The organism is Enterocloster sp. 210928-DFI.2.20, assembly GCF_020554465.1.
GTDB lineage: Bacteria > Bacillota > Clostridia > Lachnospirales > Lachnospiraceae > Enterocloster > Enterocloster bolteae.
Genome location: NZ_JAJCHK010000001.1, coordinates 1 through 57,671, shown reverse-complemented (window position 1 = coordinate 57,671; position 57,671 = coordinate 1). Strand labels below are relative to the sequence as shown.

General features: G+C 50.0%; 54 protein-coding genes, 2 tRNA genes and 1 riboswitch (1 of these 57 running past the window's edge). Of the genes, 6 read left to right on the top strand and 50 right to left on the bottom strand.

Annotation, left to right across the window (positions count from 1 at the left end; translation table 11 throughout):
• Positions 1-29 carry the 3' portion of a sugar O-acetyltransferase gene (locus LI015_RS28675; RefSeq protein ID WP_002568030.1) on the top strand. 556 nt of this gene lie to the left of the window's left edge, so the window shows 29 of its 585 coding nt (coding positions 557-585); its start codon lies beyond the left edge, outside the window; its stop codon occupies positions 27-29.
• Between the two features lie 130 nt (positions 30-159).
• Here the strand turns inward: LI015_RS28675 and LI015_RS00275 are convergent, their stop codons facing one another.
• From LI015_RS00275 to LI015_RS00210, 14 genes are all read right to left on the bottom strand, one after another.
• A complete protein-coding gene (locus LI015_RS00275; protein ID WP_227123698.1) occupies positions 160-1,380 on the bottom strand; it encodes a M24 family metallopeptidase in 1,221 nt (406 codons plus the stop codon).
• Between the two features lie 15 nt (positions 1,381-1,395).
• Positions 1,396-3,003, bottom strand: a complete 1,608-nt coding sequence (locus LI015_RS00270) for a PTS system mannose/fructose/sorbose family transporter subunit IID (protein WP_002568032.1) — start codon at positions 3,001-3,003, stop codon at positions 1,396-1,398.
• A gap of 37 nt (positions 3,004-3,040) precedes the next feature.
• The gene (locus tag LI015_RS00265) at positions 3,041-3,517 is read right to left on the bottom strand and encodes a PTS sugar transporter subunit IIB (RefSeq protein ID WP_002568033.1); all 477 of its coding nucleotides are present in this window, start codon (positions 3,515-3,517) and stop codon (positions 3,041-3,043) included.
• 100 nt (positions 3,518-3,617) lie between these two features.
• Positions 3,618-4,022 (bottom strand): PTS sugar transporter subunit IIA, encoded by a 405-nt coding sequence (locus tag LI015_RS00260; protein WP_002568034.1) that lies wholly within the window; start codon positions 4,020-4,022, stop codon positions 3,618-3,620.
• Between the two features lies 1 nt (position 4,023).
• A complete protein-coding gene (locus LI015_RS00255) occupies positions 4,024-5,913 on the bottom strand; it encodes a BglG family transcription antiterminator (RefSeq protein ID WP_227123696.1) in 1,890 nt (629 codons plus the stop codon).
• A gap of 447 nt (positions 5,914-6,360) precedes the next feature.
• Positions 6,361-6,431: transfer RNA gene (locus LI015_RS00250), tRNA-Gly, on the bottom strand.
• A 25-nt stretch (positions 6,432-6,456) separates the two neighbouring features.
• Positions 6,457-6,531 (bottom strand) — tRNA-Pro (locus tag LI015_RS00245).
• Positions 6,532-6,620: 89 nt separating this feature from the next.
• Positions 6,621-7,121, bottom strand: coding sequence for a metallophosphoesterase family protein (locus LI015_RS00240; protein ID WP_002568036.1), 501 nt, complete (start codon positions 7,119-7,121; stop codon positions 6,621-6,623).
• 19 nt (positions 7,122-7,140) lie between these two features.
• On the bottom strand, positions 7,141-7,740 hold the full coding sequence (gene rdgB, locus LI015_RS00235) for an RdgB/HAM1 family non-canonical purine NTP pyrophosphatase (protein WP_002571691.1): 600 nt from the start codon (positions 7,738-7,740) through the stop codon (positions 7,141-7,143).
• 41 nt (positions 7,741-7,781) lie between these two features.
• On the bottom strand, positions 7,782-9,485 hold the full coding sequence (locus LI015_RS00230) for a lectin like domain-containing protein (RefSeq protein ID WP_227123694.1): 1,704 nt from the start codon (positions 9,483-9,485) through the stop codon (positions 7,782-7,784).
• 10 nt (positions 9,486-9,495) lie between these two features.
• Positions 9,496-10,659: a THUMP domain-containing class I SAM-dependent RNA methyltransferase gene (locus LI015_RS00225; RefSeq protein WP_002577647.1), complete on the bottom strand. Its 1,164-nt coding sequence runs from the start codon at positions 10,657-10,659 to the stop codon at positions 9,496-9,498.
• Between the two features lie 30 nt (positions 10,660-10,689).
• Complete coding sequence (yfcE, locus tag LI015_RS00220) at positions 10,690-11,247, bottom strand: phosphodiesterase (protein ID WP_227123693.1); 558 nt, start codon at positions 11,245-11,247, stop codon at positions 10,690-10,692.
• A gap of 35 nt (positions 11,248-11,282) precedes the next feature.
• Complete coding sequence (locus tag LI015_RS00215; protein ID WP_002568041.1) at positions 11,283-11,615, bottom strand: rhodanese-like domain-containing protein; 333 nt, start codon at positions 11,613-11,615, stop codon at positions 11,283-11,285.
• A gap of 178 nt (positions 11,616-11,793) precedes the next feature.
• Positions 11,794-12,039 (bottom strand): hypothetical protein, encoded by a 246-nt coding sequence (locus LI015_RS00210; RefSeq protein ID WP_002571690.1) that lies wholly within the window; start codon positions 12,037-12,039, stop codon positions 11,794-11,796.
• 441 nt (positions 12,040-12,480) lie between these two features.
• Between LI015_RS00210 and LI015_RS00205 the strand changes: the two genes are divergently transcribed.
• On the top strand, positions 12,481-12,684 hold the full coding sequence (locus tag LI015_RS00205) for a cold-shock protein (protein WP_002568043.1): 204 nt from the start codon (positions 12,481-12,483) through the stop codon (positions 12,682-12,684).
• Positions 12,685-12,846: 162 nt separating this feature from the next.
• Here LI015_RS00205 and LI015_RS00200 read toward each other — a convergent pair whose 3' ends face one another.
• The 4 genes from LI015_RS00200 to LI015_RS00185 form a co-directional block, all read right to left on the bottom strand.
• Positions 12,847-13,569: an NlpC/P60 family protein gene (locus LI015_RS00200; RefSeq protein ID WP_002568044.1), complete on the bottom strand. Its 723-nt coding sequence runs from the start codon at positions 13,567-13,569 to the stop codon at positions 12,847-12,849.
• 239 nt (positions 13,570-13,808) lie between these two features.
• On the bottom strand, positions 13,809-14,549 hold the full coding sequence (locus LI015_RS00195) for a C40 family peptidase (protein WP_002571689.1): 741 nt from the start codon (positions 14,547-14,549) through the stop codon (positions 13,809-13,811).
• 215 nt (positions 14,550-14,764) lie between these two features.
• On the bottom strand, positions 14,765-15,268 hold the full coding sequence (locus tag LI015_RS00190) for an HAAS signaling domain-containing protein (RefSeq protein WP_002568046.1): 504 nt from the start codon (positions 15,266-15,268) through the stop codon (positions 14,765-14,767).
• Complete coding sequence (locus LI015_RS00185; protein WP_002568047.1) at positions 15,268-17,208, bottom strand: fructose-bisphosphatase class III; 1,941 nt, start codon at positions 17,206-17,208, stop codon at positions 15,268-15,270. Before LI015_RS00185 ends, LI015_RS00190 begins: the two co-directional genes overlap by 1 nt.
• A 123-nt stretch (positions 17,209-17,331) precedes the next feature.
• Between LI015_RS00185 and LI015_RS00180 the strand changes: the two genes are divergently transcribed.
• Both LI015_RS00180 and LI015_RS00175 read left to right on the top strand, forming a co-directional pair.
• The gene (locus LI015_RS00180; protein ID WP_002568048.1) at positions 17,332-18,141 is read left to right on the top strand and encodes an MBL fold metallo-hydrolase; all 810 of its coding nucleotides are present in this window, start codon (positions 17,332-17,334) and stop codon (positions 18,139-18,141) included.
• 200 nt (positions 18,142-18,341) lie between these two features.
• A complete protein-coding gene (locus LI015_RS00175) occupies positions 18,342-19,262 on the top strand; it encodes a helix-turn-helix domain-containing protein (protein ID WP_227123691.1) in 921 nt (306 codons plus the stop codon).
• On the opposite strand, the gene LI015_RS00170 is transcribed toward LI015_RS00175, so the two are convergent.
• The 9 genes from LI015_RS00170 to LI015_RS00130 form a co-directional block, all read right to left on the bottom strand.
• The gene (locus tag LI015_RS00170; protein WP_002568050.1) at positions 19,259-19,885 is read right to left on the bottom strand and encodes an ECF transporter S component; all 627 of its coding nucleotides are present in this window, start codon (positions 19,883-19,885) and stop codon (positions 19,259-19,261) included. The two genes, LI015_RS00175 and LI015_RS00170, sit on opposite strands and share 4 nt — an antisense overlap.
• Positions 19,886-20,117: 232 nt before the next feature.
• A riboswitch (FMN riboswitch) is annotated at positions 20,118-20,236 on the bottom strand.
• A gap of 97 nt (positions 20,237-20,333) precedes the next feature.
• Positions 20,334-20,924: a nitroreductase family protein gene (locus LI015_RS00165; RefSeq protein WP_002568051.1), complete on the bottom strand. Its 591-nt coding sequence runs from the start codon at positions 20,922-20,924 to the stop codon at positions 20,334-20,336.
• A 113-nt stretch (positions 20,925-21,037) separates the two neighbouring features.
• Positions 21,038-22,222 carry an iron-containing alcohol dehydrogenase gene (locus LI015_RS00160; protein ID WP_227123689.1) on the bottom strand — a complete coding sequence of 395 codons (1,185 nt, stop codon included), beginning with the start codon at positions 22,220-22,222 and terminating at the stop codon, positions 21,038-21,040.
• Positions 22,223-22,262: 40 nt separating this feature from the next.
• A complete protein-coding gene (locus tag LI015_RS00155) occupies positions 22,263-22,424 on the bottom strand; it encodes a hypothetical protein (RefSeq protein ID WP_007036567.1) in 162 nt (53 codons plus the stop codon).
• 230 nt (positions 22,425-22,654) lie between these two features.
• Complete coding sequence (locus LI015_RS00150) at positions 22,655-23,497, bottom strand: HAD family hydrolase (protein WP_118017473.1); 843 nt, start codon at positions 23,495-23,497, stop codon at positions 22,655-22,657.
• Positions 23,498-23,530: 33 nt separating this feature from the next.
• A complete protein-coding gene (locus LI015_RS00145; protein ID WP_227123688.1) occupies positions 23,531-24,868 on the bottom strand; it encodes an ABC transporter substrate-binding protein in 1,338 nt (445 codons plus the stop codon).
• Between the two features lie 16 nt (positions 24,869-24,884).
• Positions 24,885-26,039, bottom strand: a complete 1,155-nt coding sequence (locus tag LI015_RS00140; protein ID WP_118017471.1) for an ABC transporter ATP-binding protein — start codon at positions 26,037-26,039, stop codon at positions 24,885-24,887.
• 18 nt (positions 26,040-26,057) lie between these two features.
• Positions 26,058-27,923: an ABC transporter permease gene (locus LI015_RS00135; protein WP_002571683.1), complete on the bottom strand. Its 1,866-nt coding sequence runs from the start codon at positions 27,921-27,923 to the stop codon at positions 26,058-26,060.
• Positions 27,924-27,997: 74 nt separating this feature from the next.
• Positions 27,998-29,008 (bottom strand): LacI family DNA-binding transcriptional regulator, encoded by a 1,011-nt coding sequence (locus LI015_RS00130; protein WP_002568057.1) that lies wholly within the window; start codon positions 29,006-29,008, stop codon positions 27,998-28,000.
• Positions 29,009-29,328: 320 nt separating this feature from the next.
• Between LI015_RS00130 and LI015_RS00125 the strand changes: the two genes are divergently transcribed.
• Positions 29,329-30,660, top strand: a complete 1,332-nt coding sequence (locus LI015_RS00125; protein ID WP_227123686.1) for a M23 family metallopeptidase — start codon at positions 29,329-29,331, stop codon at positions 30,658-30,660.
• A 41-nt stretch (positions 30,661-30,701) separates the two neighbouring features.
• Here LI015_RS00125 and LI015_RS00120 read toward each other — a convergent pair whose 3' ends face one another.
• The 6 genes from LI015_RS00120 to deoC form a co-directional block, all read right to left on the bottom strand.
• Positions 30,702-31,523, bottom strand: coding sequence for a response regulator transcription factor (locus LI015_RS00120; protein WP_002568059.1), 822 nt, complete (start codon positions 31,521-31,523; stop codon positions 30,702-30,704).
• 48 nt (positions 31,524-31,571) lie between these two features.
• Entirely contained in the window at positions 31,572-33,269 is a 1,698-nt protein-coding gene (locus LI015_RS00115) for a sensor histidine kinase (protein ID WP_227123685.1), read from the bottom strand.
• Positions 33,270-33,343: 74 nt separating this feature from the next.
• A complete protein-coding gene (locus LI015_RS00110) occupies positions 33,344-34,996 on the bottom strand; it encodes an ABC transporter permease (protein ID WP_002568061.1) in 1,653 nt (550 codons plus the stop codon).
• Positions 34,986-36,107: an ABC transporter ATP-binding protein gene (locus tag LI015_RS00105; protein WP_002568062.1), complete on the bottom strand. Its 1,122-nt coding sequence runs from the start codon at positions 36,105-36,107 to the stop codon at positions 34,986-34,988. Before LI015_RS00105 ends, LI015_RS00110 begins: the two co-directional genes overlap by 11 nt.
• A gap of 91 nt (positions 36,108-36,198) precedes the next feature.
• Positions 36,199-37,314, bottom strand: coding sequence for an ABC transporter substrate-binding protein (locus tag LI015_RS00100; RefSeq protein ID WP_002568063.1), 1,116 nt, complete (start codon positions 37,312-37,314; stop codon positions 36,199-36,201).
• Between the two features lie 47 nt (positions 37,315-37,361).
• Positions 37,362-38,027: a deoxyribose-phosphate aldolase gene (gene deoC / locus LI015_RS00095; protein WP_118017833.1), complete on the bottom strand. Its 666-nt coding sequence runs from the start codon at positions 38,025-38,027 to the stop codon at positions 37,362-37,364.
• 277 nt (positions 38,028-38,304) lie between these two features.
• Here deoC and LI015_RS00090 point away from each other — a divergent pair, with 277 nt between their 5' ends.
• Positions 38,305-38,574 carry a hypothetical protein gene (locus LI015_RS00090; protein ID WP_002568065.1) on the top strand — a complete coding sequence of 90 codons (270 nt, stop codon included), beginning with the start codon at positions 38,305-38,307 and terminating at the stop codon, positions 38,572-38,574.
• Positions 38,575-38,678: 104 nt separating this feature from the next.
• Here the strand turns inward: LI015_RS00090 and LI015_RS00085 are convergent, their stop codons facing one another.
• From LI015_RS00085 to LI015_RS00005, 17 genes are all read right to left on the bottom strand, one after another.
• Positions 38,679-39,953 (bottom strand): ester cyclase, encoded by a 1,275-nt coding sequence (locus LI015_RS00085; RefSeq protein WP_227123683.1) that lies wholly within the window; start codon positions 39,951-39,953, stop codon positions 38,679-38,681.
• 24 nt (positions 39,954-39,977) lie between these two features.
• The gene (locus LI015_RS00080) at positions 39,978-41,261 is read right to left on the bottom strand and encodes a TRAP transporter large permease (protein WP_227123681.1); all 1,284 of its coding nucleotides are present in this window, start codon (positions 41,259-41,261) and stop codon (positions 39,978-39,980) included.
• Positions 41,261-41,797, bottom strand: coding sequence for a TRAP transporter small permease (locus tag LI015_RS00075; protein ID WP_002568068.1), 537 nt, complete (start codon positions 41,795-41,797; stop codon positions 41,261-41,263). The genes LI015_RS00080 and LI015_RS00075 overlap by 1 nt, the downstream gene beginning before the upstream one ends.
• 26 nt (positions 41,798-41,823) lie before the next feature.
• Positions 41,824-42,900: a TRAP transporter substrate-binding protein gene (dctP, locus tag LI015_RS00070; protein ID WP_227123679.1), complete on the bottom strand. Its 1,077-nt coding sequence runs from the start codon at positions 42,898-42,900 to the stop codon at positions 41,824-41,826.
• A 192-nt stretch (positions 42,901-43,092) separates the two neighbouring features.
• On the bottom strand, positions 43,093-44,115 hold the full coding sequence (locus LI015_RS00065; protein ID WP_002568070.1) for a LacI family DNA-binding transcriptional regulator: 1,023 nt from the start codon (positions 44,113-44,115) through the stop codon (positions 43,093-43,095).
• A 208-nt stretch (positions 44,116-44,323) separates the two neighbouring features.
• Positions 44,324-45,103: a sugar phosphate isomerase/epimerase family protein gene (locus tag LI015_RS00060; protein WP_227123677.1), complete on the bottom strand. Its 780-nt coding sequence runs from the start codon at positions 45,101-45,103 to the stop codon at positions 44,324-44,326.
• Entirely contained in the window at positions 45,072-46,250 is a 1,179-nt protein-coding gene (locus LI015_RS00055; protein ID WP_002568072.1) for an ABC transporter ATP-binding protein, read from the bottom strand. Before LI015_RS00055 ends, LI015_RS00060 begins: the two co-directional genes overlap by 32 nt.
• A 38-nt stretch (positions 46,251-46,288) precedes the next feature.
• Complete coding sequence (locus LI015_RS00050) at positions 46,289-47,113, bottom strand: carbohydrate ABC transporter permease (protein WP_002571673.1); 825 nt, start codon at positions 47,111-47,113, stop codon at positions 46,289-46,291.
• Complete coding sequence (locus LI015_RS00045) at positions 47,103-47,993, bottom strand: carbohydrate ABC transporter permease (RefSeq protein WP_002571672.1); 891 nt, start codon at positions 47,991-47,993, stop codon at positions 47,103-47,105. The genes LI015_RS00050 and LI015_RS00045 overlap by 11 nt, the downstream gene beginning before the upstream one ends.
• Before the next feature lie 89 nt (positions 47,994-48,082).
• Positions 48,083-49,552: an ABC transporter substrate-binding protein gene (locus LI015_RS00040; RefSeq protein WP_195632242.1), complete on the bottom strand. Its 1,470-nt coding sequence runs from the start codon at positions 49,550-49,552 to the stop codon at positions 48,083-48,085.
• 222 nt (positions 49,553-49,774) lie between these two features.
• The gene (locus LI015_RS00035) at positions 49,775-51,259 is read right to left on the bottom strand and encodes a UxaA family hydrolase (RefSeq protein ID WP_227123676.1); all 1,485 of its coding nucleotides are present in this window, start codon (positions 51,257-51,259) and stop codon (positions 49,775-49,777) included.
• Between the two features lie 47 nt (positions 51,260-51,306).
• Positions 51,307-52,644, bottom strand: a complete 1,338-nt coding sequence (locus LI015_RS00030) for a tagaturonate reductase (RefSeq protein WP_227123674.1) — start codon at positions 52,642-52,644, stop codon at positions 51,307-51,309.
• A 22-nt stretch (positions 52,645-52,666) separates the two neighbouring features.
• Positions 52,667-53,695 (bottom strand): zinc-binding dehydrogenase, encoded by a 1,029-nt coding sequence (locus LI015_RS00025; protein WP_117626120.1) that lies wholly within the window; start codon positions 53,693-53,695, stop codon positions 52,667-52,669.
• Positions 53,696-53,726: 31 nt separating this feature from the next.
• On the bottom strand, positions 53,727-54,641 hold the full coding sequence (locus tag LI015_RS00020) for an amidohydrolase family protein (protein WP_227123672.1): 915 nt from the start codon (positions 54,639-54,641) through the stop codon (positions 53,727-53,729).
• Positions 54,642-54,656: 15 nt separating this feature from the next.
• Positions 54,657-55,688: an ABC transporter permease gene (locus tag LI015_RS00015; protein ID WP_117626006.1), complete on the bottom strand. Its 1,032-nt coding sequence runs from the start codon at positions 55,686-55,688 to the stop codon at positions 54,657-54,659.
• Entirely contained in the window at positions 55,685-57,208 is a 1,524-nt protein-coding gene (locus LI015_RS00010; protein WP_117626005.1) for a sugar ABC transporter ATP-binding protein, read from the bottom strand. The genes LI015_RS00015 and LI015_RS00010 overlap by 4 nt, the downstream gene beginning before the upstream one ends.
• On the bottom strand, positions 57,205-57,627 hold the full coding sequence (locus LI015_RS00005) for an ABC transporter permease (RefSeq protein ID WP_227124046.1): 423 nt from the start codon (positions 57,625-57,627) through the stop codon (positions 57,205-57,207). The genes LI015_RS00010 and LI015_RS00005 overlap by 4 nt, the downstream gene beginning before the upstream one ends.
• Between the last annotated feature and the right edge of the window lie 44 nt (positions 57,628-57,671).

Here is a 57,671-nt window from a genome sequence, read left to right as displayed (position 1 = left end):
CCTGCCGGGTCAGAAGGGAAAACAGATAACCTTCTGCATGAAACAAATTCCGGGGGCATTAAACCAACAGGACGCCGGACAGTAAGATTGTCCGGCGCCCTGTATTTTATATTCTGTATTTTATATTCTGCATTTTATGTCATATTTCCATGCCACCTGTCAGTGGCTTGCCCCCACTTCAATCACAGGCTCTCCCGGACCGGTTATCCATTCCGCGCCGTCCTCTGTCACCAGCACCTCATCCTCCATCCGAAAGGACAGATAAATGGACTCCACTCCCTTTTCCAGGTCATAGGGATACACTCCGTTTTCCACGGCAAACACCATGCCTGGCTTCAGTTTTTCATTGGCTTCATCGTGTATAGTGGGATACTCCACCACGTTGAGGCCGATGCAGTGTCCGCTGGAGTGAAGCAGAAATTTCCCAAATCTGGAATCCCGGATGTATCCCTCGCAGATGCGGTTGATCTCAGCAATGGAAACCCCCGGCTTCATGGCCTCCTTTGCCGCCGCCACACAGCCGCTGGCCGTCGTTGCCATTTCCCGTTCCTCCCGTGGCACGGTTCCCAGATAGAACACCCGGGTAAGGTCGGACGCATACCCGTCAATGTGGCCGCTGATATCCACCAGAACATACTCACCTTTCTGAACCACACGGTCTGTGGCATATGTATTGAATGTGCAGTACTTGTCAATACCGCTGGTAACGGTCAGATACGATATTTTATCCACTCCGCCCCGGGCCATGCGCATGGCAATGCCCTTGGATATGTCCTTCTCCGTTGTCTCTCCCGCCACAATAGTCTTTCCTGTTTCCAATATTGCTTGTTCCGTTATCCGGCACACATGGCGGATTCGTTCAATTTCCCATGGCGTTTTCACCATCCTGGCTCTCTGTATAGCCAGGGATCCATCCGTGAAACGGATGTCCGGCTGGGAATCCATGATTTTCTTCAGCAGCTCCATGGACCAGAAGTACTGCATGCCGTCTCCTGCCTCCAGGCCAATGGTCCCTGTATCCGGCTGGATTTCCTTTATGATTCTGTCAATGATGCTGATCGGCTCCTCCCCCTCCAGAGGCCCCAGGTTTCTGCTGGCAGTTCCCCAGCAGTAGATGCGGCTGGTCCAGCTGGTATACTGTACCGTGGTCTTCTCCAGTATTCTCAGTATAATAGCCGGATCCCCCTTCCTGGGCACCAGCACATATACCGGCCTGAAAAGGCTGGATGTATACCAGGAGCGGTAGCCGGTGGAATAATATATATTTTCAGGAGTGGAGAGCATAAGCATGTCTATGTCCTGCTTTTCCATCTCAGCCTGAAGCTTTTCATTGTGGAGCCGGAATTCTTCCGGCGAAAAAGATTTGTATTCCTGTGTCATATTTCCTCCTAACGATTATGCAAAGATTCCTAAAAGTCCGCCTGCCAGACCAACCACCGCAACCAGGATGATAATATTGACAGACGACCAGCCCTTCTTTACCAGTTTGTATGTGCCAAGGGTCAGCAGCAGCGGAAGCGCTCCCGGGAGAATCACGTCAAACAGCTGTTCCTGGATATTGAACATGACGCCTCCGCCCACAGGGACCATAAGTTTTAATCCCAGGGTCACATAATTGCCTACCAGTCCGCCAAGCACCAGGCACCCCATAATGGATGCGCCCAGAATGAGCTGGTTAATCAGACCGCTTTCCATAATGGTTACAATGGCATCGCTGCCCTTTTCATATCCCAGCTTGTAGGACTGCCAGTATATGGTCCACATAAACAGGGCTTCCACTATAATGTAGCCAATAACCCCCATGATGTTGCCTGTATTGGTAATGCCGATGAATAATGTAAGGAGCAGCGGCGTCACCACGCCTCCGTCAATGGTATCTCCGATGCCTGCCAGCGGTCCCATAAGACCGGATTTAATGGATGTGATGGTATCCCCTGTAATCTCCTCAGAGCCCTGGGCCCTCTTTTCCTCCAGAGCAGCGGTCAGGCCAATGATACAGGCCCCCCACTGAGGCTCCGTGTTAAAGAACTGCATATGGTTCTGCATCAGTTCCGCGCGTTTTCCTTGGTTATCCGGGTAGAGTTTATTGATGACAGGCACCATGGCGTGACAGAAACCGGTTCCCTGCATCCTCTCATAATTATAGTTAGCCTGATTGAACATAATCCACCGGAGCCAGGATTTGCGTATTGTCTTCTTGTCCAAAAGTACATACTTGTTCTCATTATTTCCCTCTGCCCCAAACAGGCTGCCGCCCATGGCGCTCAGCTTATGGCCTTTTAACTGCATATAAATCAGGGTGAATACAACAGCTGAAAATCCCAGAGATATCATATCCAGCCCAAAATACTGGACCAGAAGGAACCCGAAGAAAAAGAATACCACGGACTCACCCTTAAATATGGATTTTAAGGTCAGGGCAATACCTACTGCGGGAAGCATGCCGCCGATGGTGGTAAGGACGCCCACTATGTTTTCTCCCAAAAACTGGATGACAGACTTAAGATAATCTGTCCCAAAATATACCATCAGGAAACAGGGTATAAAGGACATCAGAAACAGCAGCAGCTGGGGCAGCACGATATTGGGTATCCAATAGTACCTGGTGTCCCCCTTTGCCGACATTTTTTCCGCTACCCGGACCCAGGCCGTATTGACCGTCATCTTCACCACCCATATGATGGTTCCCAGCAGTCCCACAGGAACTGCCAGAGCCATGGCTGTCTCCACAGGAAGATTGCCCGTAATGGCAATGGTGGTTCCCACCACGCCGGCCAGACAGATATCACCGGGAAGGGCTCCGCCGGCTCCGATGAATCCCAGATACAGAATGTTAATCTGGGCTCCCACCATGGCGCCCTTTACAGGGTCTCCCAGGATAACGCCGGCCAGGAAGCCGGAAACAAGGGGCCTCATGACGGTCCACCAGTTTACACCCAGAACAAATGCACTATTTCCCCAAAAGTATAACAATGACAATAATGTGGCTGTTAAGATACTCATATGCTACCTCCTCCAAATCAAATTCTGGCCTGCTTCACTAAAACAGGCTTCTGATGTTAACGGCCTTATCATTCGGAACCAGCTGATAAAAGATTTCCACTCCCCCTTCCACAATCCGTTTAAAGCATTCAACCTCCTCACCGCTTGCCGACACATTCCTGTTAAAGGTCTTCCGGCCGTTCTTGGCCCCCATACCGCCCAGAATCACCTTCTTTATTTCAATCCCCTCTTTGAGAAGTGACTCTATGATTTCCGGAACCTTCACAAGTATCAGAAAATTCTCTCCCTTCACCGGCTCCTCCTTCAGGAACTCCCGGGCTTCGGATACCGACTGTATCAGCACCTCCACCCCCATGGGAGCCGCTGCCTTGTAGATGCGCTCCATCAGCCGGTTCTGGGAAAGCTCGTCATCAATAATGAGTATCTTATTGATTGGATACTGCTTAATCCAGGCAGTCACTACCTGGCCATGAATCAGCCTGTCGTCAATTCTTGTCAAAACAATGTTTTTCATATGCTTTTGCTCCTTTCCTATCTGTATCAGTCTGCGCTTATCAGTATCAGCCAGCGCTTGTCTGTATCAGCCCGAACTTGTCTGTATCAGCCCGTACTTGTCAGCTCATCTGCAGCAGAACGTGGCTGTCTACAATCCCTTCCTTGGCCGTGTCCACCAGTCCTGCAAAACTTCTGCTGTTTCCGTCCAGCAGACGGCGGTTGATGGCCTCTATCAGCAAAGGGAGATTGGTACCCGTGATGTGTGTAAAGGAACATTCCTCCTCCAGCTGAATCATGGTGTTAAACGGTGTTCCGTACATCAGATCCGTAAGCACCAGGACTTCCTGGCCTGAATCATTGGAGCGCCGGATGGATTGCTCCACTCCGTTTCTCATCTCCTCCAGATTGCACCCCGGCTCCACACAGTAAGTCTCGATATCAGGCTGGTTGCCCAGGATGAGCCGCGATGTCCTTACCAGGCTTTCGGCCAGTGAACCGTGTGTGAAAACAATGATTTTATACATATTATCTCCCCTCCGTAATAATATTCTGTATGAATTCCGTCATGGCCCAATCCGGGCAATTGTCCATGAGATAGACCATTTTCGATGCAAAAAGCATAAAATCCCAATTGGACATATCCATAATCACTTTATCCAGCTTCTTTTGCAGCAAATCCGTCACAAACTGGCAGCGGTTAATGCCCGCCTCATTATGGACATAGACAAACTCCACTTCCTTTAATGCAGTGACCTTTAAAAATCCTGTCACAGGTATCTCCATCGGCTTCCGGTTCCGCACTTCTACGGCACATCCGATATCGTACAGGTCATTCCTGGCTCTCATAAGTTCCCGCAAATACAAATCCTCCCTGTGACGGCATGATTTCAGCAGATTGTTGATGGCCGAGCAGTCCTTCTCATCCAGCAGAGGCGAGATAAGCGCATAGGGTATCACATGTTCCCTGCTCCCCAGGGGCACCGTAGATAAAATCAAATCATATTGTTTTTGGGACATTTCCAGAAAATGATTGTAGTCACTGCTCACCACAGTCCATTGAGGATAATTCTGGGATAATTTATGCTTCAGGATATTGGTGATGCTGTTTGACATGTTGGAAACCAGTATCACATCCATTTTCTCCTCATCAGCCAGCAGCTCGCCCTGTATGTACAGCATCAGATAACAAATCTCATCAAAACTTATCTCCGGCAGCCTGAACTTTTCCGTCAGTATTCTGCATATAATCTGACATACATTGATGGTACCCTTATAATTTTCAAGCAGTATGTCTATGATTGGATTCCTGGCCGGGGTGCTGGATGCAGCCCGGTTCAGCATCAGCGTAATATGGGATATCACGTTCACATAAAATGTTGATTTTGTTCTCAGATTGATTCCTGTAATCACAGAAAACGCATCAATAAAATCTTCACCGAAGGCCACTGCCGTTTTCCTGGATTCTTCCTCCGGCAGTTCCTTCTGCATCAGGAAATTCCCAAGATGGGTGGCGGCCAGAACATTATAAATATGTGAAGTTTCGGATACAGACAGCGTATACCGGTAAGAACCGCTCAGACGGGAGGCCAGCTCAAACGCAATGGCATCCAGGGGATCCCTCTCCTGTTTCCGGTAATTGCTTTTTAAGACCGGCTCCATGAGAAACCCATTTCTCACCCTGTAAATCATCACTAGCAGGTTCACGGAAAATTCCATGTATTCCCGCTCGTCAAACCTGTAACCGGCAGACGTCTCAATGTGTTTTATGAGTCCTTCCACAAAATTCAGGTCTTCCTCCGTAAAGATGTCCAGAATCGTCATCAGCGTTTCCGACTCAAACATGCCTGTGGCGGCCGGATTGCCTCTGGTATTGGCATTTATATTATTGTCCAGAATATACAGCAGCAGTTCCGCCAGGGCCTTGCGCAGACAGCTCTCTGTTCCCTCTACCGATGTCCCCCCATGTCCCTGGGTGATTCTCAATTCATGCTTTCCGGCAAAAGGCACAAGGGCTTTCAGATCCCCGGCTATGCTGCTCTTGCTTACATAATATTTGTAGGCAAGTCCGGACAGCGAGGTGGCCTCATCCGAATAGAGCAGAAGGTTCAGGGCGATATCCATTCTTCTGGACAATTGGTTCCAGGACCTGGATAATGCGCCGGAATCCATAAGTTCCATCATATAAGCTGAATTCATCAGCCTTTCCCGCTCCTCCTCATTGATTTCAAGCCTGATTCCGGTTCCGGGCCGGCTCTCAATGACTCCGTTATAGGACGTCAGAATCTCATTAACTCCGTGAATCATTCTGCGCAGCGTCTTGTCCGATACATCCATTCTCCCTGCGTAGAAGCCCACGGGCAGATACTCTTCATGTTCCAGCAAAAGTCTCAGAAATGCAATCTGTCTTGAATTCACGTCTTATCCTCTCCATACCTCCCAGGTGCCTTTTGATAGCTTGATTATAGCAAGTGCAGCTGAGGATTGTTAGTTTTACGGTTTCCTTAATTTGACCGGAACCATGTGGACAAAACTGTACATACATTTGAACATAATGACGTGCCTGTATCTCATGTTCCGGTGAATATCTGCCTATTGTACCACGACAGCCTTTGTAATATAAGGTGGGGGAAAATCAGCCCGGAACCGGGCGGGGCGGGCAGGATGGGCGGAATGGCTGAGATGGCCGGGCGGAATAGCTGGGATGGTGAGCCGGGATGGCCGGGATGGCCGGGATGGCGGGCGGGATAACCCGGATGGTATCAGTTCAGTGGGAAATGGAACCGTGTATAATAGAATGTGCACAAGGTGGCGGCACGAAAAAAGGAAGCCCTGATACAAAAGGCTTCCCGGACAAAAAAATAGAGCAGGTGATGGGAATCGAACCCACGTATCTAGCTTGGAAGGCTAGTGTTCTACCATTGAACTACACCTGCATGAAATCAATCTATTTAATTATAATCGGGGTGACAGGATTCGAACCTGCGACCTCCTGGTCCCAAACCAGGCGCTCTAGCCAAGCTGAGCCACACCCCGGCGCCGGCATAATATAACCTGTCATCCAATCCCGTCTCTCGACGCAAGGATTATTATATACTATGCCTTCCCAAATGTCAACAAAAATTCTACAGAAAATTCAGCGAAAAATGAGCCTCCCCCTCTTTGTCGATCTCCATGAGCATGAAAGAGGGCTTATGTCCGTCCTGGCGGGGATAGGACAGGCTTCCCGGATTCAGCACAATCAAATCCTTATCCCCTTCTTTTTTCTCCACCTCATAGAAGGGCCTGTGGGTATGCCCGAACATAACGATATCGAAACCTCTGGCTCTGGCCTCCTGCTTCAGGTACTCAGCTCCCACAGAGACATTATAGTAATGTCCGTGGGTCAGAAGGGTCTTATACCTTCCAATCATCAGTTCCTTCTCTTTATCCAGGCATGAGAAAAAGTCATTGTTTCCCAAAATTATCTCTAAATCGCAGTCTTCATTGACCCAGGTGGCAATGGCATGTTCACTTCCCTCTGCGTCTCCCAAATGAATCAGCATATCAAGCGGTCCGGTACGCCGGATTACCTCTTTTAGATTTTCATCCCTTCTGTGGGTGTCACTGACAATTAATATCCTCATCCTTCGTCCTCTCCATCTCTTACTTAAGCACACCTTCCAGGGCTTCCTTCATGGCCCTTAATGCCTTCCCCCTGTGGCTGATTTCATTCTTCTGGTCCATGGTGATTTCAGCGGATGTCTTGCCGAACTCAGGCAGATAGAGAATGGGATCATACCCGAAACCGCCCTCCCCAGCCGGCTCACCGGCGATAAGCCCCTCCATCACAGCCTCTGTGTGGAGTACCTGGCCGTCCGGCAGCATGGCCGCGATGTTGCACACAAACCTGGCGCTGCGCTCCTGGCCCCCGGCCTCCTTAAGACGCTCTATGATACTCCGGTTCTTAACTGCATAGGGCGTATCTTCTCCCAGATACCGGGCAGAGTAGATACCGGGCTCCCCGCCGATATAATCCACCTCCAGGCCGGAGTCATCTGCCAGCACAATATCCCCGGTCAGATTCCACACAGCCCTTGCCTTAATCTCGGCATTCTCCCCAAAGGTGGCACCGTTCTCCACGATTTCCGGTTCGGCGCCCGCTTCCTTCATGGAAAGTATGGGAAGCCCCAAATCAGCCAATATAAGGCGTATCTCCCGCATCTTTCCCTCATTACCCGTTGCAAATATGATTCTGTGTCCCATATCAAAAATCCTCTGCCTTCTGTTCCTTTTATAAACCGCTTTTATTTCTTTGTATATGCCTTCAGGCACAGGTTGCAGGACTGTGTTTCCTCCACATGTTCCCACACCTTTCCGTCATGGCTCAGATACCCTTCGCCGTCTGTTAAGTCCACCTGGGCAATGCCGTCCCCTGCGTCGTATTCAATGGCCACCGGATGTACGGTGCCAGGCGTTATTATTTTAACTATTATAGCAAACTTTTCGTTGTCCTCCAAGGGGATTTTTTTATCCAACGGAATCGTGTAATAACCGGCATTGTCCAGCCTGCCCTTTGCCAGCAACATCCGCCTATCCAGGGCACGCTCCATTTCCCCGCCCCCTGCATCGGGCAGATTCCGGGCCAAATAAAGCTCGTACTCCGTATTCTTGTCCGTTGCATAGAAACCCGCGGCTGCCAGATTCTCTCCCTTATCCGCCCTGTAGGCATTGGCAAACCAGGCCTCCTCCTGTCCGTATCCAATCTGACCCACCCATCCGCACAAATCACTCTGGTGAATGTAGTCATAATTGTCCACCGGCTCCACACCTGTGTATACAATATTATGAACACCGATATTGCTGTCAAAATAGGATACATAAAAATATCCCTGGTCACCAAAATCCTCTCCCCAGCTGTTGGTACAGATAAATGCGCCGTCCCCTGCCAGGTCCAGATTAAAATTTTCCCTAGAGTAATTATCATCCCATCCCACGATGACAGAATCATGGTTGGGCTTTTCGTTTCCAATGTAACAATAGGAGTTGGTCTCTCTGTTATAGTACACAGACTGGCTCTGGTAATCCCTCATGGATGTATAAAGGGAACTCTGTACCCCGCCTCTCAGGTACACGGCCCGTTTAATGGCCTCGTAATCCTTGGAGGGAAGGACCTGAATCTCCTGTACATGTACGCTGGGCGCAAGGCCGTCCGGCGAAACTCCATCCCCATATGGGTCCTGGGATTCCAGCACCGGCCCCTGCCAGGCCAGAAGATAGGCCATGGACATGGTATACTCCCCTCCCTCGTCCTGTCCCAGGAGAAAACTGTTGTGCATGGACATATGGTCTACCGCAAATGTCATGGACTTTCCCGGAAGCAGGGATGATTCCAGGGCTGTCAGGGACGCAAAAGCCCAGCAGGTTCCCAGGGACCCCTGGTTTCCAATCTGGGGCGCCCTGCCTGTCTTTCGGTAATCATAGGCAGAAGGAAGCTTTATATTGGCCATATCCAGCCTGTTCCACCGGTACACACCGGTTGTGCTGCTTCCTGTGCTGCTTCCCTGGGCATTCTCTCCGTTCTCTGATGTGTCCCCTCCTGCTGCCGCAAAACCGCCTGCTCCGGAAGGATTTCCGGTTCCGCCCGGGTTCAGGCCGCTGCCGCTGTCCTGTGTCCCGCCGGGATTCTGTATGCCACCGCTGTCCTGTGTCCCGCCCGGGTTCTGTATGCCGCCGCTGTCCTGTGTCCCTCCCGGTTCCTGCATGCCGCCGCTGTCCCTAGTACCGCCCGGTTCCTGCATGCCGCCGCTGTCCTGTATCCCGCCCGGGTTCTGTATGCCGCCGGTATCCTGTGTCCCGTCCGGGTCCTGAATCCTGCCCGGAGATTGTGTCTCAGCAGGATTGTTGGCTTGGCCGCACCCGGCTGTTCCCAAAGACAATGAGACCGCCAGAAACAGGGCTGCTGCTTTTTTCCTTATTCCATTTCTAACTATATCTGATACAACAACCATGGCCGCCCTCTCAATTTGAACCGTTCTCCTGGCTGCGCCTGGGTGGCTTTGGCCCCATGAACTGATAAAAATAGGTTTTCAGCATGCCGTTGTATATCTTCCTGTTTTTGTCCGCCTTCCGCCCAATGTACTTCTGCGCATCTTCATAGGAAGTAATGAGGTACATGGACCAGGCATCCAGCGCCGCAAAGCGCTCTCCTATCTCCCGGTATAATGCGGGAAGATTCTCCTTTTCCTCGATTCTCTCCCCGTAGGGCGGATTGGATATGATAAAGCCGTATTTCTTGGGGTGGCTCAGTGCGCTGACCGGGCGCTGCTGAAAGTGAATCATATGGTCCACTCCGGCTGACTGGGCATTGGATCGGGCGGCTTTCACAATGTCACCGTCCACGTCATACCCCTGTATATCCACCTGAACGTCCTCTTCCACCAGGTCCCCCGCCTCATCCATGGCTTCATACCAGCATTTGCGTTTGATCACGTTTCTCCACTCCTCTGCCAGAAAGGAACGGTTCATGCCCGGCGCCATATTGGCAGCCATCATGGCCGCCTCAATGGGAAATGTACCGCTTCCGCAGAAAGGATCCACCAGAATCCTGTCCCGGTTCCACGGCGTCAGGAGAATCAGGGCAGCTGCCAGGGTCTCTGTGATGGGCGCTTTGCTGGTCAATGTCCTGTACCCGCGTTTGTGCAGGGATTCCCCGCTGGTGTCAATGCCCACCGTCACCATATCTTTATAGAGGAACACCCGCAGCGGATAGCTGGCTCCATTTTCAGGGAACCAGGTGACTCCATAGCGGTTTTTCAGCCGCTCCACCATGGCCTTCTTCATAATCGACTGGATATCCGACGGGCTGAACAGCTTGCTCTTGATGGAAGAAGCCTTTGCCACCCAGAACTTGCCGTCTTCGGGTATAAAGTCCTCCCAGGGTATATTCCTGGTGCCCTGAAACAATTCCTCAAAGGTCTCCGCCTTAAAGCTTCCCGCCTTGAGAAGCACCCGCTCTGCGGTGCGCAGAAACACATTGGCGCGGCAAATGGCCTCGTCATCTCCTATAAACGTGACGCGGCCGTCCTCCACCAGGGATATCTCATATCCCAGGTCCAGAATTTCTTTTTTAAGTACTGCCTCCAGCCCAAAATGGCAGGGGGCAATTAATTCAAATGTTTTCAATCGTTTTTCCTCTCAATCAGCCTCTCTTTTTTACAGCTTCAGTTCCTTGACCACTTCGCCCTCCAGGGTCCGTATGGAGAATACCCCATCCTCCAGCATGGCATAGGTGCTGGGGTTGCCTCCCTTAGGGATGGACACGGAGCCTGGGTTTAACACGGCAATATGCCTGCCCCCCTCCACCTCGATGGTCTCGGCCTTCAGTATATGGGTGTGACCGTGTACCAGGATATCTCCGTCCTGCAATGGCGGAAGGTGATCCTGGTTGTATACATGTCCGTGTGTGGCGTAAAAAGCCTTTCCCTCCAATACCATCAAACCATAGTCAGCCATTATGGGAAACTCCAGAACCATCTGGTCCACTTCCGTGTCGCAGTTTCCCCTGATTGCATAAATCTGGTCCTTAAGAGGATTCAGCATGGCGATCACCTCCTTGGGGGCATATTCCCTGGGCAGGTCATTGCGGGGGCCGTGATACAGGATGTCTCCCAGAATCATAAGCCGTCCGGCTCCCGATTCACTGTATATATCCAGCATCTTCCTGCAATAATATGCAGAACCGTGTATATCCGATGCAAACATTATTTTCATGGCTCTGTCTCCTCTAAAATAGAATAATCACGTTTCTATTCTAAAGCCGAAAGCGGCCTCCTGTCAATGTATTTCCCCCTGTAATTCAACATTCCGCCCGCCAGGTCCACGGCGTGATAGCCCATCCTCCACAGGTCCCGGCAGACCACCATGCTCTTGGCCCCCCTGTCACAGTAAAATACAATGGTACCGTCCTTGCGGATTTCCCCCATCAGGTTCTCAAGCTCATCATAGGGAATGTTCACGCTTCCCCATATCCTGTCCTGCTCAAACATCCAGGGCTCCCTCAGGTCCACCAGCTGCGCAATCTTTCCCTGTTCCATCCATTGGTCAAACTGTCTGTATGATATCATTGGAAATGTCGTCATTTCCCACTCACCTTCCCTTTCTGTCACGTTCTGTCCGGGCTAATGCCTGTCATTCGTGTCCTACTACCAATATATGCAGGCATTACCATGGGGTGAGGACAAGAAAAAGCCCACTCCGCGTCATGCGAAGCAGGCTCCTTCCATCATCTGTACTCAGTACGCCGCAGCTTTTTCGATATTAGTAGTTGTTGTTCTGGCTGCTGTTGCGGCTGCTGTTCTGAGAGCTGTTCTGAGAGCTGTTTCTGGAGCTGTTCTGAGAATTGTTCTGGCTGTTGTTCTGAGAACTGTTCTGGGAATTGTTCTGAGAATTGTTCTGAGAACTATTCCTAGAGCTGTTCTGAGAGCTGTTCTGGCTGTTATTCTGCTGGCTGCAGTTTCTTGAGCTGTTTTCCATGTCGTTGTTGAAGTTATTCTTATTAGACATCTTCAATACCTCCTAAAAACATTCTTTTTTAGTTACAGCCTTAGTATGGCAGAATTGCACACCTTTTATTCGATAAAATAAAAAAAGGTTGCTTTTTTCCATAAAATATATTATAAATAATATGAGGTAAAATGGTTTCCCTTAAACCATGACCTCATCCTTATTAATTATTTATACTCCCCTTGAGAAGTCCCCGGATAGCTCCCCTATCCGGGGACAACTCTTTGTAATTTCGTTGTATCTGCTTCCCTATTTTCACTTCCCTATTTTTTTCAATTCTCCCTTGACTTCAACCGTAAAACATGGTATGTTTAATGGGTATTTTTAATAAGATTTTGATTTCACATATTTTTGTAAGTCATTATTCCTATGATGATTTACAAAAATATGTGATTTTTATTTTTATCGAAAATATAATATTATATTATGGAGGTATCTTTCATGAACAAAGGTACAGTAAAATGGTTTAACTCACAGAAGGGCTACGGCTTCATCACAAACGAAGAGAACGGAATGGATATTTTCGTTCATTTTTCCGGAATTGCCTCCAATGGCTTCAAGTCTCTGGAAGAAGGCCAGGCCGTTACATTTGACATTACAAACAGCCCAAGAGGCTTACAGGCAGTAAATGTTTGCGCTGCATAATAGAGATTGACCTGACAGGGACCGTTTTCCAAAAGGAAGCGGTCTCTTTTTTATACCTTGGTCGTTCCTATTTTCATATTACCGTTATCTTTTAGTTCTGCCAGACAGCACAAAGGCCCGCCGGAATACTCCGACAGGCCCTGCTTATATATATTGAAAATCCTATCCTAGCACATTTACTATCTTCACCGGATTCCTGTAATTCCAGTTGGACACGGTAATGCCTGTCCTCTCCGTTGAAGCATGTACGATCTGTCCGTTGCCAATATACATGGCTACGTGGTTAATACTTCTTCCGCTGCCGTAAAAAATCAAATCTCCCGGCTGCATCTGGTCAGCGCTAATGGCGATCCCCTGCTGGGCTTGTCCGCCGGAAGAACGGTTCATGGAAATTCCTGCTGAATTCTGCAGTACGTATCTGGTAAATCCGGAACAGTCCGTCCCTGTACGCGGGTCGCTGCCGCCGTACTTATATCTTCCGCCTACAAACTGCATGGCGTAATTCACCACCTGCTGGCGCTTATATGTATCTGAGGATTCAATGGCATCCTGCTGTACCTCTGCCATCTCACTTTCTCCTACCTGCTCCACGGTAGCATTACCGGATACAGGCAGAAATCCTTCGGATTCATTGACCCGGACCTTCATCCATCCGTTTCCCATATCCTCCAGGACTTCGTATGTATTCCCTGTTTTGGCTGTCATCAGTACTTCTTCACTGTCTTGGCTTTTGTTAATGTTGACGCTCTCTGCTGTAATGGTGGCAATGTATGTACCTGCTGTGAATCCAGGACCGATTGCAGCCAGGGAAGTAAATGGATTCATGACCATCAGCATCCCGCATACAGCTCCTGCCTTTAAAAGGCTGCCTAACATTTTTCTCATTGAAGAAACTCTCCCATCATGGTTTTATACTGAATGTAGCCGGAGTTTATTTATTACATAATTGTTACATTCATTACAAATGTATTATATCACAATTTTATCTCACGTCAACAATTTTAGACATATTTAATATTTCCTTCATTATTTTTAACATTTTATGTAGTAATTTTGAATTAAAAATGAATTTCCTCCCTGATACGGCTCCCCTCCCGGCCCAGATCACAAAAAAACCTGCTGTCTCAGGACAGCAGGCTTACAATCTTAACTGGTTTTCTGTAATTATATGGGGACGTCTTGATTCCCGTCTTTTCTGTGGATGCATGCACCACTTCCCCGTCTCCAATGTACAGGGCTACATGGTTGATGCCCCCGCCTCCGGCGTAAAACAGCAGGTCGCCCGGCTGCATCTGGTCCTCTGTCACAGACTTCCCGTATGAGGACTGTCCGGTGGACGAATGAGGAAGACTGATGGAAGCAGCCTTGCCCAGCACGTATCTGGTAAAGCCGGAGCAGTCCACTCCCTTATTGGGGTCCACACCGCCGTACTGGTAACGTCCGCCCACGAACTGAAGGGCATACTCCACTACCTGACGGCGCATCTTGGCATCCTCATCTACGGTTTCATGCGCTTTTTCCACAACCGTGGCATTACCGGAGGTCTTTATGTATCCTTCCCTTCCGCCGGTGCGGATCTTAACCCAGCCCTGTTCCGTTCTTCCCAGCACCTCATAAGTCTGGCCCCTCATAACCTGGCCCTGTCTGGCCGAACCTTCACTGGCACTTCTGTGTACGTCCACAGCAGGCGCCTCTATCTTCACTACATAGGAGGACCGGGTCTGGACCTCTGCCTGCTTTACAGCTGCCTGGCTGTCCATAGGGTTCACCACCCACAGTCCTGCACACAGGCATATAAGCCCTGATGCCTTTATGATTCCTTTCCCTAATCCCCTTATGCTCACGCTGATTCTCCTAACTTCCATCTATTTTCCTGAAAATGTAAATATTACGCAAATATTACGTTTATTAAAAACAGTATATTATTTATTCACATTTTTGTCAAGAAAAAGGAGCTGTTTTTTAACAGCTCCTGCCATGTGCTTCTTTCATATGTTTCTTTCATATGCTTTTGCCATATGCCTTGGTCATATGCTTTTGCCATATACTTCCGCCCCATCAGCCCAATATCTGCTTCTGATTATCTCCTGGGTCCCCTGAACATCCACACGGCCAGCATTACCAGCAGCACCGGCCATATATAGGACAGAATCCAGCCAGCCAGTCCCATGATGCCGAAGAACACAGTCATCACCAGGAATATGACCAGGAATACCACCAGCCCGGCAATGAGCCTGACATACCACTTGCCAAAGTCCACATAATGGACCTCCGGTTTTTTCCCCCTGAACGGTTCCCGTTCTTCCTGGCTGCTTCCTGCCGGCCCTGAACGGTAGGATGCTTCTGATTCAAAGGAATCAAATCCATCCGGCCTGTCCTCGGTGTCAAGGGCAGCGTCCACTATGGTCCTGGCAATGATTCTCGGACCTCCCAGGCTCTCTATGACCTCATCCTCTGTCTGTCCCTTGGCAGCCTCCTCCATAATATAGGAGTCATAATACCGCAAATTCTCCTGTATGACGGAATAGGGTACCCGTCCTTCCAGCTCACTTTTTAGTCCTTGCAAAAATTCTGTCCTGCTCATTACTCAACCCTTTCCTTAATCGTTCCCTCTCTGTAAGCAGCTACCAGCTCCTTCAAATCGGCTATCTGTCCTTTTAATTCTTTTCCTTTATCCGTATCAGCCACCATCACCCTGCTCTTTACTTTCTCCACCACGGATACCTTTGGCGTGCTCTCCTTCTTAGGGTCAAAGGGCCTGTGCTCTGCCAGAGCCAGGTGATGTGAATTATAAATCAAGGTATATCCCGCAATGCCCGTGGTGCTCTGGTATGCCTTCGATAGACCGCCGTCAATGATGAACAGCTTACCGCCCGCCTTCATGGGCTTCTCCCCATCCTTTAGCTTAACCGGCACATGGCCGTTGATAATGTGGGAGCCCTCCACGGGAAGCCCGAATTCCTCCAGCAGGCGGTTGCAGAATTCTTCCTTCAGGCTCAGCTGGTAGTAGGGGTTCATCACTTCCTTATATGTGGATTTATCCTCTACGAAATAATGTTCAAAGGTAGTCATCTTATCCTTGCCGAATACAGGGGATTTTGCCCCGCACCACAGATACCACATCATATCCATGGCCTGCTCCTTACCGGGCGTCCCCTCCGGCATGAAATAGGCATTCTGAACCTGCTGGTTAAAGAAGTCCATCAGCGCCTTCCCGCCATAGGATACCCCGTTCATGGTGATGGTATCGAAAGAACCGTCCTTTTTCATGGGAATACAGCCATGGTAAAGGAGGTTGGAATTATAACATTTATAAATGGCCCCATGGGAGTACAGGAATCTTATATGCTTATGTAGCAGTTCCCCATGCTTGAAGGAGGCCTGCAGGGTGCGCAGCAGCTCCTTCTCACCACGGCTCAGCTCCAGAGGATTCTTTGGGTCCACGGTCGGGAAATTCATGTCCAGCATGGGAAATGTTTTTCCTTCAATGACCACTGTACCCTTCTCAAAGTCCACACCGGACAAAAGGACCCTGTTGTCCATCTCATACTCCGGATGGCGCTTAATCATGGCGCCCTCCACTTTAAACTGAATCACCGCAATGGCCTTGTGCATCTTGGCCGCCAGGCCGGGGTCCACTGCATCGTAAATGTTCTCGTCCAGAATTTTGGGCATGAACCGTGTGCAGGGGTCGTCCTGGTACACCTTGGCTGCAAACATGGAAAGGGGCCTTAGGTTGATGCCGTAACCATCCTCCAGCACATCAAAGCTGTTGTAACTGATGGCAATGCGCAGCACATTGCAGATGCAGGCCAGATTTCCTGTTGCTGCCCCCATCCATGAAATATCATGATTCCCCCACTGTATATCCACATCGTGGAAGCACATGAGCTCATTCATGATAATGTCCGCCCTTGGCCCCCTGTCGTAGATGTCGCCTATAATATGAAGGTTGTCAATGGTCAGGTTCTGAATCAGATGGCACAGGGCAATGATGAACTTGTCCGCCGTGTCATTCTCAATGATGGAGTGTATAATTTCGTTATAGTACAGTTTCTTGTTATCGTCGTTGTAGTCCACGTGAAGCAGCTCGTCAATGATGTAGGCAAATTCCTGCGGCATCTTCTTGCGGACTTTTGAGCGGGTGTACTTGGAGGACACCTCCTTGCAGCTTTGTACCAGGCGGTAGATGGTGATTTTCTGCCAATCCTCGGTGTAGTGCCCCTGTTTCATCATACGGGCCAGGTTCCGCTCCGGATAATAAATCAGGTTTGCCAGCTGTACCTGCTCCTCCTCGGGAATCAGGTGGCCGAAGGTCTCCTTGATTTTCTCCCGGGTAATGCCGGACGAAGAACGCAGCAGGTGTATAAACGCCTCATATTCCCCGTGCAAGTCGCTGAAAAAATATTCGGTTCCCTTGGGAAGACTGCAAATCGCTGTCAGATTGACAATTTCACTGGTGGCTTCCTTTACTGTGGGGTATTCTTTTGCCAGGAGCTTAAGATATGCCAAATCCCTCATCATCATATTCCCCCAATCCCAATTGCATTTTATTTAAAGTTATAGTAACATATTCTTAATGAAATGAAAAGTTTTTCCAACTGAACAAAGGTTTAAGATTATCTAAATTTTTTCTAAGGAGAAGAGATGCCAATGGAGGAATTATACGTATTTGGAACAGGAAACGCCCAGGCCACCCGCTGTTATAATACCTGTTTTGCCATAAAGGACGGGGATGAATATTTCATGGTGGATGCAGGAGGAGGAAACGGCATCCTGCGCATCCTGGAGGATATGGATGTGGACCTGTGCCATATCCACAACATTTTCGTCACCCATGAGCACACGGACCACATCATGGGTATTGTGTGGATGGTGCGCATGGTGGCTGCTGCCATGAAAAAAGGAAAGTATGAAGGCGAGCTGCAGATTTACTGCCACCAGGGACTGGTGGATACCATCTCCACCATCTGCCGCCTGACGATCCAGGGCAAGTTCTATAAGATGATTGGAAGCCGCATTTTCCTGGTGCCGGTGGAGGACGGCGAGACAGTCCATATCCTGGACTATGACGTCACCTTCTTTGATATACTGTCCACCAAGGCCAGGCAGTTCGGATTTACCACCACTCTGAAAAACGGCCGCCGGTTCACCTGCGCAGGCGATGAGCCGTACAACGCGGAGTGCCGCCCCTACGTGGAAGGCAGTGACTGGCTGCTTCACGAAGCCTTCTGCCTGTACCGCGACCGTGATATCTTCGAACCCTATGAAAAACACCACAGCACGGTAAAAGAGGCCTGCGAGCTGGCAAAGGAGCTCTCCATCCCCAACCTTGTGCTATGGCATACGGAGGACAAACACCTGTCGGAGCGCAAAGCCCTATATACGGCTGAGGGCAGGGAATACTATGACGGCAATCTGCTGGTGCCGGATGACGGGGAAATCATCCCGCTGTAAACGTGCGGTGTACGCCGCATTCGTGTACACAGGATTCGTGTACGGCGGATTTATCTACGGCGGATTACAGAGTTATGTTAAGAGATAGGAAATCACCACGGTTCTATATTGCCGTGGTGGTTTTTTACTTACATGGGCAAGAATAGTCGAGAAATCCTTTTTCCGGTTCTGTATAATGATAAACGTCGGAGGTGATACAGATGAAAGAACAGATAGAAGCAGTCCAAAGAATGCAGGATTATATAGAGAGCCACTGGCAGGAGTCCATTACTCTGGCTGATTTATCGAAGGCCTCCCATTTTTCTCCCTGGTATTCTGCCAGGCTGTTCAGGAAGCTGACCGGTCTTTCGCCGGCTGACTACATCCGGCGTTACAAACTGTCCCGGTCCGCCCTGCGGCTGCGGGACGAGGACTGCAAAGTCATTGATGTTGCTTTTGATTTGGGATTCGGAAGCGTGGACGGATACCAGAGGGCATTTCTCCGCGAATTCGGCTGTAATCCCCGTGAATACGCCGCTCATCCCGTTCCCCTGTATCTGATGACCCCCTACGGCGTAAAATACAGATTCACAGAAAAGGAGCCCATGAATATGGAACAAATTAAGAACGTATTTATTCAGGTCATTGAAAAACCAGCCCGCAAGGTCATCCTTAAGCGGGGCATCCAGGCGTATGATTACATGACCTACTGCAATGAAGCCGGCTGTGATGTGTGGGGACTTCTCACCAGCATCAAATCCATAAGCGGCGAACCGTTATGCCTCTGGCTTCCCGAACAATACCGCCCGGAGGGTACATCCCAATACGTTCAGGGCGTGGAAGTATCCTCAGACTACAGCGGTCCTGTGCCGGAGGGCTTTGATGTAATCCAGCTGCCGGCTGCCAGTTACCTCATGTTTCAGGGAGAGCCCTTCGAGGAAGAGGACTTCTGCCAGGCCATACAGATGGTTCAGACAGCCATGGAACGTTACGATCTGTCGGTCATCGGTCTGGCCCCTGACCCTGAAAATCCCAGAATTCAGCTGGAACCCATAGGGACCAGGGGATATATCGAAATGCTTCCGGTAAAACAGGCTGTATCCTCATCTCATTCACACCCGGCGCCGGATGTGAATCCTTAAGAAGCCTTAACCGCCCGCCGTCCTGAATCCGAATGGATGATAACGCTGACCCTTTTATAGACCAGGGCGGTGAGCAGGCTTACAATGGCGCCTTTCAGTATATTAAAGGGGCCTACAGCCAGGATTACGAATGTCCACACATTGCTGATAGCCGGGTTGATGGCCGCGCCTGCAGCAATGATGGTGTCCAGGGGCATGAAATGGGAATAGAACGGAAGCATAACAACCGCATTGAGTATCACAGCCACAATTGTCATGATTACAGTTCCCGCAGCCATTCCCATGACAGCCCCCTTTTTCGTCTTTTTAAGCCTGTAAATAATACCGGCCGGCAGCACAAGGGAGCATCCAAAGCAAAAATTGGCAAACTCCCCCACAAATCCCGTGCTGGTAGGCTTTAGTATCAGCTTCACCAGTATTTTCACCAGTTCCATGACAACGCCTGCCACAGGCCCCAGGGCAAAGGTACCCACAAGCACCGGCACCTCACTGATATCCATGCCGTAAAATGACGGCGCGATAAATGGAAGCGGCACCTCAAAAATCATAAGCACTGCCGCCAGGGCGCCGAACATGGCCATGACGGTTACATTCCTTACACTGAGTAAGTGATTCTGTTTCATTTCCCTATCCTCCTTGTTATGAGCACTTAGTGACCGTATTTTGGTCACTTACGTGCGATACATGACCCTTCACTTGGTGAGGTCTCCCACGAACCTAGTGAAGGGGCCCGTTATGAGCACTTGGTGTCCGTTTTCCGGTCACTTACGTGCGTATATGTGTCCTTCGGAATGCGTGCACTATAAAAGCCCCGGATACGCAAATAATCCGGGGCCTGTTCATCTACCACTTACACACCTTCTTCTCTCATCCAGACTATACTGTCGGTTCTGGAATCACACCAGATCAGCCGCCGTAGCGGGTCGCGGACTATTACCGCCGGTAGGGAATCACACCCTGCCCCGAAGAACTTTATTTAATTATAGCTGAATCATAGCACATATGAGGGTGGTTGGCAATAGGCTGCGCCATAATTTCCCCATTTCCCCATTTCAAACCCAACGTTCTGACTCAGCGCTTCCAGACTACCACATCCTCCAGCTTTTTGCGCGGACGTGGCGGCGGCGATTCCTCCGGATACCCAAAGGCCACGGCTGCCACCAGCTCATCCCCGCAGTCCATCCATGCGCACAGCTCCTCATAGGCAAAGAATATGTCGCAGATCCACAGACTGCCGATTCCCATATCCGTTGCTTCCAAAAGCATATTCTCAATTGCCGCGCTGACAGACTGGATATTACAGAGCTCATAAATCCTGTCCTCGTCGTTGAGGGGAGAAAACATCCCCTTCCCCAGGGGATTCAGGACAAATATGACCACAGGCGCCTGTTCCATGATTTGTACCGTGTACTCCGCGCCTCCCAGGTGCCTGCTGCTGTCCGGCAGCATGGCTTTTCCTGCCTTCTCCCGCTGGATTCCGGCCTGAAACGCCCTCAGCATGTTTTCTTTTGCCTGTCCCTGAATGACCATAAATTTCCATGGCTGCCTGTTCTTTGCTGATGGTGCCTTTATCCCGCTTTCCACAATTTTACAGATAACCTCATGGGGTATTTCCTTGTCTGAGAACCTGCGTATACTTCTGCGCCTGTCTATTGCATCCATTTTCTGTCTCCTTCGTATTTTCCGGGCAGGCTAAACTCCTATGGCCATTATCCATCTGCGGCTGGTATCTCCATACCCGCGATTCTCCTGAATCCGCGATTCTCCTGTACCCGCTACTCTCCCAAAGCCATCCTGTAAATTTCCATCATCTCTTCCTTGCCCAGTTCCCGGATGCCCGGCAGGGTACGCTTTCCCATGTTGGTGCACTTGACAGCCATTTCTTCCAGGCGTTCTTCCTCCACACCCAGTTCTTTTAAGGAAGAGGGCATACCCAGGCTCTTATAGAAATCTTCTGTGGCCCGGATTCCTGCCAGGGCCGTGTTCATAGGGCAGTCAAAATCCATGTCTATGTTCCACACCTGGACCGCATAACGTGCGAAGCGGTTCACATCACTGGGGCACACAAACCTGGCCCAGGATGGCCACAGGGCTGCCAGACCTGCTCCGTGGGCAATGGATGGGTACATGCCGGAAAGCTCATGCTCCAGCTGGTGGACCTGCATGAAGAAATCCCTTCCAGCCCCTGTCAACCCGTTGTGGGAAAGGCTTCCTCCCCACATAAGAGCGGCTCTGGCTTCATAGTTATCCGGAGCTTTATCGGCAATCCTTCCTGCCTCCACCGTGGATTTTAACAATGCCTCGGCTATGCGGTCCGTCAGTTCCGTATCCCTGGTCTTGCTGAAATACCGCTCCAGGGTATGCATCATGATATCTACTGTTCCGCAGGCTGTCTGGTATTTGCTTACCGTGCAGGTCAGCTCCGGGTTGCAGATGGAAAACAGCGGGCGGTGGGTCACGCTGTTAAAGCCCCGCTTAAATCCATTTTCCTCATTTGTAATGACACAGGACGCGCTCATTTCACTGCCCGAGGCAGAAAGCGTAAGAATGACGCCCACCGGCAATGCCCTGGCAGGCACAGCCTCCTGGCGGAAATAGGTCCATACATCCACATCCGGGTTCCCTGCGCCGTCTGCTATACACTTGGATGAGTCAATCACGCTGCCTCCTCCAACAGCCAGCACCAGATCCACGCCCTCCTTCAGGCACAGTTCGATGCCCTCCTTGGCCTTAGACAGAGTGGGATTGGCCTGTACGCCCCCCAGCGTCACATACTGTATTCCCTCTGCCTCAAGAGAGCCTGTAACTGCGTCCAGAAGTCCGGACTTCTTAGCGCTGGACCCGCCGAAATGCACCAGCACCTTCTTAAATCCGTATTCCTTGACAATCTTTCCTACCTGCTGATGGGTATTCTTTCCAAATATCATCCTGGTTGGTGTAAAAAACTCAAAATTTTCCATTATGTAATCCTCCTTCATGCCGCTTTCACCGCTGTCTCCATTATACATAAATCAGGGCGCTTTTTCCACTTAAATCTGCTGCCTGTTCAGCCCTGCGCCAGTTTGTCCTTATACCCGCTTTCCCATTTCCCCACTCTCCTCCCCGCCTGAAATACCAGACTCCTGCCAGAGCCCCATGAAAGGAAGGGAATGCCTGTTTCACCCCACCCGCCCCCCATTAAAACCAGGCACACCCCATACAATCCAACAGGAAATTAATACGCCGCGCATTCCCCGGATCGCAAAAAAAGGCCGCAGACGAAGCATCGCTGCGGCCTGAAAATCCATTCTTCACTGCAAGGCAAAGCCTGCCGGGGAAATGCTCTGATTCCATCAGCCTGGTACTTGTGATGCCATGTTGCTGATGGAGAGCCGGATATGTAAATACCGGCATCAGGACAGATTATCGCGAAATGTTCTCACCATCTGTTCCTGCCAGGCCCCTCCGTATTCCCCCATAACCAGCCTTTTTAGCGCCTCGGCCGGGAACCGGCGCCAGGACATCTCCTCATGCTTTACCAGGATGGGATAGTAATATACCCCGTTGTCCCCCGCTGCCTCACAGTCCCCCGGCGCATCCCCCACCATGAGCACATGGTCCGGGCAATACCCCTTTTTCAGAAGAGCATTGATACAGGCGGACTTTGACCCGGAGTCCTGGGACAGGACCACGTCCACATATTCCATCAGGCCCTGTCTCTGCCATTCTTCCTCCACCGCTTTTTTGTTGGCAGAGGATACCACTGCCACGTCCGCTGTCTCATGGGCCGCCTTAAGGGCCTCACGCACACCGTCAAAGGCGCATTTGGCTTCTTCCGGCATGGCCCCGATTTTCCGGTTTACTTCCTCAGACCATTCCAGTGCCTGTCGGAATATCTCCTTTCCGGTCCGTTCCCACTGGGCCTTTACCGCCTGGTTTGACAACTCCGGCGCTTCCCCTGTCCATCGGACAAAGGCATCCACATCCGGCACTGCTTTATATGTCCGGTCAATTTCTGCCAGAATCATGGCCAGGCCCTTAAAGCGGTTGATTCCCCTGGTCATGGTGTAAAGATTGATCTCATCCCAGCGCCTGCGTATCTTCTGCTCCCATTGTGAAAGCCCCCAGACCGGAATCAGACAGGGCCCGAAACAGGTTATATGTTTTGAGTCCATGGTATCCATGGCACAGCCATCTGAATCGACGCAGATCAGATATTCCTTTTGCTTCCTGTATCCCTCTAATATGTCCGGCATCCGAAGCTCTCCTCTCCTTTACGCCACTGCATATTACCGGAACTGGTACCAGTAGTCCTGTACATCCTGCAGATTTTTATAGACGAAGTCATAATTAATCATCCAAAGCTTCATATCCTCCAAGGGGATATTGCCTTCTGCCGGGGTTGTCTCCGGGCGTACCGGCCATCCTCCGATGGTGTTGAATGGTTTGATACCATTTCCGTTTCCATCTTCGCCGCCTAACAGATAGCGAATCAGCAGCTTGGCTCCGTTTGGATGAGGCGCCTCGTTTACCACTGCCACAAAGTTCATGAAGGCCACGCCGGAAACAGGCTCCATCTTAAGGGGCTCGGATTCGATATTCCACCCCTTGTCAGCCCGCTCCCGGTACTTGGAGGACGGTGTGTAGCCAATGAGCTTTGACTCCTTGCCCTCTCCCACAGACTGGATGACCTCGTTGTTTGAGTCAAAGATGACCGGATCATTTTCCAGCACCCGCTTCATCCAGGCATGGGCTGCCATGGGCTCGTCGTCCGCCAGTACAATATCCTCGCCGTAGCACGCCTTATAGGCTTCCGCCATCTCGTCCGCATGCTCCACCATAGTGGTGAACAGGGCCATGTAGCTCACTGTGCCGATTGGGTTCTGGAGCACGAAGCTTCCATTCCATTCCGGCTTTGTCACATCCCACCAGTTGGTGATGGGGGTTTCCGTATAGATGCCGGTATTGTAGAACCACCAGTCAGTCTCAAAGTACAAAGGCGTCATATCCTTTAAATATTCCTGGTTCACATTCTTGTAAATGGATTCAGGCTGGTAATTGTGCAGGATTCCCTTGTTAAAGAAATTAATCATGTAATCCCCTGTCTGTTCCTTGGAATGGATTACGTCAGCTGTGCGTATACCCGAGTTGTACTCTGTGCTCAGTTTGGTGGACATGTCATTGGCATTGATGTCATATACCTCCAGGGTCATGCCGGGATAATCCTCCTCAAAGCTGGCCTTTACCTTAGCCATACGGCTGGAAATGGAATAAATGACTACCTTCCCGCCCTCCTCGTCCAGTGCCTTCTTATACAGTTCATCTGAGGATTCATCCTCATACAGTCCCGCGTCCACGGCCCACTGCTCCTCCGGGGCAGACGCTGCATTTCCTCCTGCTGCATTTTCCCCTGCCGCATTCTCCCCTGCCTTGTCTCCAGCCGCCTCCTTCTGCGTCTCTCCTACTCCCGGCTGCTCCCCGGCCTTGCCCTCATCTGCTGCCTTGGCAGCTGTTGTGTTCCCGGATGCAGCCTTTGTGTCCTCAATCTTTTCGCAGCCCGTAAGCGCAGATGCAGCCATCACGCCTGCCAAAGCCAGTGCCAATAAACGTTTTCCTCTTCTCCTCATGATTTCTTCTCCTTTATCATTTAATTGAATTTTGTTGGTCCTGCTGTGCGTCCATGACAGCCAGCTTTGCCAGCCTGCCGCTGTCCTTGCAAAACACGTTCATCTTATCCGGATTAATCCGCAGCCACACCTTTTGATCCGGACTGTACTGCTTAAGTCCGTTCTGCTTGGACAGGATTCGTTCCCCGCCCACCTCCAGGTAAATGGTTGTCTCTGAACCGGCCGGCATCACAGAGTATACTTCCGCCTCTATGCTCCCCTCTGCGGGTCCGTCCAGTATCTCCACCAACTCCGGTCTCACCCCGACCACTGCCTCAAAGCTTCCGTCACCCGGGGCTTCCCCGGTAAAGGACTTCCTGTCATAAGACGCGGTTCCCAAAACGGATTCCACGGTCATGGTATCTCCCGCCACCCTGGCCTTTCCCGGAAGGAAATTCACCTTTGGATTGCCGATAAAGTCAGCCACACGCAGGGAGGCAGGATTCTGGTACAGCTCCATGGGCGGCGCCACCTGCTCCAGCACACCCTCAAAGAAAATGGCTATTTTGGTAGACATGGTCAGGGCCTCCGTCTGGTCATGGGTCACATAGATAATGGTGGTGCCTAACTCCTGATGGAGCCGTTTAATTTCACTTCTCATCTCGATTCTCAGCTTGGCGTCCAGATTGGACAGCGGCTCGTCCAAAAGCAGCACCTCCGGCTCCGACACAATGGCTCTGGCTATGGCCACGCGCTGCTGCTGTCCGCCTGACAGTTCCGACGGATACCGGTCAATGAACGCCTCAATCCTCATGCGTTTTAAGGCATTTTCCACCTTCCTTCGTATCTCCTCCTTGGGCACCTTTGCCACTTCCAGGCCAAAGGCCACATTGTCAAATACCGTCATATGGGGCCAAAGGGCATACGACTGGAATACCAGGTTAAGATGGCGTTTTCCCGGTTCCTCATAAAACTTTTCAGGCGCATTGACAATCTCCCTGTCCCCCATGTACATATACCCTTCCTGGGGTTTCTCCAGGCCTGCCACCACGCGCAGGGTGGTTGTCTTTCCGCAGCCGGACGGCCCCAGCAGTGTCATAAACTCCCCGTCCTCAATCACCAGGTTGATGTCCTTTAACACATGGTTCCTGCCGTAATATTTATTGATTCCTCTTAATTCAATTCTGCTCATCTTTCATATCCTCCCGCATTAAAAGCCCTTGGTGATGTCCGCGTCCGTAAAGGTATTGGCAAACCAGTAGACGAAGAATACCAGCACAAACATAACGATGGTCACTGCACTGGACAGCTGAATCAGATTTTCCGCCGAATAGGCGTACGCCATATAGGGCAGCGTCTGCTGGCTGGGCGTCATGAGTATAACTATCAGGTCCAGTTCCTTCATGATGCTGATAAACACCAGCATGAATCCGCTTATCATACCGCCCTTTGACAGAGGGAACACAATCTTAAAGAACCTGCGCAGGAATCCCGCGTTTTCCACCTGGGCGGCTTCCTCTAACTCCGTACTGATCTGGAGCATATTGGATGTTCCCGCCCTGGAGGCAAAGGGCATGTTCTTCACCACAGCGATAAGCACCAGCAGGGCAAAGGAGCCGTACAGGGACGGTACCAGGGTGATGCGGTAGCCGAACATTTCTATTTTCTTAGCCGTTGCAAAGAGAGCCAGGTACATGGCGCCAAAGGCAATGGATGGAATCAGGTAAGGTATAAATACCAGCTGCTCCACCAGTTTTCCTGAGAACAGCTTGCGTCCCCTGGAATTGATATAGCCAATCAGCTGTCCGAACACGGTTGCAAACAGGGAGGTAAGCACCACCAGCTTGATGGTGTTGACCACATATTTCATGAACTGCGGATTCTTAAATATACCCGGCTCACCCTGGTCAATGGTGGGCACGGAACCTCCGGTCCAGTAATGAAGGGTGAAATTGCTGAGGCTGTAGTTGCCCGGCTCCAGCATAAAGGACTGGTACAGCAGAATGACCACCGGAAACACAACGGCCACTGCGATGAAGGCAATGAGAATCCCCACGATAACCGGCCTCCATTTGCCCAGGCGTATGGGATTGCTCCTGCTGCCCTTTCCTCCTATGGTACTGAAGGATTTTCTGGAACCAATGGCCTTCTGGTTTAAGAACACGCTGAAGGAGGCAATGGCTATGAGAATCAGAGATATGGCAAACGCCACCCGGTTCTGCCCGTTCTGTATGGAGTTGTACATGGTGGTGGATACGGTGTAGTATCCGATTTTAAGCCCTAAAACCGACGGAACGCCGAAGGTGCCCATTGCCTTTGAAAAGGTCATGATAACCGCGGACAGAATAGCCGGCATCACCAGCGGGAATGTAATCTTTGTAAGTATCCTGGCCTTGCTGGCTCCCAGGATTTCCCCCATCTCTTCCAGCTCCGAGTTGATGGAGCTGAGGGCCGAGGACACCAGCAGGTAGGCATAGGCATAATAGTGGATGACTAACACCACGATAATGGCAAACGGCCCGTAGGCCAGCCAGTCCGGTGTCTGAATCCCCAAAAATCCCAGAAGGCCCTGGGCGCCGCCCACGCGTTCATTCTTGAATATGGTCAGCCATGCCATGGACTTGCACCAGGATGGTATCATATAGGGAATGATGAGGGCCAGGGAAAAGAATTTCTTATATGGCAGGTCGCTGCGGACCATGAGCCATGCCAGCAGTGAGCCCAGGGTAATTCCAAACGCAGCCGTGCACACGGATATCAATAAGGAATTCTTAAGGGGCGTCCACAGCATTTTCTGGGAAATGCTGCTGGTCAGAACCCGTTTCCAGTAATAGAGGGTAAACATCCCCTCCCTTCCCCCGTCCACCCTGGCCGCGTCTGCGCCTGCCAGGGTAAGCGTCTGTATAATCATCTGTCCCAGAGGAATCAGAATCAGATAAACCATGAATATCACGGAAATCACCACCATGATATTGTATGGATTCTTTACAATGCTTCCTGCCTGATTCATAAGACGGCGTTTCCTGGAAAATTCCCGGACGCCGCCTTTTGTTCCGGCCTTTGTATCTGTCTGCATACTGCCTGCTCCTTTCTGTTGCCTGCATACTCTCTTCTGTCAGCCCTTCATTTTATCCCTTGTTTATCCCTTGTCTATCCCTTGCAGGAACGGCGCTCCACCAGCCTCGGTTCCAGCTTCACAGAAGCCTTTCCCCCCACAGGCGCGCCCTCCTCCACCATTCCCAGCAGCAGCTCCACGGCGGTCTCCATCTGTTCCTCATGGGAAACTGCCACCGTTGTAAGCTCGATGTAGGGCAATTCCTCGGTTATGTTGTCAAACCCAATGAGTGAAAAATCCTCAGGTATGCGGATTCCATTTTCCCGGCATGCCTTGACAATCCCGTTGGCCGTGGCATCGCTGGCAGCCACGATTCCGTCCGGCATGGCCAGTCCGCTTTGAAGGAAATGCTTGAAGTGGTTATATCCCCTTTCAAAGCTGGTCCGAAAATCCAGATTGCACTCGTATACCTGGGCCGGAATCCGCTTTGCCCTGGCTGTCTCCAGAAAACTGGCGGCCCTGTAGCGGTGGGCCAGGCGTTCGGGCTTGAACCCCACAAACAGCAGGTTCCTGCACCCTTTGGATATGAGATACTCGGCGGCGATTCTGCCCGCCTGCTCCTCGTCGGCGCAGACATAGGGAATCCCGCACTGGCCCGTAAGCTCGTTAAGGGCTACCATGGGTACATTATGAATAAACTCAGCCATGCTCTCCGTGCTCCTGGGACCAATGGGAAATATCAGGATTCCCTCCACCTGGTGCTCTGCCAGAAGCTTCAGATAATCCCTCTCTGCCTTCAGCTCCCGGAAGCTGTTGCATAATAATACCTGATACCCTCTTTTGTGGGCAGCATCCGAGGCCTTCACCATGAGTTCGGAATAAAAAGGGCTCATGATATCCGGCATGATGATGCCTATGGTCTGAGTCCTGCGCTTCACAAGACTCCGGGCCAGGCCGTTGGGCGTGTAGGAGAGCCGTTCGCATACCCGTAATATCCGGCTGCGGTTTTCCTCGCTGATACCATCCATCCCGTTTAACGCCCTGGATACAGAGGCGATGGATACCCCTGCCTCCCTGGCAATATCTTTGATTGTCACTTGTTTCATAATAGGCCTTCTCCCCATTTCTCCGTTTTAAAGAATGGTTTTCGTAAACGTTTACGCTTAAAAATATTATACCATCAGCCAGGTTTTCCCGCCATTTCCAGAACCAACAAAATGCACAGGTACCCCTATGCATTTTGCATAATAATTTAGGCATTTTTTCGTAAATTTTACGGCCGTATACGTTTACGGCCAAAAGAAGGAAGTTTTTCTTTTGTACAAATTGCCCCTCCCCCTTCATTCATGCATAAAACAGCACGGACAGACATAAGATTACTCCAGGACCCATATTTCCCAAAAGGGTGTCAGGAGGCGGTTATATCATGAGATTCTTCCGAATGCTCCGGGAGCATTTACATATCAGTACAAAGACAGTGATTTACGGGGAAATGATGGTGCTGAGCCTGCTGTGTCTCAGCATCTTCCTGTTTAAAACAGACCCGGGCCAGGCAGTCATGAGCCAGGCCTCCAGGCTGGCCGGATACATGAATCCCCTGGAAAACATAGACGGAGCAGACCCGGACAAGACAGGGACAGACAAAAAAGAAGCTAAAAATAAGGATTATATCAAATGGGTGGACTTCGGCGTCACTTCGGAGGCCATGAACCAGGCATTCCGCCTTGACGTGGACACCTGCCAGGCTGACGTTCATCTGAACTGGGTGGATTTGCTGGCCTATCTGGGAACCCGTTACGGCGGGGATTTTTCCAAATATAAGCCGGAACACATGACCGCTGTGGCAGAAAAACTGAAAAATGGTGAAACCACCATAGAAGAACTGACAAAAGACATGAAATATTACTCTTATTACCGCCAGGCCTACGGAGCTGTATTAGACGGCATGGTAGGGCAGTTTGAGGCAGAGATACCGGCAGGCGAAGCCCCGGCCGCTTATCTGCCTTCCGGAGTGGCAGGAGGCGCCCCCGGAGACCCCGCCACGGTCTGGGTGACCAAATACGGGCTCAAGGCATTTTCTCCCATTGCCAAGGGCTTTCCCTACAGCGATTTTGACGACTTTGGCGTGGCCCGCAGCTATGGCTTCAAGCGCCAGCACCTGGGCCACGACATGATGGGCCAGGTGGGAACTCCGGTGGTTGCCGTGGAATCCGGCTATGTGGAAGCCCTGGGCTGGAACCAGTACGGCGGCTGGCGGCTGGGAATACGCAGCTTTGACCACAAGCGGTACTACTATTACGCCCATCTGCGCAAGAATTACCCCTACCAGTCAGGCCTGGAGGTGGGAAGCGTGGTGCAGGCCGGGGACGTCATAGGCTATCTGGGGCGCACCGGTTACAGCCGCACCGAGAACACCAACAACATCGACGACCCCCATCTCCACTTTGGCCTGGAACTCATATTTGATGAGTCCCAAAAGGACAGCAACAATGAAATCTGGGTCAGCTGTTATGAACTGGTAAAATTCCTGAATCTGAACCGCTGTGAGGCGGTAAAGGTGGAGGGCACAAAGGAGTGGAAACGGTTATACGGCATCAAGGACCCGCTGGTTCCGGTGCAGCCCGCCACACCGTCCCAGGCCGGACCTGCGGCAGAATCCCAGGCAGAGCCCCTGGCAAAATCCCAGGCCGGACCCCAGACAGAATCCCAGGCCGGACCCCGGACAGACCCCCAGGCCGGATCCCAGGCGGAATCATAGGTTCATTCCGCCAAAAGGCGCCTCCTCCTTTTCTTACCCTCTCACCCGCGGCTGTCCTTCTCGCCCACCACAGCCACACCTCCGTTCTTTAAGAACTCCGAGGGTGTCACATTGGTGTATTTCTTGAATACACCGCAGAAATGTTTATACTCGCTGAATCCCAGCTCGTCGGATATCTCATAGATCCGCATGGTGCCCTGGCTCAGCATATTCAGGGCCTTCTTAATCCGGTACTGGTTCAGCAGGTCCACAAAGGTGGTGTTAAGCCCGGCCTTCAGCTTCCTGCTGAGATAGCTGGTGCTGACCCCCAGGCTTTCCGCCACCTGGTTGATGCTCACCTTTTCCTTGTAATGCTGCTTCACGAACTCATAGGTTCTCTTTACGTAGGGATCCATGCTGTTCTTTGCGCTGTCAAATATCTTCCATTCATCATAGACTGTCAGTAGCCTGTCCTGGGATATCTTCTCGATTTTCTCATACTTGCTGGCGTAAGCTATCTGCTGACGGATTTTGTCCAGAGACTCCTTCAGCTCATCCTCGTCCACAGGCTTTAGCAGATAGTCCGTGACACCCATATGGATGGCCTGCCGGGCCAGCTCAAACTCCGAATAGCTGGTCAGCACCAGGCTGTAAAACTGCTGGTCCTTGATGGCTGTCTCTATCATCTTAAGCCCGTTCATCTTAGGCATTTTTATGTCGGTCAGCACAATATCCGGCTGCTCCCTCCGTATGGTCTCCAGCCCCTCTGCCCCGTCCTTGGCCGTGCCCACAATAATACAGCCCATGTCCAGCCAGTTTAAGGCAAAGGTAAGACCCTTTCTGATGATCTCCTCATCCTCCACAATCACTACTTTTAATAACATGACAGAATCCCCCCATCCTTACACCGGGAGTGCGCCGTCCCCTGTGCCTTACTCTTCGCAGGGCACCCGGAGCGTCACCACTGTCCCCTTTTCCATTTCACTGTCAATTCCCACTCCATACCCGCTTCCATAGACCAGACGTATCCTCTTATGGACATTGTAGATGCCGATATGGTCTGTCTGGTTCTGTCCCTGGTCCAGATTGGCCTTCAGCCTCTCCAGAAGCTCTGTGCTGATTCCCACTCCGTCGTCCGATATGATAACGGAGAGAACCTCATTTTGTATCCTGGTGCTGATACGGATCTCCAGGCAGTCACGGTCCTCACCAAAACCATATTTGATGGAATTCTCCACAATGGGCTGCAGGGCCATCCTTGGTATGGACGCATTCCTGCTGCCCTCCTCCAGGTCAATGCTGTATCTTAACCGGTCGCCATACCGGTAGAGCATAACCTGCAGATACCGGCTGATGAAATCCATCTCCTCCTTCACCGTCACCACATCCTTGCCGTTCTGGATGCTGTAGCGCAGCATTCTGGACAGGCTGACCAGCATCTTCTCCGCCTCTCCCGGCCCGAACTTTATCATATACCGGATAGATTCCAGGGTATTGAAGAGAAAATGCGGGTTAAACTGTGATTCCAGAATCTGGACCGTGGCCAGCATGTTCTCCTTTGCCAGTTCCTGATGCCTGGCCAGCAGATGGCGTATGCTGCCTATCATGGTGTTGAAGGAATGGCCGATGCGCTCAAACTCATCACCCGAGGTGATTTCCAGGGACACATCCAAATCCCCCTTCTCCACCTGGTCCAGGGCGCCTATGAGATCGTAAATGATTTCCGTCTTTTTGTCCGCCACCTTGCCTGCGCTCCTGTAAATGGCCAGGGTCACTGCCAGGGCCAGAAATCCCACCAGCACCAGGGACATAAGGCACAGCTGGACAAAGGATGTACAGTCGTATATGACCTGTACGGACGCCTCCTCATCCAGCACGGACACGCTGTCCGTGTAATACCATCTGTTCTCCAGATGCACCATGCTGCCGCCGTCGCGGAATTCCTCCACCAGCTTGCCCCGGTCGTTCTGGAACCTGGACACCCCGTCGGTAAACAGCCGGTTGAACTTGTTAATCAGCAGTACGGGCTGTTCCATATTTCCCAGCCGTTCCTTAAACGCATCTGCTTTCAGCACAAAGCCGCTGTATCCCTGGAGCCTTCCGTCCTTTACCACGGTCTGGAACATGAGCCATGCAGGAAGGGCCCTTCCGTCTATCACCGTATTGTCATAGATAAAGATACAGTCATTTTTGCTGTCATTCTGGTCCGTTGTGTTCCAGGGCAGATAATTTCCTATGTACTGTATGACATTGGACTGGCTGTTGGTGGAAAAAACCAGATTCCTGTCCCGGTCAAACAGGTAATAGTCACCCCTGTAAACCTGCCCGTTAAGGAACCGGTAAATCTCCGACACTGCCTCTGTCTTATAGGAAGGCAGCCCCTTAAACTGTTCCACGTCCAGCTCCCCTGCCATCCTTTTATTTTCGTCCACATAGCTGTCTATAACGCCCTCAAACTCCCCGGAAAAGTGCTCCAGCATGGTCCTGCTCTTCCGGATGATCTGCTGGGACCCCACTGCTGTAAACACCAGAAGCAGGACCACCAGCGATATAAAGCAAGGTGCAAGCGCATGGAAAATCAAACTTTTCCGGATTTCGTCCCTGAAACATGTTTGTTTTCGCTTCTCCATACGCCTGCACCTTTTACCATTTTTAATATTAACACACTGCACATTACTGCAGTTTTCAGTTTATCATACGGCAGTTACATTGTCACGTCCTTATTGCCCGACACCTTGAAGAAGATGAGCAGGGATACCACGGTGGTAACGGTGAGGATGGTTGCCAGGGCAGCGGCTGTTCCGTAGCTGGCCCGGATGACCTCATTGTATATGGCCACCGACATGGTCCTTGTGTTGGCCGTATAGAGCATGACGGAAGAACTCAGTTCATTAATCAGGGTAATCCAGCTTAATATGGCGCCGGACGCAACACCCGGAAGCATCATTTTCGCCGTCACCTTCACAAAGGACATGGATGGTGAATCGCCCAGGCTGATGGCGGCCTCCTCCATGCTGGGACTGATCTGGTAAAGAATGGCGGAGCTGGAACGCAGCGTGTATGCCTGCCTCCGGATGACCAGGGATATGACCATAATGATGGCGGAACCGGCCAGCATCATAGGAGGATGGTTAAATGCAATCAGTAACGTAATACCAAGGACGGAACCCGGTACAATGTACGGGAACATGGCAATGGTGTCAATGGCGTTGGTCAGCCAGCTCTTGCGCCTCACTGCCAGGTACGCGATGAGCATGCCCAGGACCACGATAATCACAATAGCTGCCAGGCAGTAAAGATATGTATTCTTGATGGACTGGATGGCTGTGGAGAACACCTTGCGGTAGCTTTCCAGGGAAAATCCATCCACAAACACCTGCATCTTGGTGGCGCGGAAGGAGGTGTAAACAACCATGCACTGGGGTATGATGGAGGTGGCTGCCAGCAGATAGATAAACAGGTGAATGAAAAAGCCTTTGATTCCATGGACCTCCTTGGGCTGAATCGGCCTCATGGAGCTCATGGTAAAGGACTTGGTATTCACATACCATTTCTGCAGCAGGAACACAGTTGCGGTGACTACCACCATAATGGTCGCCATACATGCCGCAAAGTTGGCGGAACCGCCTGTCTCTCCCACGAACTCGGAGTATACCAGGGTGGGCATAACACGGTATCCCTCGCCAATCAGGGCCGGGGTGCCAAAGTCTGCCATACAGTTCATGAACACCAGCAGGGCTGCCGCTATCAGGGTAGGGGTGACCAGGGGCATGATTACGGTAAAGACCTTTTTCAGGCCTCCGCATCCCAGGCTTTCCGCCGCCTCAGACAGGGCCACATCTATCTTTTTGAGGGCTCCCGATACATACATGTAGATAAACGGATACAGCTTAAGGGCAAATACCAGCAGCATTCCTCCAAAGCCGTAAATAGACGGCATGTGGATTCCCAGGCCCTTTAAGAACTGGGTCACGGTTCCGCTTCTTCCCAGAAGCAGGATCCAGGAGTAGGCGCCGATAAAGTTGGGACTCATCATGGAGATGATGAACAGGATTTCCAGCAGGCCTTTTCCTTTTATCTTATAAAACGACATGAAATAGGCCAGAGGCACCCCCAGTATAATGGCTACCACGGTCACGCTGAAGGTCAGCTTAAACGAGTTGAGCAGTGCGCTTTTATAATACTTCTTTGAAAAGAACCTGGCATAGTTGTCAATGGTCCAGACTCCTGTCTCCGTGTCCTTGAAACCGCTTAAGAAAAGGCTGATGAGCGGATAGAGAAGGAACAGGGCAAACAGGGCAATGATGACCACTGTCACAATCGTCCAGAAGTCCCACCTGATTTTCTTATTCGTCATATCTCTTCACATCCTTTATCAGACTCTGTTCCATGTCCTGGGTGAACACGTTGATTTTATTAGGGTTCGGTCTAAGGCGTATCTTTTCTCCCACTGAGAATATGCGGTCCACATGGCCTAAATCCTGGGAGTACTCAATGCTTGGCTGGTCCTCCAGCACCATGCCGTCCCCGAAGCGCAGGAAATAGTTGGTGTATTTGCCCAGGAAGGTCCTGCTGATGATTTCGCATTCCATGCCTTCCGGATTCAGCGAGAATTCCTCAGGGCGGACCGATACCACGACCTTCTGGCCCTCTGTCACCGTGTCCACAAGGTTTGCCATCTCCACATGGTATCCGCCCTCAAACACAACGGACGGCACGCTCCCCTGCTTTCTTATGGTTCCGAAAAAGAGATTGGAATGGCCGATAAAGGTGGATACAAATGCATTGTAGGGCCTTGCATAGATGTCCTGGGGGCTTCCAATCTGCTGGATAATCCCCAGCTTCATGACCGCAATCCTGTCTGATATGGCAAGGGCTTCCTCCTGATCATGGGTTACGTAAACCGTGGTAATACCCACCTGCTTCTGCACATCACGGATGGCGCTGCGCATCTCAATACGCAGCTTGGCGTCCAGATTGGACAGCGGCTCATCCATGAGAAGCACCTGGGGATGGATGACAATGGCCCTGGCCAGGGCCACTCTCTGCTGCTGGCCGCCGGACAGGCGCTCCGGCAGGCGGTCCTGGTATTCGTCGATTTTTACCACCTTAAGAATTTCATCCACCCGCTCCTTCATGTGCTCCTTCGGCACCTTGCGGATTTTCAGGCCGTATTCCACGTTCTGGCGTACCGTCAGGTGGGGGAAGATGGCATAGCTCTGGAACACCATGCCGATGTTCCGTTTCTGGGCCGGAATATCGTTGATGACCTTGTCGTCAAATTTGATGGTTCCCCCCTCGATGCTGTTAAACCCGGCAATCATGCGCAGCAGAGTGGTCTTGCCGCACCCGGAGGGCCCCAGCAGGGTAAAGAATTCCCCATTTTTTATAAAGGCGGACAAGTCCGGTATGATGGTCGTATCCCCATATTTTTTTACTACATTGTCGATTCCAATTGAAACACTCATACGTTTCCCCTCAATTCCTCTAAAATGAAGGGGGCTGACATATTAAGCCACGCCCCCGATGTATGTACCTTCATCTGATCTTTGGATTGGTTTACTCTGTAAACAGCTCCTTAAACTCATCCAGCCACTCAGACTTGTGTGCCGCGGTGTCTGTCTCATCGTCCTGGATAACCTTAATCTGGTCCATTGGAACCATGGCGTCTCCCGCCTCCACATCCTTGCGGATGGTTCTTCTGTACTGGGTATTGTTCATGAATTCCTGAACATCCTTGCTGGTGAGCCAGTCCACGAACTTCTGGGCATTTGATTCATTGGGGCAGCCCTTGATGATGTATACGCCGTCGCCGCGGAAGATAACGCCTTCACTCATATAAACGGTCTTGACAGGCGCGCCTGCGCCCACATACTGAGCGGAACCCTGCTCAAAGGTAAGTCCTACGGTGTACTCTCCGTCCGCAACGCCCTTATACACTGCGGAGGAACCGCCTAACAGCTTGCCGTCCAGCTGTGCGCAGAACTGTTTTACATAGTCCCAGCCATTGTCAGGATTGCCGCCGCCCATTGCATAGAGCATGTTTACCAGATGCTCAAAGGAGGAGGAGGATGCAGCCGGGTCCGCAAAGGCAATCTTGCCCTTTAATTCAGGGTTCAGCAGGTCCTCATATCCTTCAATCTTGATATCGCCAATCAGGTCCGTGTTCACCATGATAACCGACGGAATGGTATCAAAACGTGTCAGGTTGCCCTCTGTGTTCTTGTATTCATCATAGAACGCGTCCTCGTTGGATGTGGTGTAATCCGCAAAATACTCGCTCTTGTTTTTTACGGTTCCGATGGTTCCTGACCAGAGAATATCTGCCTGGGGGTTGTCGGCTTCGGTCTGGATTCTCTTTAACGCGTCGCCGGTACCCATGGCCAGACACTCAGCGTCAATACCCGTGTCCTCCTCGAACATGGCCAGCATGGAATCAATCATGGACTCTGTAAGGGGGCTGTAGATTATGAGCTTCTCATCCTTGGAAGCGCCTGCCTCTTCCTTCTTCTCACCGCCGTCCTCTTCCTTTCCTGTCTCTGCACCGGCCTCAGCCTTGGGCGCCTGGGTATCCGCGCCTTTCTCTGTGGCAGAGCCTGAACTGCCTGAACAGCCAGCCAGGCTGACAGCCACTGCCGCCGCGCATAATACCGGGATTAATCTTCTTTTTTTCATTACCTTTATCCTCCTTTAAACTTGGTTGAAATAGTTTATGTACTGAATCAATAGGTTCCTGCCTCCTGGCCGCCAAGAAGCTTAAGGGCTGAGCTGGTTCCAATCCGCTCACAGCCTTCCTCCAGGAACTGCTCCAGGTCCTCCCTGGTCTTAACGCCTCCGGCTGCCTTGATTTTCACGCCCTCACCAATGTAGCGCTTAAACAGCCTGACATCCTCAATCCTGGCTCCTGCTGTTCCGAACCCGGTGGAGGTCTTGATATAATCGGCCCCTCCGTCCGTGACGCATTTGCACAGCTCCCTTTTCTCATCCTCTGTGAGATAACATGTCTCGATGATTACCTTCACCACATGGTTTCCGGCTGCTTTTTTGACTGCCTCGATTTCACGTGTGATCTTTGGAAATTCGCCGTTTTTTACATCACCTAAGTTTACCACCATATCCACTTCCCCGGCTCCGTCAGCCAGAGCCTTCTGGGTTTCGTAAACCTTTGTCTCCGTGGTATTATATCCCAGCGGAAATCCGATGACCGTGCATACATTCAGCTTGTCCCCATAGGCTTCTGATACCCGTTTAACATAGCTTGGAGGGATACAGACCGAAGCCGTATGGTTTTCAATGGCTTCCTCACAGAGTGTCTGTATCTCGTCCCAAGCTGAGACTGCCTTTAACAGCGTATGGTCCACATGGACCAGAATCTCTTCCTTTGTCATACCCATCCCCCTGTCCTCTTTGTTTGTAATCCCATTATATCGTCTCATTGCCGCCTGAACCATCCGAAATCCTGGCAAATTATCCAATATTCTGAACTCATTTTATATTTTTCTATATATTGTAGATAATTCATGCTATGAACTATCCATTGGATATTATCTGATGGAATTTACACTGAAATGTGATAAGATATAGACAGAACCTGATTAAATTACAGCCAGGAAGCGTCTGAAAGACCCAGACATTCCTCTCCCACTGGCAGAAATGGAGGCATATATGTTCGGAAGAAAGAAAAAGGCAGAAGTGTTTATGACCAACGACCTGGGATTATACACCACTGTACATCAGGCCCTGAAGGCCGGACAGATTCCCTGCGAAGTAAAGGTTGTCAATACAGGTACCCGGAACAGGCGGACCGGCGCACTCATCGGCAGGGTAGGTGAACGGCCTGAGCTGGAAATACAGTACTATATTTATACGCCCCTGGAATATGCAGACAGGGCCAAGTATGTGATTGATGAATACAGGAAAAATTTATCCCGGTGAACAAGGAATCCATAACGTATCAGGGGAAGGACGTGACTCGTACAAATCACGTCCTTCCCCTGTTTACTTCCATCCATATCTATAGCCGGCCGGCTTCCAGTCCGCTATGCCTTTAAGCCATCATCGTTCCCAGCCCCGTCCGTATTATCCTTCATGGCCATGCGCTTTTGCGCAAGCTTCCGCATCAGTGCGAATTCATCATAAATACTCCACTCTTCCCGGAACATACCGTCTTTTATAATATGCTGCGATATACCGGAAATGACCACGTGGGCTCCTGTGGCAGGCCCATAGATGCCAAAGCCCTCATGGGTGCCGATTATATTCCATCTGGTGGCGCACCGGTATTCGTCCCGCTTTTCATCATAGAGATAGTATACATCCTCCACCTGCATGGCCAGATTGGGGAAGGCCTGGAACAGATTCAGCTGGTCCTGCAGGAAATCGCCTCTGCCCACCAATTCCCTGTCTGAAGGTCCATGGTATCTGTAATCAGGGGCATAATTATCCTTAAACTGATTGAACATTCTTCTGTTATAAATCTCATGATAGCTTTTTCTGATAAAATACTCTATATCGCTGTACCGCCCGTTATTATCTCCGAATTTGTCCGGAGCAAACTCGCCGTTCAGCCGTTCAATCTCTCCCCATGTGCCAGTGTCTGCCTTGGCGCTACCTCCCTTATTGGCTGTGGCCTCCAATACTTTCATGGGGTCGTACCCCAATTGCCTGATTAGGCTGATTTCGTTATATACCACCCACTCCTCCACAACACGGTCGCCTTTTACATAGCAGTTAGCCACTCCCCATACCACTACCTTCCTGCCGGTAGGCGGACCATAGATGGTGTGTCCCGTATTGTGGCCAATCCAGGTCCACCTCATGGAAGTATGGAAGCCTCCGTTTCCATCAGATGCCCAGATAACATCGTCAATATAATCCTTGATATCCGGATATCCGGCCAGCTTCATCACAGAGTTTGCGATGACCTGATCCCGGCCGTATGTCACACCATCCGATGTATGTACCAGGGCATTATGCTTATAATGGTCATATATCTTCCCCATCCCCTTATCATCCCATATGTCATAGGTATGGCGGATGATAAAATCCGCAGGGTCGCGCCATTTTCCAAATCCAGGCATGGGCACTTCCTGCTCCCTTGCCTTGCCGTCCTTCCACATAACTGTAATATCATCCTTCAACGGCACTGACAGCTGTCCCAGGGTTTCCTGGTATACATTCCCCCTGTAGCGGATGTTCCTGTCGCAATCCTCTTTTTTACCGCCGGTACCGGACTCCTTTTGCTCCCTTGAAGGCTCCCTCAGGATATCTTCTGCTTGTGCAGCCTGATTCTTTGTGTTCTTTACCTCACTCATATATCGTTCTCTCCTATCTCTCTGTTATTTCATCAGGCCAGGCAGCCAGGTAGACATCTGCGGTATGAATATTACAAATATCAGTCCAATTCCCATGGTCAGTATCCATGGCCAGATTTCCTTTACTATCTCCTCAAATGGCGCTTTGGATATCTGGGCCGCCACAAACAGGTTGCCTCCCACAGGAGGAGTTATGATTCCCAGTGTGGAATTAAATATAAACATGACCCCAAAATGGATAGGATCAATCCCATACTGTGTTGCAATCCCCAGTAAAATGGAACTCAGTATGACATTAATGGCAATACCGTCCAAGAACGTTCCAAGGAACAATACCAATGCGTTTAATATTATAAGGGCCACAATCTTTGACGAAACGCTTCCCAATATTAATGCAGCCAATTTTGTGGGTATTTCCTCCAGCGTCAGTATTTTACCGAATCCTGAGGACACGCCCAGGATAAACAGTATTGTACACGTAGTAATCACAGTTTTATAAAACATCTGGGGCAGCATTCTGGCCTCAAGCCCGCTGTTCCTCTTTAACAGGCCGTAAATCAGGCCGTAAACCACCGATACCACAGCTGCCTCTGTAGGCGTAAAAATCCCGGAATAGATACCCCCTAAAATGATGACCGGCATAATCAGGCTGAATTTCGCCTCCCACATGGTCCTCAGTTTCCGGCGCAAAGGAATGGGGTCGTTTCCTGAACAGATATTATGCTTTTTGCCGTAAATATGGCAATATACCAGGAAACAGCAGCCAATGAATAATCCCGGCAGAATCTCTGCCGTAAACAGCTTGGAGATAGACACATTGTTCAGGCTCCCGAATACAACCAGTCCCATGCTGGGAGGAATCATCTGGCCGCAGCAGCCTGCCGTGGCAATGAGTGCCGCCGCCGCTCCCTGGCTCAGCCCCTGCTTTCGCAGCTCCGGCAGGGCAATCAGGCCAATGGCAGCTATGGTGGCATAGGCGGAACCGGAGATTGCGCCAAAGGCCATGCAGGCCAGAACCGTTACCATCATGATTCCGCCCTTCAGCCTGCCCACCCATACATTAGCGGCTTTAAACAAACCTTCTGAGATTCCTGCCTCTGACATAATCTGTCCTGCCAGCACAAAAAAGGGAACCGCTGTCAGTGTAAAGGAATCAACACTGTTGGCCATGGCGCGCACAAAATAGGACAGGGATATGATATTGCTTGTAAAAACAGAGCCCAATACCCCAATGCCTATGGCAAAGCCAATGGGTACTCCCAAGAAAGCCAGTCCCAGGAACAGAACAAACAAAACAGCAACTGACATCACGCTCCCCCCTTTTCTTCCTCAATTTTGTCCGCCTCAATTCCCCCCTGGCGAATCTGTCCCGCAATCTTTACCGTACACTGGACCAGCCTTAGACACACCAGCAGAAATCCCAGGGGCATAACAAGATAAAGGAGCCACATTGGTATGGGCAGGGACACGGCGGTCTGCCCTCCCTGGCGGATGATACTCAACAATTTATATCCTTCAATCATACAGATAACGGAAAAACCAAAACATAAGATGTTACATAAAATATCCAGATACAGTCTCAGGCCCGGCCTGAGTAAGGAACGCACAAATGTTATCCTTATATGTTCCCCTGTCTTTACCGCATACCCTATGGAGATGAACACCATCCATACAAACATGTACCTGGTCATCTCTTCTGTCCATGGAAACGGAGTTGAAAACAGGTACCGCCCCACTATCTGAAGTGTTGTAAAAACAACCATAAGGGCCAGGAACACAGCGCCTATAAAAACTTCCAGCTTGTCGTCCACCCATTGAATCACTTTTTTCACGCTCTTTTTCACATCCTTCCGTCCTTATAAAGCAGTCATCAGTTCCTGAATGTCTCCAGTATCTCTTTGCCGCACATTTCTTCCACTTTAGGCTCGGTCGCCGCCACCATAGCTTTCTTGATTTCCGCCCTGGCCTCATCGGTCAGCTCCGTATAGAGAATCTTGCCTTGTTCCTGAAGCTCTTTAATCTTCTGTACGGAATCCTCCTCCTCCTTCATGGCAATCTTCCACTCCTCCTCTGCTGCCCCGGCGATTGCCTTATCATATGCAGCTCTCTGTTCTTCAGAAAAAGAATTATATTTGGCGGAAGAGATCAGTATTACATTGATGGAATAACTGTGATTGGTATCGGTAGCGTACTTCAGTACATCTATAAGCCCCTGCTGGATGATAGGCATTTTTGATGAAACCAGACCGTCTACCGTGCCTTGCTGAAGACCTGTATACAGCTCATTCCATGCCATAGGTGTAGGGATACATCCCAGTGCTTCCAGCTCCGCAATGTTAATGGGATTCTCCGGCGCCCTGCTCTTAATTCCCTGGAAATCCGCCAGAGTGTTCACTTCTCTTACATTATTCCAGAATATCCTTCCTGAGCTTCCAAAGAAAGCAGCCACTTTGACGCCCATATTTTTATCGTCAGCAGCCTTTTTCAGCAAATCCCCCTGCTCTCCGTCCAGCTTCGCCTTGGCATCCTTTAAATCATCGAACAGGTAGTCCGCGTTAAATACATAAAACTCCTTAATATTCGGCGCAAACTGTAGCTCTGCCACAGAAGTCATATCAATCTCTCCCAGGGTAACGGCCTCGATACTGTCGCGGTCGGATCCCACTACCTGCGCATTAGGAAATATTTTGACCTCAATTCCCACGTCCTCCCCTTCAATAATTTCCTTAAACTTCAGAAACCCCTGATGGGTGGCCTCTTTTTCATTTGCCTGATGGGCAATTCTGATTTCCAGCTTGGATGATTCAGCGCCGGACGGCGAGGGAGCGTCTTCCCCGCTTCCCTGCTCTTGCTTTGCAGCAGCTGGTTTCTCTGTACCGCAGCCCGTTAACGCGAGAGCTAATCCTACCAGACTGATTGTTATAACCTTTTTCATTGTTTTTTTCATTTTAAACCCCTTTCTCCATCAACACATTTACGATTATTTGCTTCACTGATTCCCCAATTACCGGTTTGACCTTCCCTTATCCCTCCCTTCCCATCAGGTTTAATCAGAATATATCTGCGGAAAATGAATACGTAGTCATTTTCCTGTAAAATAAATGATTGACATTTAATGTCTGTCAATCATCCATTTGTTCTAATGACGGACAGTATTCCTCACAATCAGCTGCATAGGAACCGCTACCGTCTCTGGGGGCATCTCCGGATTCTCCATATTCTCTATCAGGACCCGGACAGCCTCTTTGCACAGAATGTCATTCTGCTGCTGCAGTACAGTGAGGGAATACGACCTTAAAGATGCTGCAAACGTATCATCTAATCCCATAATAGAATAATCTTCACCCGGCACATACTTATACTTTAACCGTCCGCAGTCCATGACTCCCAGAGCCATCAGGTCATTGGCGCAGAAGATTGCCTCCACAGGCAGTCCCGAGGCAAATATACGGTCGCCTGCCCGATAGCCGGACTCATACGAATAATCGCCTGCCTGTATCATACACTGGGTTATACCGCATTGTTTAAGGCCGCCCAGAAAACCTTCCTGGCGCTCATCGTGATTCAGATAACAGCTTTCCTCCGCGGAAACATATGCAAATTCCCGCATCCCTAATCCATGCAAAAATCTCGCCGCCCTCTCCCCGGCCCCGTAATTGTCGGAATATACCATATTAATATCCGTATTAGGACTGTATACATTGAGAAGGACAAGAGGTATTCCCTTCTTTTTCCACTCCCCGGATATCTTATGGGTCAGGGCCGATGAGGTGATGATGATACCGTCCACACAGTACTCCAAAAGCCGTCTGAGTATCTGATTGATGTCACTGTCCGGAGCCGTGTTGAACACCATTACTCTCAGCCCATATTCCTGGAGAAGATTGGTAAGGATATTAAGCAGGCCATAGTAGTACACGTTATATGTATCAGACAACACAACTCCGATTATCCCGGTCCGGTTGGAGTTAAGACCTCTGGCCAGTGCATTGGGACTATATCCAAGCTCTTCAGCAGCCTTCAGCACCTTTTCCCTGGTCTTATGGCTTATCCTGTCATTCCACTTTTCATTAAAGACCCTGGATACAGAAGACTGGGATACCCCGGCTCTCTTTGCCACATCAAACGAAGAAATGCTTTTTATCATTCTTTTATCTATCATATAACCACCTATACCGCGATTGATTACGTCGTCATATTTTATGACTACGCAATCATTTATATCTTATATATACACTCCCCGTTTAATAATGTCAATATTAAATTTTATTTTTTTCATTTTTTTGTCTACATTTCACATATCAAACCGCCAAAAATTAGCGGTTTTTTTGTTTTTCTTTTTCCCAGGCTTCTAACTTCTCCGTCCAGACTCATATTTTTAATAAACGCTCCACGTCCGCTTCGATTCCCAGGCAGTCATCCGCTGTCTCCATGCCGTACTCCACTACCAGGTCAGCCTGAGGGGTATATTCCCCGGCCCATGCCATGAAGCTGTCAAAATCCAGGGTTCCGTCCCCAATCCGTCTGTGGCTGTCGTGAACTCCGTCATTATTGTGAAGATGGTATGCCAGAATCTGCCCTTTCAGGCATTCCATAACGCTGCGCAGGTCCCAGCCATTGGCATGGGCATGGCCGATGTCTATGAGTACCGGGTATCCTTCCGCCCGGCACAGGGAGACAAAGCCGCTCTCATCTAACAGCATATTGTTCCGGTCCATGACCCCCGCATTCTCCACGGCCACCGGTATTCCCAGGGGACGAAACAGTTCTTCCACCCTGCGGTAATTGGCGCAGGAATCCCGCAGCATCCTCTCCTCATCCCTGACAACACAGTTGTTGTGATGAAAAACCATATAGCGGCTGTTAAGCCTCTCTGAGTAGCGGAGGGTCTGGCCCACCAGTTCCATGGTGTACTCATACTCCGGGGTTCCCTGGGGCGCCGAGTGCTCCGCCTTGTAATAGGGGCCGTGAAAGCTGATGGGAACATGTTTTAACATGTCCATGCTCTCCTCAAGGAGAGAGGCGAATACCTGCCGGTGGAACATGGGAAATACTTCCACTCCCACCTGTCCCTTCCATTTTTTCACATAGGACAGAATCCGCTTAAACTCCTCCGCCTTATACATATTGGTACTGATGAGCAAAGCCATGGCCGTTCTCTCCCTTCTTACTGGCACCTTTTTGGAGTATATACGGCTCCCTGGCAGCCCTTAGCTGCTCCGGATAGCCCAGGGACACCTGGGTGGCCCTGTCAAAGAGATGGATTCTGTCAAAATCCGGCTGGATATATACGCTCTCTCCCGGAGCAGGGACATCCCCCTCGCTTACAGCAATAATTTCCATATTGTCCACCTGCACATATACGCCGTACCGGTTGCCGTAATCCTCCACGTACTTGACGGTTCCCTCCAGGGTATTTTCCTGGCGCCTGCGGTGCAAAATCATGTGTTCCGGGCGTATTCCCAGGAACAGACGGCCGGATTCGTTGCGGGAGGCCAATCCTGACCACATGTCCGGCAGCCAGACCACCTGTCTGCCGATCACCAGCGTTCCCCTGGTATAGGATGCCTCCACAATATTCATGGAGGGGGATCCGATGAATTTTGCAGTAAATACATTGGCAGGGCGGTTGTATACATTGGCAGGGGTGTCCAGCATCTGCATTTTCCCCTCATGCATCAGAGCAATGCGCTGTCCCACGGTCATGGCCTCAATCTGGTCATGGGTCACATAAATAAGGGTCTGATGGTACATCTCATGGATTTTCACCAGCTCCTTCCTGGCCCGCAGCCTCAGCTGGGCATCCAGGTTGGAAAGCGGTTCGTCTAAAAGGAAATAATCCGAGCGCTTCACCACTGCCCTGGCCAGCGCCACCCTCTGGCGCTGGCCGCCGGAAAGATCCTTTGGCCTGCGCTCCTCCAGCCCTTTCAGGTCCAGCATATCCAGAACCTCCGAAAGCCTGGTCTTTATCTCCGCGGGATCCATTTTGTGGGCCTTTAGGCCGTAAACGATATTGCTTTGCACCGTCATATGAGGAAACAGGGCATAGTTTTGAAATACCATGGACACATTCCTCTCCCCGCAGGGAACATCGTTTACCAGACGGCCGTCCATATAGAGATTTCCCCCGCTGAGCCTCTCCAGGCCCGCAATCATCCGCAGGGTGGTGGATTTGCCGCAGCCGGAAGGTCCCAGCAGAATCAGGCGCTCTCCTTCCCTGATTTCCATGTTTAAATCCTTTACGATTACATTTTTGTCATAAGCTTTCACTACATGGTCAAATACTATGTTTTTCATTGATTTCTCCTTATTTGATTCCCTTGGCCGCCAACTCCCTAACCCTTGATTCCCGACATGGCAAAGGTATTGATGATATAGCGCTGGAACAGGATATACAATGCCAGCGGAATCACCATGGTCATGACAGAAACAGCCATTGCTATGGTAAACTCCGTTCCCCCCTCCGCGCTTATGTACATCTGCAGGGCCAGGGACAGGGTATAATTCTCCTTGCTTTTCAGTATAAGAACAGGCCACACATACTCGTTCCAGGAATTGATGAAAAAGATGATTCCCGTGGAAATGATGGAGGGCCGTACTAACGGGATGATGATATCCCTCATGATTTTCAGATTCTTCACATTCTCCATCCTGGCCGCCTCGATAAGAGCCCTGGGGATTCCCCGCATGGACTGGCGCAGGAGAAAGATTCCCAGCACATCAGCCAGCTGGGGCAGGGCCACGCCCCATATCTTGTCGCTGAGGCCGATTTTGGAAATCATCAGATAGTTGGGAATCATGGTAACGGTAAACGGTATGAACATGGTGGCCAGCATGATAAAGTACAGGATTCCCTTGCCCCTAAAATCAAAATACACAAAGGAATAGGCTGCAAACAGGCTGGTAACGGTCTTAAAAGCAGTTACAGTGGCAGCAATTAAAAAGGTATTCATGGTAATTCTTAAGAAGGGGAGCTTGCTGAATACATGGATGTAATTCTGCACCGTGGGCCTGGCCGGAATAATCTGAAACACCGTATTAAAGGCATCCTGCATGGTCTTAAAGGAATTTGACACCGCAAATACAATGGGCATCAGGATAAGGAACACAGCACACAGAAGAAGCAGGTGCCATCCCGGCTGCATTTCTTTAATTTTCATAGTATACCCCCTTTTCCACAAACCGGAATTCCAGAAGCAGCAGTACAATAAACAGCACCATGGTAATCACTGAAACAGCTGATGATGTGCCTGTGCGGTACAGGGTAAATGCCTCATGGTAGGACATGTATATCAGGTTGGAGCTGGCGTAGTTGGGACCGCCCTGGGTTACCACCTTGATGGGTGTAAACACATACTGAAGCCCCTGTACAATGGTGGTGATAAACACGTAGATTCCAGTGGCCGAGCTCATAGGAACCACCATGTCGCGGAAGATTTTCCACAGGGGAATATTGTCCAGTCTGGCCGCCTCAACGACCTCCTGGGATACCCCGGACACACCTGCCAGTATGATGATAAAATTATAGCCGAACACCTTCCAGGAGGTGATTATGCTCAGTACAGCGATGACCCACCCCTCGGCCTTGGACCAGAAGGGAAGGGCCAGGCCAAAGTACTTTAACACAAGGGCCACAGGGCCGGAAATGGGGTTCAGAATCCAGATATAAAGAATGGATCCCACCACCAGGGATATGACACTGGGCAGGAAAAACACAGCTTTATAAAAGCCCTGTCCCCTCTTAATCACCGCTGACAGGATGAAGGAAAGGATGTAGGGCAGCACAAAATTCAGCACCAGCAGTACAAGGATATACACCGCCGTATTTCCCGCAATCTTCCAGGAATTCGGGTCCCTGAAAATGGCTGCATAGTTAGCCAGCCCCACAAACTTTTTCACCGGTTTTACCATATTCCACTCAAAAAAACTGAGATAGACCGTATAAAACAGGGGATAAAACATGAATACCGCAAACACAGCCAGCGATGGCACAAGAAACAGATATCCCAGCAGTGTCTGCTTTTTTTCTTCCTGATTCAATCTGATTTTACCTCCATAAAGGGGCAGGTATCCCCATGTCCCCGGGGATACCCGCTCCAATCTATTGTAAGCAGCTGTATTTCAGCCGGTTACTGTACTGCCAGCAGCTGGTTGATGGCATCCTGTGCTGCCTTCATGCCCTGTTCTGCCGTCACCTGCCCGCCCAGAATCTGGTCCCTCATATCTAAGAGCATCTGCTCTGCCTGCAGGCCGGCGTCTCCCGGAAACGCTGTCCACGGAACCACTCCGTCCATCTGCTGGATGGCTGCGTTCATCATCTTGTTCTCTGCCAGGAATGTCTTAAGCCCGTTCTCAGCCCCGGCCACATCCTTTCTGGGAGGCACATAACCGGTTCCCTCTGTCCAGGCTGCCATGGACTCCACGCTGTAGAGGAACTTCTCAAATTCCCATGCCGCCTCAATCTGGTCATCGCCCTGAGCCGTAATAGCCAGGAAGCATCCTCCTGCCGGAACCATGCGCTCCTTGTCTTTCCACAGGGGGGATTTTACGGTTGCCACGTCAAACTGCGCGCCCTTCTGCACGGAAGCCCTTCTGGCAATGGTGGTGTATAACATGGCGCAGTTGCCGTCAATAAAGCTCTGACACCCTTCCTCCCAGGAGATATGTAAAGCGGTCTGGTCCTTCACCATATCGGCTATCAGCTGCATGGCTTCAATTCCATCCTCCGTGGCAAAGGAGGCCTCTTTTTTGCCCTCCGCGTTGGTGGTCAGCATCTTAGCGCCGCTGCTTTCAATCAGTCCCTGCTGTGCCCAGAAATCCGCGGGCTCCTGCATATAAAAACCGTACTTTCCTGTCTTTTCCTTGATGGTCTTTGCAAACTCGCTGACCTCCTGCCAGGTAGCCGGGCCGTCCTCCGCAAGTCCTGCCTCCCTTAAGATGTCCTTGTTGATGTAGAGAACCGGATTACTCAGGGAATAGGGGATGCCCACCTGGGAACCCTGGCTGTTTACAGCCAGCTCAAGGACATTGGGAAGAAATTTGTCCTGAAGGAAACCCGCATCCTCCTTGTCAAACCTGTCTATGGCATCCTGAGGGGACACATAGGAAAAGTTATTGGAAAAATAATCCAGAAATGCCCAGCCAATCTGCACCAACGCCGGAGAATTGCCTGCTGCCGCCTCTGCCTGGAGGTTCTGCATCAGTCCCTTATACATGTCCGGGTTGTATTTTGCCACTACCTGGATGTGGTCGTTGCTTTCGTTAAACTGCTTAACCAGCTCGTCTACCACCAATCCTCCCTGTGTTTCCGCATTACAGTGCCAGTATTCGATTACTGTTTTTTCTCCGGAGGAGCTGTCTCCCCCGGTCCCGGACCCTGTACCGGTATCTGTACTGGTATCTGTATTAGTGTCTGTGCCGGCCTCTGCCCCGCTTCCGGTCTGGTTTACCGCTGCTGTGCCGGTCTGCGCATTGGCTGCACCCGCGTTATCCCGGGCTTTGCTGCCTGACGCTGCACCGCAGCCGGATAAAACTGCCATTGAAGCTGACACTGAAACTGCCATGGCCAATGCCATCAAAGATTTTACACTTCTTCTCATTACTCCATTTCCTCCTAATCATTCCGTTGTATGTTTTATCTTAAAGATTGAATGTAAATTCCGGAAGATAAAATCTGTAAAATCTTTGCAAGGAATTGGAAAAGTACAAAAATAAAGCACGGACCTAATCTTTTGTCCGTGCTTTCATCCATACATATACTGTATCAATTTATCCGCCCGCCGTAGGGGCATGCCTTAAATTCCTGAATCCGGGCCATCCATCTACAATGTGACTCCCTGCTTAAAGATAGCCAAATCATGAAAACCGGCTTCCTCTGACTTAACCTTTTCCCCGGAAGCCACCCTGAGAACATATTGGAACAATTCCATGGCCACCTGGTCCTTCGTTTTTGTCTCCACCATTTCGCCGGCATTAAAGTCGATCCATCCGGCCTTGTATCCGGCCAGCTTTGAATTGGAGGAAATCTTCATGGTGGGAACCAGGGTCGCAAAGGGCGTGCCCCTTCCCGTTGTAAAAAGTACAATCTGGGCGCCGGATACTGCCAGGGCCGTGGCCGCTACCAGGTCATTGCCCGGAGCGGACAGCAGGTTAAGGCCCTTCTCCCTGACGCGTTCGCCGTACTCCAGCACACCGCACACAGGTGAGGAACCGGACTTCTGGGTGCAACCAAGAGACTTATCCTCCAGGGTGGAGATACCCCCCTTTTTATTGCCCGGGGATGGATTTTCATAGATAGTCTGGTTGTGGCTGGTGAAATATTCCTTGAAGCCATTGATGAGCTTCACAGTCCTGGCAAATGTCTCCTCATCCCGGCACCGGTTCATCAGAATGGTTTCAGCGCCAAACATCTCCGGCACCTCGGTGAGAATCGTGGTCCCGCCCTTGGATATAAGTATATCGGAAAATGCACCCACCGCCGGATTGGCCGTGATTCCCGACAGCCCGTCGGAGCCGCCGCACTTCATGCCGATGATCAGCTGAGACGCGTCACATTCCACCCTGACATCCCCGGAAGCCTTCTCATACAGCTGTCCCAGAAGCTCCATGGCAGCTTCCATCTCATCCTCACAGTCCTGGCATTGGAGGAATTTCACCCGTTCCGGGTCATACTCACCGATATAGTCCATCAGAACCGGTATATTGCAGTTTTCACAGCCCAGTCCCAGAACCAGCACACCGCCCGCGTTGGGATGATGGATGATGTCGGCCAGCACCTTCCTGGTATTCTCCTGATCCTCCCCCATCTGGGAGCATCCGTAGGGATGGGCAAACGCCACGATATCCTCCACGTTTCCCAGCATAAAACGGCGCTTTGCCTCCTGCTCCATTGCCCTGGCCACTGAATTCACGCAACCTACGGTGGGAAGAATCCACAGTTCATTGCGCACTCCGCATCCTCCGTTCCCCCGCTTATATCCCATAAAGCTGGATGGGGATGACTTGGGAAGTTCCTTTATCTGAGGCTCGTATTGATACTCCAGCACATCGCCCAGGGCAGTACGTACATTATGGATATGCACCCAGTCCCCGGGATTAATCTGCCGGGAGGCATATCCGATGTGGCAGCCGTATTTGACCACGGGCGCGCCCTCCGGTATTTGGCAGACTGCAAACTTATGTCCCTGGGGAATATCCTCATTTAAAACCACTGTATATGGGTCTGCCGCAACTGTACTTCCTTTGGACAGCGGCTTTAACGCCACCGCCACCGTATCTTCCCTGTTGATTTTTATAAACTCCTGCATATAACTCTTCCTCCGGGCCGCACATATCATTTATGCCTGACAGGCATCTACTCCGATTCACTCAGAACCGCGTCGTACGCCTTGTCCATACCTTCTGTCTCAATCAATTCATACCACTTCTTTACATCAGCGAGAAGGGGGCTTAAATCCTGTCCCCAGTAATCTTCCCTCTTTAAAATATCCTCCACCGGAGCTGTTTTCATGAAATCCATGATTTCCTGGCTGTCATTGGCATCATCGGTGCGGTAAAATGCCATGAGAGCTGCCAGAGAAAAAGTAAGCCCCTGGGGACAAGAACCAAACATATCCCTGTATTCCAGTATGGTGGGAAGCACCCTTGCCCGGAATTTGGACACAGAGTTAAGCGCAATAGAGAGGAGCATATGCCTGATAAAGGGGTTGGAGAACCGTTCCAGCACTGCCTCTCCGAATTTCCGGTTATCTTCTGTATCGCCAATGGCCGGTATAATTTCCCTGAAGATGCATTTGCGCAAGAGGGCGGACACCTTTTCATCCTTCAGGCACTCTCCCACCGTCTTAAGTCCGTATAAATAGGCTCCCAGCACCATGGAGGTATGGGCTCCGTTCAGGATACGCACCTTCCTCTTTTTATACGGGTCCACATTGTCGGTCCAGACCACATGAAAGCCTGCCTTTTGTAACGGAAGCTCATCCTCATGGCTTCCCTGGATGACCCACAGGTGGAATATCTCAGCCGTATCCATCATATTGTCCTGTTCGCCAATCCTCCGGCAGAGCTCCTCATGCTCATCCCTGGGAAATCCTGTGACAATGCGGTCCACCAGTGTGGAACAGAAATCATTTTCCCGTACAAGCCATGTCTCAAATTCCTCTCCCAGCTCCCACTGTTTTGCGTAACGGAGACAGCATTTTTCCAGCTCCTCGCCGTTGTGGTCAATCAGCTCACAGGAGAGAATAATGAAACCTTTAAGCCCCAGCCGGAACCGCTTATATAAAAGCTGGGTCAGCTTGCCGGGAAATGACCTGGCCGGCGCATCTGTAAATTGGTTGGAATCCACATACTCGATTCCCGCTTCCGTGGTATTTGACACAATAAAGCGGAAATCCGGGTTCTCGGCCAGCTTCATGTAGGCTTCAAAATCATCATAGGGATTCACGCACCTGGATATGATGTCAATATGGGTGTGCTCATCCACCACCTGCCCGTTATCAATGCCTCTGAGGAACAGGTTGTACTCACATCCCTGCTGCTCCAGTACGCTGCACATCCCTTTTTCAATCGGCTGGACTATGACCACAGAGCCGTCAAACAGCCCTTTGTCCTGCATCTTCTGGAAAAAATAGTCTGCAAAGCCTCTGAGGAATCCGCCTTCGCCAAATTGGATTACTGTTTCTTTTCTCATCTTATTTTCCTCTTTTCTTCACTCAATTCCCAGTAAAATCTATAACCACCTTTAACATATCTCCAGGATTATGTGCAAAATCATAAAATGCTTTAGCCCCATCTTCAAATTTGTATACGTTAGTAATGATATTCTCAATGGGTGTCTTTCCGCCTTTAACCAAGTCAATTAATTCTACGAAATCCTTTTTCAAAGCATTTCTTGAACCAAATACATTAAGTTCCTTTTTCTGCAGTAATGTAAAATTAAAATCCAGATTCTTTTTTCCCACACCAATGACAACCACCTTGCCGCCAAAGCACGCTGCATCTATACAATTCTGAAAGGTGGAAGGAAGTCCAACTGCCTCAATCGTTGTATCAAACCCGTTTCCGCCCGTAATGTCATTTACCGCTTTTTCAAAATTCTCAGGAGAGTCGTTCAGAATTGTGCCATCCACGCCAAAAGCCTTCGCCATCTCTAACTTACCCTCAGAAACATCCGATATATAAACAAGGGCGCCTTTTGCTTTTGCAGCAACGGCAGCAAGGACTCCTATGGTTCCTGCTCCAATTACAAGCACTTTTTCTCCGGTTCCCACCTCTGCCCGGCTGACGCCGTGATAACTGATACAAAAGGGTTCAATCACTGCAAGAAGCATAGGGTCAATACCTTTTCCATCATATACCCGTTCCGCGGGCATTGTTATATATTCCTGGAATGCGCCATCGCGCTGGCATCCCATGGTCTGGTTGTCCATACACGCATTTACAATTCCATTTTTACAGGAATAGCAGTGCCCGCAGTTAAAGTAGGGATTACAGGTTACAATCATTCCCGGCCGCAGCCCCTGTTCATTATTCTCGTCTGCCTCAATGATTTCCGCTGAAAATTCATGGCCGGGAATCCTCGGATAATCAAAGTATGCAAATGTCCCCTTGTATGAACCCAAGTCGCTTCCGCAAATACCCCCGTAAAGCAGTTTTAATAATACCTCGCCCTTCTTCCTCACAGGTTTATCTACTTCTGTAAATTCTACCTGTCCGGGCTCTTTTATATACATCGCCTTCATATTTCCCTCCTTGTTGGATTGATATTTGTAATTAAAGCGGGTAAACATCTTTTGCATTTTTGTACATCACCTGTCCTAATTCCAAATCCGAAAAGATATTTCCCTCATATAAGTAGCGCCATAAATTCTCATAGCTATCCCTGGTCAGAGGACTGGGGACATCTGTTCCCCATACAAGTTTCTCAGCTCCCACAATCCGCTTGGCAAGTTTTACAAATTCCTGTCCTGTAGGATACGGATATGTTTCAGGAGCTACATTCCACGGCACTGCAGCCAGGTCAAACCAGACATTGGGAAGCGCTAACATGTGCAGTCCCTCGTCAAGCATTTTATAATCACCCAAAACAGGTGCCAGAAGATGGCAGATCAAGATTTTCATATCAGGATGTCTTTTTGCTATCTTTGCCACTGCCTCCGGCTGAAAACTGGGCATCCCGGGACTGCCTATATCGAGAACTAACGTTGCCCCTGCTTCGGCAATCATTTCGAACGATTCACGAAATACATCTCCGTCAATTCTGAAATCATCATGATATCCCATGAGTCCGCCTCCGGATGAGGTCTCAAATTTGACAATCCTGAACCCCTTTTCGTGGATAAAGCGGTGCAGCAGATATTCAGCTTCTTTGCAAAATGGGTCACATGTAGCTGCCGGTACAAACAAATCCGGATAACGTCTGGCTGATTCAAGGACATATTCATTTTGAAACCCATAGAAGCTTCCCTGTAATAACACCGCACGTTCAACATGATTCTCCCGCAATAATGCGGCTAATGTATCCGCTGTAAAAGACCGTTCCCCCAACCCCGGCGGTATCATCTCTATCTCATCACCATTCGCCCATCGCGCCTTACCGCCTCCAATGGGACGTAATTCACCGCGGGGACCAAATCCGCAAAGTTGCTCAAACACATGTGTATGCGCATCAATCAGCTTCATTGCCATAAAGCCACCTTTCTGTTATATAGGCTTAACCGACCCTTCCTTGCGGTTAAAGATTCTGGTCAATACACCCGAACGTTTCAAACCACTATTCTTATACCGCCCATAAGCATCTGCCGCAACAGCTACAATAATTACAATCCCTTTAACAACACTGTGATACGTTGATGGTACCCCCAACAGACGTAAACCGTTGTTAATCATTCCAACCAAAAGAGCTCCAAACATGGCTCCCTGCAGTGACCCCTCACCTCCCATAAGGCTGGTGCCGCCTACTACAATAGCTGTAAGTACATCATTCTCGTATCCCTGGGCTGCCTTTGCAATTGCCTGCTGATTCATACTGGCCAGAACAATACCTGCTAAAGCCGCAGTAAAACCCGAAATAGCATATGATACAGTGGTTATTCGTCTGGAAGATACACCAGAAAGATTGCTGGCCTCCTTATTACCGCCAACCGCATAAACCTGGCGTCCAAAGGTAGTCCGGTTAAGCAGCCAAAAGCTGATTAATGCCACAATCACCAATATGCAAACCGAAAAAGGTATACCAAAAAGTCTTCCCCCTCCAAGAAATGTAAACGCAGCCGGTTCCAGACAGCTGATAACCTGATTTCCGGTCAAAAGCTGTGCTATTCCATAAATAATATTTTGACTGGCAAGCGTAATCAGAAAAGGCGGAACATTAAAATTTGAGACAATCGCGCCATGAGCGATACCGGCCATTACACCTGCCGCAAGTCCGAATAAAATACCTAATATGACACCTGTAAAACTATAGTCCATTTTAACAATAGTCAATACAACACAGGCTCCGCTCATTGCTGCGGTTGCCCCCACTGCAAGGTCAATACCTCCCAGCAAAATGGGGTAGATTGTACCGCAGACCATCACACCATATATAGAAATTGCAAGCAGTATACTTTTAAAATTTCCAAGTGTCAAAAAAATTCCCGGATTCATCAACGTAAGCACAAACATGACCACAAGTAGAATCAACGGTTTCTGAAAGCGGCTGGTCAGAGCTTTATAATTCTTATGTCTGCTCATGTATTCTTTTCCTCCTTTTTTGCAGTATCAATGCCGGACGCAGCCATTAATACATCCTCCTGTGTAATGACACCGCTGTCAAACTCTTTCTGGATATGCCCCTTACGAAATACCAGAATACGATGGGAAACCCGCAGCAGTTCCTGCAAATCTGAAGAAACCAAGAGAATGGATACTCCCTGTTCAGCAAGGTTATCAAGAATCTTATATATTTCATCCTTTGCTCCAATATCAATACCTGCTGTAGGTTCGTCAATCAGAAGGACCCGCAGATCACGTGCCAGCCACTTTCCAATGACTACCTTCTGCTGATTTCCTCCAGAAAGGTTGCCCACAGGAAGCTGTGAATCAGCCGGCCTGATATCCAGCTTTCCCACAGCATCTATACCCAGCTTTTTTTCCTCTGCCCTGTTCACATTTGATGCTTTACTCAAGAAGTCATAGTTTGGTACGGCAATATTGCGTTCAATTGACAAAAGCGGTATAAATCCCTGATTGCGTCTATCTTCCGGAACCAATCCGAACCCTCTTGCTATTGTCTCAGAAACACGGCATGGCAGCTTCTTTCCCTGGAAAAGGATCTCCCCTCCATCATAGGAATCCGCACCAAATATACAGCGCAGAACTTCGGTCCTGCCCGCACCGACCAAGCCTCCAATACCCAGAATCTCCCCTCTGTGAAGTGTAAAACTAATATCGGAAAATGTACCTTTTCGGCAGAGAGACCGTACTTCAAGCACTGGCTCCATTTTACTGCGATGCAGGCATCGGGAGGCAGTTGCCTCACTGAGTTCCTTACCAATCATCATTTTGATGACATCCGGAGGATTAATCTGCGCCTTTTCAAGTACAGCAACCTTCCTGCCGTCACGCAATACGGTCAAACGGTCAGCCAGACGGAATACCTCCTCCAACCTATGAGAAATATAAAGAATGGACACCCCTTTTTCTCTCAGTTGATTGATAATTCCAAATAAAGCCTCTGATTCTTTACTTGAGAGTGAAGCTGTTGGTTCGTCCATAATAATCAGTGATGAGTCCTCAGACAGGGCCTTCAAAATCTCCACTGTCTGCCGTTGTGCAATGGAGAGCGTCTCCACAATTGCGTCTGGCTGGAGATTAAAATCATAATAGCGGATTAAATCACTTACTTTTTTCTTCATTTCCCGTATTTTAAGGAATCCCCAGCCGCTTTTTTCCTTGCCAAGCATTACATTCTGCATAACACTTAATGTTGGAATCAGACTGAGTTCCTGATAGATTACGCCAATCCCCAGCTTCTGTGCATCACTCCGGGAATTAATCTCACAAGCCTTGCCTGAGAAAGTAATGGAGCCTCCATCCTTTGGATAAACCCCTGTCAAAATCTTAATCAATGTAGATTTCCCTGCACCATTTTCCCCCATTAAAGCATGCACTTCACCTCGGGCGACTTCCATATCCACTTTCTTCAGTACCTGAACATCTCCAAACTTTTTTTCTATCGCATTCATAGAAAGCAGGATTTCTCTCTCACTCATACAGCAGCCTTCCTTTCCTCCTCCAGAGCTTTGCGACGGACCAATTTCTCCTCCATATATTTGTTATAAACCGAGTCAAATATAATCATGGCCACAATAACTGCACCCTTGATTATCAGCTGAACCGCTGTAGGAAGATTATATTTATAGATACCATTGGTTAACACCATCATAAACAGAGTTCCAATCACAGTACCGAATATATCACCACGGCCTCCGCTGAAGGCACATCCGCCTACTACCACCGCTGCAATAACATCAAATTCAAGGCCAATGCCTGTCTCAGGGGTCGCGGAACGAATCTTACCCATTAAAAATATTGCAGAAATGCTGCAGCACAGGCCTGTCAGAGTGAATACGGCCCGTTTAATCCTTCCAAAATGTGCGCGCCCAACATTTTTGGCAAAAATTCTCAACATTTTTGGCAAAATATTTTGGGAAAACGGGAGCCTGAAATAGTTCT

Coding starts and splice junctions, on each gene's coding strand:
- LI015_RS00195 (WP_002571689.1), bottom strand. CDS start 14,549: ATGGAAGTTAGGAGAATCAGCGTGAGCATAAGGGGATTAGGGAAAGGA.
- LI015_RS00165 (WP_002568051.1), bottom strand. CDS start 20,924: ATGGATGCAATAGACAGGCGCAGAAGTATACGCAGGTTCTCAGACAAG.
- LI015_RS00005 (WP_227124046.1), bottom strand. CDS start 57,627: ATGTTGAGAATTTTTGCCAAAAATGTTGGGCGCGCACATTTTGGAAGG.
- LI015_RS00020 (WP_227123672.1), bottom strand. CDS start 54,641: ATGGCAATGAAGCTGATTGATGCGCATACACATGTGTTTGAGCAACTT.
- LI015_RS00025 (WP_117626120.1), bottom strand. CDS start 53,695: ATGAAGGCGATGTATATAAAAGAGCCCGGACAGGTAGAATTTACAGAA.
- LI015_RS00160 (WP_227123689.1), bottom strand. CDS start 22,222: ATGGAAAATTTTGAGTTTTTTACACCAACCAGGATGATATTTGGAAAG.
- LI015_RS00230 (WP_227123694.1), bottom strand. CDS start 9,485: ATGGTTGTTGTATCAGATATAGTTAGAAATGGAATAAGGAAAAAAGCA.
- LI015_RS00215 (WP_002568041.1), bottom strand. CDS start 11,615: ATGACGACATTTCCAATGATATCATACAGACAGTTTGACCAATGGATG.
- LI015_RS00270 (WP_002568032.1), bottom strand. CDS start 3,003: ATGAGTATCTTAACAGCCACATTATTGTCATTGTTATACTTTTGGGGA.
- LI015_RS00175 (WP_227123691.1), top strand. CDS start 18,342: ATGAAAGAACAGATAGAAGCAGTCCAAAGAATGCAGGATTATATAGAG.
- LI015_RS00170 (WP_002568050.1), bottom strand. CDS start 19,885: ATGAAACAGAATCACTTACTCAGTGTAAGGAATGTAACCGTCATGGCC.
- rdgB (WP_002571691.1), bottom strand. CDS start 7,740: ATGGGACACAGAATCATATTTGCAACGGGTAATGAGGGAAAGATGCGG.
- LI015_RS00060 (WP_227123677.1), bottom strand. CDS start 45,103: ATGGCTTTGCTCATCAGTACCAATATGTATAAGGCGGAGGAGTTTAAG.
- LI015_RS00260 (WP_002568034.1), bottom strand. CDS start 4,022: ATGTATAAAATCATTGTTTTCACACACGGTTCACTGGCCGAAAGCCTG.
- LI015_RS00080 (WP_227123681.1), bottom strand. CDS start 41,261: ATGTCAGTTGCTGTTTTGTTTGTTCTGTTCCTGGGACTGGCTTTCTTG.
- LI015_RS00090 (WP_002568065.1), top strand. CDS start 38,305: ATGTTCGGAAGAAAGAAAAAGGCAGAAGTGTTTATGACCAACGACCTG.
- LI015_RS00145 (WP_227123688.1), bottom strand. CDS start 24,868: ATGAGGAGAAGAGGAAAACGTTTATTGGCACTGGCTTTGGCAGGCGTG.
- LI015_RS00240 (WP_002568036.1), bottom strand. CDS start 7,121: ATGAGGATATTAATTGTCAGTGACACCCACAGAAGGGATGAAAATCTA.
- LI015_RS00205 (WP_002568043.1), top strand. CDS start 12,481: ATGAACAAAGGTACAGTAAAATGGTTTAACTCACAGAAGGGCTACGGC.
- LI015_RS00275 (WP_227123698.1), bottom strand. CDS start 1,380: ATGACACAGGAATACAAATCTTTTTCGCCGGAAGAATTCCGGCTCCAC.
- LI015_RS00180 (WP_002568048.1), top strand. CDS start 17,332: ATGCCAATGGAGGAATTATACGTATTTGGAACAGGAAACGCCCAGGCC.
- LI015_RS00150 (WP_118017473.1), bottom strand. CDS start 23,497: ATGCCGGACATATTAGAGGGATACAGGAAGCAAAAGGAATATCTGATC.
- LI015_RS00065 (WP_002568070.1), bottom strand. CDS start 44,115: ATGATAGATAAAAGAATGATAAAAAGCATTTCTTCGTTTGATGTGGCA.
- deoC (WP_118017833.1), bottom strand. CDS start 38,027: ATGACAAAGGAAGAGATTCTGGTCCATGTGGACCATACGCTGTTAAAG.
- LI015_RS00105 (WP_002568062.1), bottom strand. CDS start 36,107: ATGAGTGTTTCAATTGGAATCGACAATGTAGTAAAAAAATATGGGGAT.
- LI015_RS00190 (WP_002568046.1), bottom strand. CDS start 15,268: ATGAGCAGGACAGAATTTTTGCAAGGACTAAAAAGTGAGCTGGAAGGA.
- LI015_RS00130 (WP_002568057.1), bottom strand. CDS start 29,008: ATGAAACAAGTGACAATCAAAGATATTGCCAGGGAGGCAGGGGTATCC.
- LI015_RS00140 (WP_118017471.1), bottom strand. CDS start 26,039: ATGAGCAGAATTGAATTAAGAGGAATCAATAAATATTACGGCAGGAAC.
- LI015_RS00055 (WP_002568072.1), bottom strand. CDS start 46,250: ATGAAAAACATAGTATTTGACCATGTAGTGAAAGCTTATGACAAAAAT.
- LI015_RS00100 (WP_002568063.1), bottom strand. CDS start 37,314: ATGAAAAAAAGAAGATTAATCCCGGTATTATGCGCGGCGGCAGTGGCT.
- LI015_RS00185 (WP_002568047.1), bottom strand. CDS start 17,208: ATGATGAGGGATTTGGCATATCTTAAGCTCCTGGCAAAAGAATACCCC.
- LI015_RS00030 (WP_227123674.1), bottom strand. CDS start 52,644: ATGAGAAAAGAAACAGTAATCCAATTTGGCGAAGGCGGATTCCTCAGA.
- LI015_RS00265 (WP_002568033.1), bottom strand. CDS start 3,517: ATGAAAAACATTGTTTTGACAAGAATTGACGACAGGCTGATTCATGGC.
- LI015_RS00135 (WP_002571683.1), bottom strand. CDS start 27,923: ATGCAGACAGATACAAAGGCCGGAACAAAAGGCGGCGTCCGGGAATTT.
- LI015_RS00125 (WP_227123686.1), top strand. CDS start 29,329: ATGAGATTCTTCCGAATGCTCCGGGAGCATTTACATATCAGTACAAAG.
- LI015_RS00010 (WP_117626005.1), bottom strand. CDS start 57,208: ATGAGTGAGAGAGAAATCCTGCTTTCTATGAATGCGATAGAAAAAAAG.
- LI015_RS00015 (WP_117626006.1), bottom strand. CDS start 55,688: ATGAGCAGACATAAGAATTATAAAGCTCTGACCAGCCGCTTTCAGAAA.
- LI015_RS00120 (WP_002568059.1), bottom strand. CDS start 31,523: ATGTTATTAAAAGTAGTGATTGTGGAGGATGAGGAGATCATCAGAAAG.
- LI015_RS00110 (WP_002568061.1), bottom strand. CDS start 34,996: ATGACGAATAAGAAAATCAGGTGGGACTTCTGGACGATTGTGACAGTG.
- LI015_RS00115 (WP_227123685.1), bottom strand. CDS start 33,269: ATGGAGAAGCGAAAACAAACATGTTTCAGGGACGAAATCCGGAAAAGT.
- LI015_RS00200 (WP_002568044.1), bottom strand. CDS start 13,569: ATGAGAAAAATGTTAGGCAGCCTTTTAAAGGCAGGAGCTGTATGCGGG.
- LI015_RS00035 (WP_227123676.1), bottom strand. CDS start 51,259: ATGCAGGAGTTTATAAAAATCAACAGGGAAGATACGGTGGCGGTGGCG.
- LI015_RS00050 (WP_002571673.1), bottom strand. CDS start 47,113: ATGAAAATTAAAGAAATGCAGCCGGGATGGCACCTGCTTCTTCTGTGT.
- dctP (WP_227123679.1), bottom strand. CDS start 42,900: ATGAAAAAAACAATGAAAAAGGTTATAACAATCAGTCTGGTAGGATTA.
- LI015_RS00040 (WP_195632242.1), bottom strand. CDS start 49,552: ATGAGAAGAAGTGTAAAATCTTTGATGGCATTGGCCATGGCAGTTTCA.
- LI015_RS00210 (WP_002571690.1), bottom strand. CDS start 12,039: ATGTCTAATAAGAATAACTTCAACAACGACATGGAAAACAGCTCAAGA.
- LI015_RS00085 (WP_227123683.1), bottom strand. CDS start 39,953: ATGAGTGAGGTAAAGAACACAAAGAATCAGGCTGCACAAGCAGAAGAT.
- yfcE (WP_227123693.1), bottom strand. CDS start 11,247: ATGAAAATAATGTTTGCATCGGATATACACGGTTCTGCATATTATTGC.